The 57,185-nt window shown below is 57.4% G+C and carries 51 protein-coding genes and 6 tRNA genes; 44 read left to right on the forward strand and 13 right to left on the reverse strand.

Annotated elements, in window-relative coordinates; translation table 11 throughout:
* The first annotated feature begins 121 nt into the window (after positions 1-121).
* The 3 genes from HMPREF0183_RS10315 to HMPREF0183_RS10325 all read left to right on the forward strand — a co-directional run bounded on the left by HMPREF0183_RS10315 (position 122) and on the right by HMPREF0183_RS10325 (position 2,842).
* On the forward strand, positions 122-871 hold the full coding sequence (locus HMPREF0183_RS10315; protein ID WP_005885818.1) for an IS3 family transposase: 750 nt from the start codon (positions 122-124) through the stop codon (positions 869-871).
* Positions 872-1,010: 139 nt separating this feature from the next.
* Positions 1,011-2,177 carry an LLM class flavin-dependent oxidoreductase gene (locus HMPREF0183_RS10320; protein ID WP_005885820.1) on the forward strand — a complete coding sequence of 389 codons (1,167 nt, stop codon included), beginning with the start codon at positions 1,011-1,013 and terminating at the stop codon, positions 2,175-2,177.
* A 5-nt stretch (positions 2,178-2,182) separates the two neighbouring features.
* Positions 2,183-2,842, forward strand: coding sequence for an NAD(P)H-dependent oxidoreductase (locus HMPREF0183_RS10325; protein ID WP_005885822.1), 660 nt, complete (start codon positions 2,183-2,185; stop codon positions 2,840-2,842).
* Between the two features lie 77 nt (positions 2,843-2,919).
* Here the strand turns inward: HMPREF0183_RS10325 and HMPREF0183_RS10330 are convergent, their stop codons facing one another.
* Complete coding sequence (locus HMPREF0183_RS10330; protein ID WP_005885824.1) at positions 2,920-3,411, reverse strand: YajQ family cyclic di-GMP-binding protein; 492 nt, start codon at positions 3,409-3,411, stop codon at positions 2,920-2,922.
* Positions 3,412-3,541: 130 nt separating this feature from the next.
* Between HMPREF0183_RS10330 and HMPREF0183_RS10335 the strand changes: the two genes are divergently transcribed.
* The 5 genes from HMPREF0183_RS10335 to HMPREF0183_RS10355 all read left to right on the forward strand — a co-directional run bounded on the left by HMPREF0183_RS10335 (position 3,542) and on the right by HMPREF0183_RS10355 (position 7,910).
* Positions 3,542-4,534, forward strand: coding sequence for a Bug family tripartite tricarboxylate transporter substrate binding protein (locus HMPREF0183_RS10335; protein ID WP_040349007.1), 993 nt, complete (start codon positions 3,542-3,544; stop codon positions 4,532-4,534).
* On the forward strand, positions 4,531-5,121 hold the full coding sequence (locus HMPREF0183_RS10340; protein ID WP_005885827.1) for a tripartite tricarboxylate transporter TctB family protein: 591 nt from the start codon (positions 4,531-4,533) through the stop codon (positions 5,119-5,121). The genes HMPREF0183_RS10335 and HMPREF0183_RS10340 overlap by 4 nt, the downstream gene beginning before the upstream one ends.
* The gene (locus HMPREF0183_RS10345; protein ID WP_005885830.1) at positions 5,121-6,647 is read left to right on the forward strand and encodes a tripartite tricarboxylate transporter permease; all 1,527 of its coding nucleotides are present in this window, start codon (positions 5,121-5,123) and stop codon (positions 6,645-6,647) included. Before HMPREF0183_RS10340 ends, HMPREF0183_RS10345 begins: the two co-directional genes overlap by 1 nt.
* Positions 6,648-6,729: 82 nt before the next feature.
* Positions 6,730-6,811 (forward strand) — tRNA-Tyr (locus HMPREF0183_RS10350).
* 127 nt (positions 6,812-6,938) lie between these two features.
* Positions 6,939-7,910, forward strand: coding sequence for a hypothetical protein (locus HMPREF0183_RS10355; RefSeq protein ID WP_040349008.1), 972 nt, complete (start codon positions 6,939-6,941; stop codon positions 7,908-7,910).
* Here the strand turns inward: HMPREF0183_RS10355 and HMPREF0183_RS10360 are convergent.
* The 4 genes from HMPREF0183_RS10360 to HMPREF0183_RS10375 all read right to left on the reverse strand — a co-directional run bounded on the left by HMPREF0183_RS10360 (position 7,828) and on the right by HMPREF0183_RS10375 (position 10,460).
* Complete coding sequence (locus HMPREF0183_RS10360) at positions 7,828-8,901, reverse strand: IS481 family transposase (protein ID WP_005885832.1); 1,074 nt, start codon at positions 8,899-8,901, stop codon at positions 7,828-7,830. The genes HMPREF0183_RS10355 and HMPREF0183_RS10360 overlap by 83 nt on opposite strands.
* 76 nt (positions 8,902-8,977) lie before the next feature.
* On the reverse strand, positions 8,978-9,535 hold the full coding sequence (locus HMPREF0183_RS10365; protein ID WP_005885834.1) for a DUF4865 family protein: 558 nt from the start codon (positions 9,533-9,535) through the stop codon (positions 8,978-8,980).
* Positions 9,535-9,918, reverse strand: coding sequence for a cupin domain-containing protein (locus tag HMPREF0183_RS10370; RefSeq protein WP_005885836.1), 384 nt, complete (start codon positions 9,916-9,918; stop codon positions 9,535-9,537). Before HMPREF0183_RS10370 ends, HMPREF0183_RS10365 begins: the two co-directional genes overlap by 1 nt.
* Complete coding sequence (locus HMPREF0183_RS10375) at positions 9,915-10,460, reverse strand: TetR/AcrR family transcriptional regulator (protein ID WP_245527158.1); 546 nt, start codon at positions 10,458-10,460, stop codon at positions 9,915-9,917. Before HMPREF0183_RS10375 ends, HMPREF0183_RS10370 begins: the two co-directional genes overlap by 4 nt.
* A 451-nt stretch (positions 10,461-10,911) precedes the next feature.
* Between HMPREF0183_RS10375 and HMPREF0183_RS10380 the strand changes: the two genes are divergently transcribed.
* The 6 genes from HMPREF0183_RS10380 to HMPREF0183_RS10405 all read left to right on the forward strand — a co-directional run bounded on the left by HMPREF0183_RS10380 (position 10,912) and on the right by HMPREF0183_RS10405 (position 16,200).
* A complete protein-coding gene (locus tag HMPREF0183_RS10380) occupies positions 10,912-12,300 on the forward strand; it encodes a nuclease-related domain-containing protein (protein WP_169309675.1) in 1,389 nt (462 codons plus the stop codon).
* Positions 12,301-12,425: 125 nt separating this feature from the next.
* A complete protein-coding gene (gdhA, locus tag HMPREF0183_RS10385) occupies positions 12,426-13,766 on the forward strand; it encodes an NADP-specific glutamate dehydrogenase (RefSeq protein ID WP_005885842.1) in 1,341 nt (446 codons plus the stop codon).
* Positions 13,766-14,566: a glycerophosphodiester phosphodiesterase gene (locus HMPREF0183_RS10390; protein ID WP_005885844.1), complete on the forward strand. Its 801-nt coding sequence runs from the start codon at positions 13,766-13,768 to the stop codon at positions 14,564-14,566. The genes gdhA and HMPREF0183_RS10390 overlap by 1 nt, the downstream gene beginning before the upstream one ends.
* A gap of 126 nt (positions 14,567-14,692) precedes the next feature.
* Positions 14,693-15,919 carry a metal-dependent hydrolase family protein gene (locus tag HMPREF0183_RS10395; protein WP_005885847.1) on the forward strand — a complete coding sequence of 409 codons (1,227 nt, stop codon included), beginning with the start codon at positions 14,693-14,695 and terminating at the stop codon, positions 15,917-15,919.
* A 104-nt stretch (positions 15,920-16,023) separates the two neighbouring features.
* A tRNA-Thr gene (locus HMPREF0183_RS10400) sits at positions 16,024-16,096 on the forward strand.
* Positions 16,097-16,123: 27 nt separating this feature from the next.
* Positions 16,124-16,200 (forward strand) — tRNA-Met (locus tag HMPREF0183_RS10405).
* A gap of 74 nt (positions 16,201-16,274) precedes the next feature.
* On the opposite strand, the gene HMPREF0183_RS10410 is transcribed toward HMPREF0183_RS10405, so the two are convergent.
* Positions 16,275-17,444, reverse strand: a complete 1,170-nt coding sequence (locus HMPREF0183_RS10410) for an FAD-dependent monooxygenase (RefSeq protein ID WP_005885850.1) — start codon at positions 17,442-17,444, stop codon at positions 16,275-16,277.
* Between the two features lie 196 nt (positions 17,445-17,640).
* On the opposite strand from HMPREF0183_RS10410, the gene HMPREF0183_RS10415 reads away from it, so the two are divergent.
* Positions 17,641-17,717, forward strand: a tRNA-Met gene (locus tag HMPREF0183_RS10415).
* Positions 17,718-18,094: 377 nt separating this feature from the next.
* Here HMPREF0183_RS10415 and HMPREF0183_RS10420 read toward each other — a convergent pair.
* Positions 18,095-18,784: a FadR/GntR family transcriptional regulator gene (locus HMPREF0183_RS10420; protein ID WP_005885852.1), complete on the reverse strand. Its 690-nt coding sequence runs from the start codon at positions 18,782-18,784 to the stop codon at positions 18,095-18,097.
* A 152-nt stretch (positions 18,785-18,936) separates the two neighbouring features.
* Between HMPREF0183_RS10420 and eat the strand changes: the two genes are divergently transcribed.
* The 10 genes from eat (at position 18,937) to HMPREF0183_RS10470 (ending at position 29,549) form a co-directional block, all read left to right on the forward strand.
* Positions 18,937-20,373, forward strand: coding sequence for an ethanolamine permease (gene eat, locus HMPREF0183_RS10425; RefSeq protein ID WP_005885854.1), 1,437 nt, complete (start codon positions 18,937-18,939; stop codon positions 20,371-20,373).
* Positions 20,374-20,452: 79 nt separating this feature from the next.
* Positions 20,453-21,862 carry a glutamine synthetase family protein gene (locus HMPREF0183_RS10430; protein ID WP_005885856.1) on the forward strand — a complete coding sequence of 470 codons (1,410 nt, stop codon included), beginning with the start codon at positions 20,453-20,455 and terminating at the stop codon, positions 21,860-21,862.
* Positions 21,843-22,658, forward strand: a complete 816-nt coding sequence (locus tag HMPREF0183_RS10435) for a gamma-glutamyl-gamma-aminobutyrate hydrolase family protein (protein ID WP_245527159.1) — start codon at positions 21,843-21,845, stop codon at positions 22,656-22,658. Before HMPREF0183_RS10430 ends, HMPREF0183_RS10435 begins: the two co-directional genes overlap by 20 nt.
* 21 nt (positions 22,659-22,679) lie before the next feature.
* Positions 22,680-24,044, forward strand: coding sequence for an aldehyde dehydrogenase family protein (locus tag HMPREF0183_RS10440; protein ID WP_005885860.1), 1,365 nt, complete (start codon positions 22,680-22,682; stop codon positions 24,042-24,044).
* A gap of 53 nt (positions 24,045-24,097) precedes the next feature.
* Positions 24,098-24,880: a 3-oxoacyl-ACP reductase gene (locus tag HMPREF0183_RS10445; RefSeq protein WP_005885862.1), complete on the forward strand. Its 783-nt coding sequence runs from the start codon at positions 24,098-24,100 to the stop codon at positions 24,878-24,880.
* Between the two features lie 86 nt (positions 24,881-24,966).
* A complete protein-coding gene (locus HMPREF0183_RS10450; protein WP_005885864.1) occupies positions 24,967-25,689 on the forward strand; it encodes a type 1 glutamine amidotransferase in 723 nt (240 codons plus the stop codon).
* A gap of 31 nt (positions 25,690-25,720) precedes the next feature.
* Positions 25,721-25,784, forward strand: a tRNA-Met gene (locus HMPREF0183_RS10455).
* A 247-nt stretch (positions 25,785-26,031) separates the two neighbouring features.
* Positions 26,032-26,421 carry a hypothetical protein gene (locus HMPREF0183_RS10460; RefSeq protein ID WP_005885866.1) on the forward strand — a complete coding sequence of 130 codons (390 nt, stop codon included), beginning with the start codon at positions 26,032-26,034 and terminating at the stop codon, positions 26,419-26,421.
* A gap of 129 nt (positions 26,422-26,550) precedes the next feature.
* A complete protein-coding gene (locus HMPREF0183_RS10465) occupies positions 26,551-26,757 on the forward strand; it encodes a hypothetical protein (RefSeq protein ID WP_005885868.1) in 207 nt (68 codons plus the stop codon).
* 179 nt (positions 26,758-26,936) lie between these two features.
* The gene (locus tag HMPREF0183_RS10470) at positions 26,937-29,549 is read left to right on the forward strand and encodes a LuxR C-terminal-related transcriptional regulator (protein ID WP_040349013.1); all 2,613 of its coding nucleotides are present in this window, start codon (positions 26,937-26,939) and stop codon (positions 29,547-29,549) included.
* Positions 29,550-29,595: 46 nt separating this feature from the next.
* Here the strand turns inward: HMPREF0183_RS10470 and HMPREF0183_RS10475 are convergent, their stop codons facing one another.
* From HMPREF0183_RS10475 to HMPREF0183_RS10485, 3 genes are all read right to left on the reverse strand, one after another.
* Positions 29,596-30,099: an acetone carboxylase subunit gamma gene (locus tag HMPREF0183_RS10475; protein ID WP_005885872.1), complete on the reverse strand. Its 504-nt coding sequence runs from the start codon at positions 30,097-30,099 to the stop codon at positions 29,596-29,598.
* A gap of 64 nt (positions 30,100-30,163) precedes the next feature.
* Positions 30,164-32,494 (reverse strand): hydantoinase B/oxoprolinase family protein, encoded by a 2,331-nt coding sequence (locus tag HMPREF0183_RS10480; RefSeq protein ID WP_005885874.1) that lies wholly within the window; start codon positions 32,492-32,494, stop codon positions 30,164-30,166.
* Positions 32,495-32,525: 31 nt separating this feature from the next.
* Entirely contained in the window at positions 32,526-34,679 is a 2,154-nt protein-coding gene (locus tag HMPREF0183_RS10485; RefSeq protein WP_005885876.1) for a hydantoinase/oxoprolinase family protein, read from the reverse strand.
* A 195-nt stretch (positions 34,680-34,874) separates the two neighbouring features.
* On the opposite strand from HMPREF0183_RS10485, the gene HMPREF0183_RS10490 reads away from it, so the two are divergent.
* From HMPREF0183_RS10490 to HMPREF0183_RS10500, 3 genes are read left to right on the forward strand one after another with little or no spacing between them, the layout of a single operon-like run.
* Entirely contained in the window at positions 34,875-35,330 is a 456-nt protein-coding gene (locus tag HMPREF0183_RS10490) for an FAS1-like dehydratase domain-containing protein (protein ID WP_005885878.1), read from the forward strand.
* Positions 35,323-35,796, forward strand: a complete 474-nt coding sequence (locus HMPREF0183_RS10495; RefSeq protein ID WP_005885880.1) for a MaoC/PaaZ C-terminal domain-containing protein — start codon at positions 35,323-35,325, stop codon at positions 35,794-35,796. The genes HMPREF0183_RS10490 and HMPREF0183_RS10495 overlap by 8 nt, the downstream gene beginning before the upstream one ends.
* A complete protein-coding gene (locus HMPREF0183_RS10500; RefSeq protein ID WP_005885882.1) occupies positions 35,793-36,869 on the forward strand; it encodes a UDP-N-acetylmuramate dehydrogenase in 1,077 nt (358 codons plus the stop codon). The genes HMPREF0183_RS10495 and HMPREF0183_RS10500 overlap by 4 nt, the downstream gene beginning before the upstream one ends.
* A 9-nt stretch (positions 36,870-36,878) precedes the next feature.
* Here HMPREF0183_RS10500 and HMPREF0183_RS10505 read toward each other — a convergent pair whose 3' ends face one another.
* Complete coding sequence (locus HMPREF0183_RS10505) at positions 36,879-37,934, reverse strand: adenosine deaminase (protein ID WP_005885883.1); 1,056 nt, start codon at positions 37,932-37,934, stop codon at positions 36,879-36,881.
* A gap of 143 nt (positions 37,935-38,077) precedes the next feature.
* Here HMPREF0183_RS10505 and HMPREF0183_RS10510 point away from each other — a divergent pair.
* The 6 genes from HMPREF0183_RS10510 (at position 38,078) to HMPREF0183_RS13410 (ending at position 44,938) form a co-directional block, all read left to right on the forward strand.
* Positions 38,078-38,150: transfer RNA gene (locus HMPREF0183_RS10510), tRNA-Trp, on the forward strand.
* Positions 38,151-38,186: 36 nt separating this feature from the next.
* The gene (gene secE / locus HMPREF0183_RS10515) at positions 38,187-38,447 is read left to right on the forward strand and encodes a preprotein translocase subunit SecE (protein ID WP_005885884.1); all 261 of its coding nucleotides are present in this window, start codon (positions 38,187-38,189) and stop codon (positions 38,445-38,447) included.
* Positions 38,448-38,496: 49 nt separating this feature from the next.
* Positions 38,497-39,309 carry a transcription termination/antitermination protein NusG gene (nusG, locus tag HMPREF0183_RS10520; RefSeq protein ID WP_005885885.1) on the forward strand — a complete coding sequence of 271 codons (813 nt, stop codon included), beginning with the start codon at positions 38,497-38,499 and terminating at the stop codon, positions 39,307-39,309.
* Positions 39,310-39,487: 178 nt separating this feature from the next.
* On the forward strand, positions 39,488-39,925 hold the full coding sequence (gene rplK / locus HMPREF0183_RS10525; protein ID WP_005885886.1) for a 50S ribosomal protein L11: 438 nt from the start codon (positions 39,488-39,490) through the stop codon (positions 39,923-39,925).
* 59 nt (positions 39,926-39,984) lie between these two features.
* Positions 39,985-40,680 (forward strand): 50S ribosomal protein L1, encoded by a 696-nt coding sequence (gene rplA / locus HMPREF0183_RS10530; protein WP_005885887.1) that lies wholly within the window; start codon positions 39,985-39,987, stop codon positions 40,678-40,680.
* A 208-nt stretch (positions 40,681-40,888) separates the two neighbouring features.
* Positions 40,889-44,938 (forward strand): LPXTG cell wall anchor domain-containing protein, encoded by a 4,050-nt coding sequence (locus tag HMPREF0183_RS13410; protein WP_005885888.1) that lies wholly within the window; start codon positions 40,889-40,891, stop codon positions 44,936-44,938.
* Between the two features lie 163 nt (positions 44,939-45,101).
* Here HMPREF0183_RS13410 and HMPREF0183_RS10540 read toward each other — a convergent pair whose 3' ends face one another.
* Positions 45,102-45,893: an MBL fold metallo-hydrolase gene (locus HMPREF0183_RS10540; RefSeq protein ID WP_005885889.1), complete on the reverse strand. Its 792-nt coding sequence runs from the start codon at positions 45,891-45,893 to the stop codon at positions 45,102-45,104.
* Positions 45,894-46,232: 339 nt separating this feature from the next.
* On the opposite strand from HMPREF0183_RS10540, the gene rplJ reads away from it, so the two are divergent.
* From rplJ to HMPREF0183_RS10570, 6 genes are all read left to right on the forward strand, one after another.
* Positions 46,233-46,769, forward strand: a complete 537-nt coding sequence (gene rplJ / locus HMPREF0183_RS10545; RefSeq protein WP_040349017.1) for a 50S ribosomal protein L10 — start codon at positions 46,233-46,235, stop codon at positions 46,767-46,769.
* 57 nt (positions 46,770-46,826) lie between these two features.
* Complete coding sequence (gene rplL / locus HMPREF0183_RS10550; RefSeq protein WP_005885891.1) at positions 46,827-47,216, forward strand: 50S ribosomal protein L7/L12; 390 nt, start codon at positions 46,827-46,829, stop codon at positions 47,214-47,216.
* A 200-nt stretch (positions 47,217-47,416) separates the two neighbouring features.
* Entirely contained in the window at positions 47,417-48,616 is a 1,200-nt protein-coding gene (locus tag HMPREF0183_RS10555) for a cobalamin-independent methionine synthase II family protein (RefSeq protein ID WP_156798256.1), read from the forward strand.
* Between the two features lie 145 nt (positions 48,617-48,761).
* Positions 48,762-49,808 carry an ABC transporter substrate-binding protein gene (locus HMPREF0183_RS10560; protein ID WP_245527160.1) on the forward strand — a complete coding sequence of 349 codons (1,047 nt, stop codon included), beginning with the start codon at positions 48,762-48,764 and terminating at the stop codon, positions 49,806-49,808.
* On the forward strand, positions 49,805-51,487 hold the full coding sequence (locus HMPREF0183_RS10565) for an ABC transporter permease (protein ID WP_211205349.1): 1,683 nt from the start codon (positions 49,805-49,807) through the stop codon (positions 51,485-51,487). The genes HMPREF0183_RS10560 and HMPREF0183_RS10565 overlap by 4 nt, the downstream gene beginning before the upstream one ends.
* Positions 51,484-52,560, forward strand: coding sequence for an ABC transporter ATP-binding protein (locus tag HMPREF0183_RS10570; RefSeq protein ID WP_005885896.1), 1,077 nt, complete (start codon positions 51,484-51,486; stop codon positions 52,558-52,560). The genes HMPREF0183_RS10565 and HMPREF0183_RS10570 overlap by 4 nt, the downstream gene beginning before the upstream one ends.
* A 19-nt stretch (positions 52,561-52,579) precedes the next feature.
* On the opposite strand, the gene HMPREF0183_RS10575 is transcribed toward HMPREF0183_RS10570, so the two are convergent.
* Complete coding sequence (locus HMPREF0183_RS10575) at positions 52,580-53,155, reverse strand: CueP family metal-binding protein (RefSeq protein ID WP_040349020.1); 576 nt, start codon at positions 53,153-53,155, stop codon at positions 52,580-52,582.
* A 403-nt stretch (positions 53,156-53,558) separates the two neighbouring features.
* Between HMPREF0183_RS10575 and HMPREF0183_RS10580 the strand changes: the two genes are divergently transcribed.
* The 4 genes from HMPREF0183_RS10580 to HMPREF0183_RS10595 form a co-directional block, all read left to right on the forward strand.
* Positions 53,559-54,281, forward strand: a complete 723-nt coding sequence (locus HMPREF0183_RS10580) for a response regulator transcription factor (protein WP_005885900.1) — start codon at positions 53,559-53,561, stop codon at positions 54,279-54,281.
* Positions 54,278-55,405 carry a sensor histidine kinase gene (locus HMPREF0183_RS10585; RefSeq protein WP_005885902.1) on the forward strand — a complete coding sequence of 376 codons (1,128 nt, stop codon included), beginning with the start codon at positions 54,278-54,280 and terminating at the stop codon, positions 55,403-55,405. The genes HMPREF0183_RS10580 and HMPREF0183_RS10585 overlap by 4 nt, the downstream gene beginning before the upstream one ends.
* A gap of 109 nt (positions 55,406-55,514) precedes the next feature.
* Positions 55,515-55,841, forward strand: a complete 327-nt coding sequence (locus HMPREF0183_RS10590) for a heavy-metal-associated domain-containing protein (RefSeq protein ID WP_040349022.1) — start codon at positions 55,515-55,517, stop codon at positions 55,839-55,841.
* Between the two features lie 52 nt (positions 55,842-55,893).
* Positions 55,894-57,185: HAD-IC family P-type ATPase (locus HMPREF0183_RS10595; protein ID WP_040349024.1), on the forward strand; the 1,292-nt coding region annotated here is incomplete at its 3' end.

Here is a 57,185-nt window from a genome sequence, read left to right on the forward strand (position 1 = left end):
GCGTGGGATGCCGAACCCCGTCCGAGGTTGAAACCGAATTTTGGAAACAGAACACGCCACAGGAAACAATAGAAATCAAGGCAAACGCCTAGGAACAAAACCCGGGACACTTCAGCACCGTATGCCTGGTAAGCATGCTCATGTTCGTGGGCTGCTCCATCAGATCAGTGACCAGTCACTTAACACTTACGGGTACAGGCGTATCTGGTGGGAGTTGCGTCATCGGGGGATCATCATGAGTGAAAAAGTCGTCAGACGACTCATGCGTGAAGAAGGGATCACCCCACGGTTTCCGAAGCGTAAGTGGAAGTACTCCAGTTACCAAGGAGAAATCTCTGTGGCCCCGCCTAACTTGGTGAACCGTAAGTTTCACGCTGATCGTCCAAACCGGTTGTGGCTTACCGATATCAGTGTGTTTACAGCCAACGAAGGCCGTGTCTACCTATCTGCCATTATCGACTGTTTTGATGGCAAAGTCGTAGCAGCAAAAACAAGCACGCACCCCACCATGGAACTAGCAGAAGAAACACTGCATGCAGCAATCACCGCAGAACGGCCAGTAGCAGATGGGTCTTTAATCATCCACTCAGACCGAGGCGCGCACTACCGCGGAAAAACCTGGCAACAACTGACGTCGAAACACCAGATCGTTCGATCAATGTCAAAGAAAGGTTGTACCCCTGATAACGCCGCATGCGAAGGGTTCTTCGGTCGGATGAAAAACGAGATGTACTACGGCAAAAAATGGCGAACCACACAAGAACTCGAAAACGCTATCGCCGCATACATCGAGTTCTACAACAACCACCGAATCAAAACCAGCCTCAACGGCCTCACCATCGCCAAACACCGAGCACTTAAAGTAGCATGAAAACAAAACTGTCTAACAAAATGTCCGCACCCCCGTTTCGCTCGCTTTGCGCCGTTTCATCTAGCTGAAGCACCCACGGGAATAATTCACGGCAGGTGGTGTTGATTGAAGTATCAACTATGTGTGTGATGGAGGTGCCATGGAGTTCGGGCTGTTTTCGGTCAGTGATGTGACCCGTGACCCCGTTTCGGGAGAAACCCCAAGCGAAGGTGAGCGGATTCGTAGCCTGGTTCAGCAGGCGGTGTTTTCTGAAGAAGCCGGCTTCGACGTCTACGCGATCGGTGAACACCGCAATCCGCCGTTCGTGTCCTCGAGTCCAACCACACTGTTGGCCACGATCGCTGCGCAGACAACGCGCCTGAAAGTCTCTACGTCGACAACCCTCATCACCACGAATGACCCGGTGAAAATCGCTGAAGATTACGCCATGCTCCAGCACTTGAGTGACGGGCGTATGGACCTCATGTTGGGGCGCGGAAACACCGCCCCGGTGTACCCGTGGTTCGGCCAAGACATTCGCAAGGGGTTGCCGCTTGCGCTGGAAAACTACAACCTGCTTCACCGTCTGTGGCGTGAAGACGTGGTCGACTTTGAAGGTTCGTTCCGCACGCCACTGAACGGATTCACCTCAACACCTCGGCCGCTGCACGGCGTGCCACCGTTTGTGTGGCACGGGTCGATTCGCACGCCCGAAATCGCGGAACAAGCCGCCTATTACGGCAACGGGTACTTCGCCAACCACATTTTCTGGCCGTCGGAACACTCGCAACGCCTGGTCAACTTCTACCGGCAACGCTTCGAACACTACGGACACGGCTCGGCAAAACAAGCCATCGTGGGGCTGGGTGGGCAAGCCTTCGTTGCGCGAAAGTCACAGGACGCGTGGGACCGTTTCCGGCCGTACTTCAACGAAGCTCCCGTGTACGGGCACGGCCCATCGCTCGAAGAGTTCGTCAACCAAACGCCCCTGAGTGTGGGAAGCCCGCAGGAAATAATCGAGAAGACTTTGACGTTCCAAGAAACGTTTGGAGACTACCAGCGACAAATGTTCCTCGTGGACCACGCGGGTATGCCCCACAGCATGGTTATGGAACAGATCGAACTATTGGGATCAGAAGTCCTGCCCGTTTTGCGGGCGGAACTCGAGTCTCGTCGCGATCCGGAAGTCCCCGATGCCCCAACCCACGAAAGCCTGGTGCGGGCCCGCTACGGTGACAAACCACCTCGGGAGCCACGACCTCGGGCCAACCGAGGTGACAACGTCACCGGGGGTTCGCCTTATCTCGACACCGATCAGGAAGGATAGCCGCGATGCAGGACGCCACGGTGGTGGTGATCAACGCAGGAACCAGCGAAACATCGTCGACTGCGACGTTGCTTTCACAGATCGCGAAGAGTGTTCACGGCGCGGAAGAAAACGTCACGTGTACGTTCATCAACGTGCGCGACGTGGCCCAGGACGCGATGACCGCGCTGGTGAGCGGGCACAAGTCACCTGCGCTTAAGGAAATCGAGGCCACGTTGCGCGACGCCGACGCGCTCATCGTGGGCACGCCGGTGTTCAAAGCCGGTGCCAGTGCGGTTTTCATGGCGTTCTTCCAAGCGCTGGATAACGACTTGCTCATTGGCACCCCGGTTCTGCTGGCGGGCACGGCGGGAAGCCAACGTCACGCGCTGGTGGTCGACGACCAGATCCGCGGACTGTTCGCCTACTTGCGCACATACACGACACCCACCTCGGTGTTCGCGGCACCAGAAGACTTCAACGACCCCAAACTGCGTACCCGGTGCGCACGGGCGGCAGGCGAGTTGCTGGCGCTCATTCGGGCTGATGTGCGCGGGTCCGCGCGGAACAACACGTGGGACCACTACCAGCACTCGTATGGGTCGGCCGGTGACACGGAACTGTCGATCTACCTGGACAGCGACCTCATGCGACTGGCCACAGGCAACAGGTACAGCGGGCAGTAGCGGGGAGTGCGCTCTTAGTTGACCGAGCTGGTGAACTCGATTTTTGCTGGATTGTCACCGGTCGTGCGCGTCCATGTTTAGCGGTAATTCGTGAACTGCAGGTCCACATCCAAGTCCTGGGACTTGAGCATGGCGATGACGGCCTGCAAGTCGTCGCGCTTCTTAGAGCTCACGCGCAGTTCATCACCCTGAATCTGCGCCTTGACACCCTTGGGTCCTTCTTCGCGAATGAGCTTGGAAATCTTCTTAGCGTTTTCCTGGTCGATGCCTTCTTTGATCGCAGCTTCCAGACGGTACTCCTTACCGGACGCATACGGTTCACCCGCGTCCAGCGACTTCAACGAGATGCCACGTCGCACCAACTTCGACTGGAACACATCCAGAACAGCCTTCACGCGGTCTTCGCTGACTGCCTTCATCATGATCTTTTCGCCTGACCACTCGATCGAGGCGTCAGTGCCTTTGAAGTCGTAGCGCGAATTGATTTCCTTCGCTGCCTGGTTCAGTGCGTTGTCCGCTTCCTGACGGTCAACCTTGCTCACAATGTCAAAACTTGAGTCGCTCGCCATGTTGTCTCCTCTTCAGCGTGATCAACCCACAGTGTAACCTGTCTCACCGTAGCGAACAGGCGTCGCCAATTTTGACGAAATTCTCAGGGTGATCTACGCTACTTTCACTTTTGAACAGAACGGAAACCCTATGAAACAACGCAAACGCCCAGTTGGGCTGCTGGTGTTCGCGGTGATCACCGCGGTTGTGCTGGTCGTTGCCATGACGGTATCGATCCAGCGCGCCAGCGCATCAGACAACGTGCGCGCTAACCTCACCCTCATCGCACCGGCAGGTGCCGGCGGTGGATGGGACGGGTTCGTGCGCGAACAGCAACAGGCCATGCGTCAAGCAGGTCTGGTTGGAAACGTGCAAGTCGTGAACATTCCGGGAGCGGGAGGAACCATCGGCCTGGGACGCTTCTCCACCATGCACGAACGATCCGACACCCTCCTTGCCACTGGCTCGGCCATGACGGGTGGAATCCTCATCAACAATTCGCCGGTTGGATACGACGACGTGGTGCCTCTTGCCAAAATCGCTGAAGACTACGACGTGGTGATCGTGCCCGCGGACTCCCCGCTAGAAACCATTGACGACCTGCTCAACGAATGGAAAGAAGACCCCAAGGGCCACCCGTGGACCGGCGGGTCGGCAGGGTCCATGGACCACCTCGTAGTTGCGAACCTCGCTCAAGAAGCGGGGCTGGACGGTAAAGAAACCACGTTCATCCCTAAGTCCGGTGGTGGTGAAGCAATTGCCGCGCTACTCAACGGCACCGCTGACTACGCGGCAACCGGGTACAACGAAGTAGCTGACCAGGTGGAAGCAGGCCGTGTGAAAGCGCTGGGCGTGACCGGTCCTGAACGGATCGAAGGTGTGGACATTCCCACCATCAAAGAACAGGGTCACGACGTGGTCTTGGCGAACTGGCGTGGCATGTTGGCCGCTCCTGGGGTTAGTGAAGAAGTAGCTCAGCAGCAGTTGGAACTGCTCAAGGAAATGCGTGATACCCCCGAATGGCAGGACGCGCTGAAGCGCAACGCGTGGGCCGATGCGTGGGAAACCGGGGACGATTTAGCGAAGTTCCTCGAAGAAGACCAGAAGAAGACCGCTGAACTACTGAAGGAGCTGGGCCTGTGAGCGGATCACGTGCAGTTGACCCGGTCAAACCGGGTGAGAATGACCAGTTTGAGATCCTGGGGCATGAAAACCTCAAGGACCGAGGTTGGTGGACCGGTCGCGCAGGGCTGGCTATGCCCGCGCTTATGGTAGCGGTTGCCACGTATATGCTGATCGGCCAGTTTGCGATGAAGGTGCCGGAAAGCGTGGACCTTCCTGGGCCACAGTTCTTCCCGTGGATCATCATTGTGGCGCTCTATGTGCTCGCAGCGGTGCTGGCTTTTGAGATCATCCGCAACCCACAACTCCCTGAACTGGCGCCAGCAACCGAACCGGAGGACCTAGAAGAACGCGCCTGGTACACGGACTGGCGTGCCGCGGCGTGGGCCGTGGGCGGGCTGGTGCTGTTCATCGCACTGATCGTGCCGGTTGGCTGGATCATTTCAGCAGCCTTGATGTTCGTCATGGTGGCCCACGCGATCGGTTCACAGCGCTGGGTCATGGACGTGCTGGTTGGGCTGTTCTTGTCGAGTGTTATTTACCTGATTTTCGCAGTGCTCTTAAGCGTTGACCTGCCATCAGGACTGATTTTTGCTGGAGGTCGCTGATGGATGCCCTAAGTTCACTCATTGAAGGATTTGGTTCCGCACTCATCCCGATCAACCTGCTCTGGGTCCTAGTGGGATGTCTGCTGGGTACCGCGGTGGGAGTGCTGCCAGGCCTGGGGTCGTCAATGGCAGTGGCGTTGCTGTTGCCCATGACCTTTGCGCTCGAGCCCACAGGTGCGTTCATCATGTTTGCCGGTGTGTACTTTGGTGGGTTGTTTGGTGATTCGACCATGGCGATTCTCATGAACACGCCAGGGCAGTCCTCCGCGATCGCCTCAACGTTCGAAGGTCACAAGATGGCCACCTCGGGACGGGCGCCGCAGGCGTTGGCGACCGCGGCGATTGGTGCGTTCATTGGTGGAATGATTGCCAGTATCTTGGTGGTGTTCTTGGCACCGACCTTGGCGAACCTGTCCACGCTCTTTGGCCCGGCCGAATACTTCGCGCTCGCCCTGTTTGCGTTTGTCGCAACGTCGTCGGTGGTCTCAGATTCCGTGGTCAAGGGGCTGGGGTCGCTCGTGTTGGGCTTGGCGATCGCGGTTGTGGGTATTGACTCCGTTTCTGGTGTGGAGCGGTTCACCTCTGGGGTGCCGGAGCTGTTCGACGGCATCTCGATTGTGACCGTGACCGTGGCTGTGCTGGCCTTGGGCGAGATCCTGCGGGTTGCGAGCCGTGCTAGCCGTGAGCGGGACCAGTTCAAGGTGCTGGCGGCGGGTAGGCCGTTTTTGTCGCGTGCCGAGGTGCGTCAGGCTCTGCCTGCATGGATGCGTGGTACTGCGATTGGGTTGCCGTTCGGTGTCGTGCCCGTGGGTGGCTCTGAAGTGCCCACGTTTATGGCGTATGGGCTGGAGCGCAGGATTGATAAGAAGTCCGGGCGTAACCAGTTTGGTAAGGGTGCGATCCAAGGTTTGGCTGCCCCCGAGGCGGCAGGTAACGCGACCACGGGTATGGCGATGGCCTCGTTGTTGGCTCTTGGATTGCCGGTGACTGGGACCGCTGCGATTCTGTTGGCTGCGTTTAAGCAGTATGGCCTGCAGCCTGGGCCGCTGTTGTTTGACCGGTCACCTGATCTGGTGTGGGGTCTGTTGGCGAGCTTCTTTATTGCCATGGTGGTGCTGTTGATCCTGAACCTGCCGTTTGCGCCGCTGTGGGCGAAGTTGTTGCTCATCCCAAAGCCGTACTTGTACGCGGGCATCACCATGTTTTGTGTGCTGGGTATTTGGGCGACGTCGAATTCGGTGTTCGACTTGGCCATGCTGTTGGCTATTGGGCTTGTCGGCTGGATGATGCGGCGTTTTGGCATGCCGATTGCGCCGCTGATGATTGGCATGGTGTTGGGGCCGTTGGCGGAAACGAACCTGCGTGACGCCCTGCTGAGTTCGAACGGGGACGTGTCTGTTCTGTTCGGTTCCAGCATTACGATTGTGCTGTACGTAACTTTGGCGCTGGTCGTTGGTGCAGCAATTTACAGTCGGGTTCGCAAGAAGGGGACGTTCGAAGAACACCCGGAAATGACCTCGGCGTAGGTGGGGTAGCGGGGCACCTGGGTGCGGATTTTTAGTTTGGTGAAACTTCCGCTAATATTGCTCAGGTGCTTCACGCACTCCTGGCAGGTTGCCCGAGCGGCCAAAGGGAGCTGACTGTAAATCAGCCGGCATTGCCTTCATAGGTTCGAATCCTATACCTGCCACAGGAAACAAGGGGCCCGATCAGGCTTAAGGCTGGTCGGGCCCCTTCGTTTCGTTCGTGGCTAAAAGCTGACGGACAATCTCAGTAGGGTGCTGGCATTATCATGGAAATGATTGTTGGAGGGAAGTATGACTGGGCGACAAGGAACAGGCCGGGCTCGTAAAGCGGAACTCTTCATCAAGCTCAGCGGATGGTTCGTCATGGGTGGCGCGCTCGCACTCGCCTTCTTCTGGTATTTCAAGCCTTCAGTGATTCGTGTGTCACTGTGGCAAGCGGCTTGCTACGTGGGCGGGGTCATCATCCTGATCTTAATCGCCAAACTGGTGAAGCCTTTCAGGACCACCTTCAACCCAGTCGCACAAGCCGCCTTCTATGTTCCAACTGTTCGAGGGACCTGCGTTAGGTTCACCATCATCACAGCCCTCATTGTTTTTGGCTGGAGTGGCGAAATGGAGTACACCGCACCCATACATCCGAGTGGCACTCTTGTGGTGGGGGTACTGCAGTTCCTGTGGTGGATCATATCCCTCGTCTGCCTGAGTATCCGCGCAGTTGTTGCCAACCGCATTCCAGAATACGTAGCTAGGGATCGAAGCGATGCGTTCTCGTTTGGGGGCCACAGCCCTTCACGTCGGCCAGTTTCTAGCGCAAACAATCAATCATTTGACTTCAGTGACACCTCACCCAGATTGTCACCTGACCCAGAATCTGCTTCTCTGCCACCCACTGGCTCGCACGATGTGGAGCCAGAAGATTTCGACCCATATCTCGACGTGCCCCACCCGTCACCAGTCGAACCACAACAAACTGAGCCTGAAGAACCTGAAACAGAACACCCCGAAAAGCCTCAACCTCAATCACCTACATACTCGCAGGAGCAGTCTGGCGTTCCCACCTTCGGAGCTCAGTTGAATTTCAACCACACCGGCTCTCAGCGCTCAGCAGCCTACGGGTCAGGGCCGGCGGGCGCACACACTGGCAGTGGCCCAACTCGCTCAGGGAACACCTCGGGAACGCTCAACTGCCCCCAGTGCAACGCGCCCAAGCCCGCATACATGCACTTGTGCCCAGCATGCGCTGACGCATCGGGGAGGCACTAGCAGCGCTGATGTACTGACCGGAGACGTTAGTCAATCGTGAGAAGGGTGGCTGGTTCCCGCAGGCCGTGTGGGGTCTGTGGTGGTTGTAGTAGTGCAGCCAGCCGTCGAGCTCACCTCGCCGCTCAGCTTCGGAGGTGTAGCAGCGGGCGTAGGCCCAGCCGTCGGCCAGGGTGCGGTGGAAACGTTCGATCTTCCCGTTGGTCTGCGGCCGATACTGCCTGGTCCGCTTGTGCCGGACGCCCAACTCCGCGCAGGTGTCTCGCCACAGGTGTGAGCGGTAGGCGCCACCGTTGTCGGACAGGACGCGCTCGACGGTGATACCGCGCTGGTTGAACCACTCGACGGCCCGGACGAGGACGGCGGTGGCGGTAAGGGCGGTTTCGTCGTCATGGATCTCGGCATAGGCGACGCGGGAGTGGTCGTCGATGACGGTGTGGACGTAGGCCTTGCCCATGAGCGGATCCCGGTACTTGTTGCGGGGCTTGTCCGGGGTGGCGGCGCGGTTGCGGTCGCCTTGTTGCCGGCCGACGTAGCGCCAGCCTCCGCCGTCGGGGATGTTGCCGAGCTTCTTCACATCGACGTGCAGCATCGCCCCGGGATGGTCGTGCTCGTAACGGCGCACTGGCTCCCCGATGGCGCGGTCAACGTGGGTGAGCCGGTTCAGGTGCGCGTCGACCAGGATCCGGTGGACCGTCGACGGCGCGATCCCCAGCCGGCACGCGAGCTGGACCGGGCCCTCGCTCAATCGGAGGCGGAGCTGGATGCAGCGCTTCGTCGTCTTCGGGTTGGTCCTGTTTGGCGAGTGGTGAGGCCGCGAGGAGCGGTCCTGCATGGGCTGGCCGGCCCGGTAGCGGTCGGCCCAGCGCTTCACGGTCGGCCAGGAGACTTGGAACCGGGCGGCGACCTCGCTTATCGGCCAGCCCTGGTCGACGACGAGCTGGGCAACCTTGAGCCGGTGGCGCGGTGTGAGAGCGGCGTTGGGATGAGACATGAAGAAGCCTCCCTGAGTGGCAGACGCCGCCCAAGAAGGCCAAGTGCCCCCGCGGGGCGGCTCGAAGGTGTGTGAGTCAGGCAGCAGCGGAAACGTGCAGCACCTCGTAGGCGGCGACATCGGTGGAGCTCTCGTCGGCTTCACGGGTGCAGAGTTCGACGAGGATGACGGCCCAGGTGGTGACGTCGACGGCGGCGACGCGGGCCACGGTGGAGTCAGTGGTCGTGGCGAGGAAGTCCGCGGTGATGTCCTCGATGCAGTGGGACGGCGCGGCGCCAACCGGGAGGGGCACGGTCTTGACGGTCAGGCTGCGGGCTGCGGAGTAATCGGCCGGGCCGGCAACAAACTGGTGGACAGTCCAGTCGTGGATCGGGTAGCGGCCGAAGTCGCGCACGATGGCCGAGTATCCGGGTTCGCCCCAGCAAAACTGACGCATTCCGTCGATGTCGCGCCAGACGTAGAAGGGTGCGTAGGCGTTCCGGGGTGCACCCTTGGCCTTCTCCTGGATGAGGTAGGCCTTGAACTCCAGCCCGTGGTACCCGTCCATGAGATGTCCCGTGCGAGTGACGCGATCGCGGATAATCTGCATGTCGTAGTCGGTGGGCAACGTGATCTGGTACTGCATGGCGTACATCAGTGGTTCTCCTTGGTGGCGTGCGAGTAAGTCGTGGGAGTGACGGCCTCCTGCCAGCAGATGGTCGACAGGTCATCGGCAGCTTGCTGGTAGGCGACATGGGTCATGGCCCGTTCAGGTGTAGCGCCATGCCAGTGCCACTGCCCGGCGTCGATCCAGATGGACTCACCCTCGGCCAGGTGCTGGGGCGCTTGCCCTTCAATGTGGACTAGGGCAACGCCGTCGGTGACATACAACCCCTGCCCTTTGGGATGGGTGTGCCAGTGAGTGCGCGCTCCAGCTGCGAACGTGACGGCGTAAACGGTCAGAGTCGACTCACGCGTGGGTGCTGCCAAGGTCTTGGCTTCGACAGCGCCCGTGAAGTGCCCCGGAGTGAAGCTCATCGTTGACTCCAAGTGCGCAGGAGTGTGGTTGCACCGTGGACGGCGGCGTCGAACTCTGCAGGATCTTGTTGGGCGCGAGCCAGGACATAGCCGCCCTGCACTGTGGCCACGACCATCGAGGCCAACTGGTGGGCGTCAGTCTCGGACGAGAACTCGCCCGCGTCGATCCCCTCACTGACGACTGCCCCGATCGTCTCGACTAGCCAGGCCAAGGTCGCAGAGACCGGCTGAAGCAACTCAGGTGTAGAGAGCACGTCGGCGTCATACGTCATGCGACCCATTCGGCAGCCCCGGAGGGAGTCGCGCTGACGCTCGAGATAGGCGACGAGGCGCTCCGTTGCCGTTCCCTCGCCACGGAGCAAGGCATCCACATCATCCCGCATGGCCGTCGCGCTGGCCTCCAGAGCGGCTACCGCGAGGTCCTGCTTGCCGGAGAAGTGGTGGTACATGCTGCCTTGACCCGCGGCGGCTCGGCTCAATATGTCTTTCGGGCTGGTTGCTGCGTAACCCCGCTCCCACAGCAAATCCTGCGTGGCATCCAAGAGACGTCTCCTTGTGTCCATACCACCAGTGTACATACGGGTAGTTACAGATTTGCTGTGATCGCTTTCGATGCCCAGCTCGATCAATGTCTCCGGTCAGTACAGCTACACAGCACCCCGCTCACCGTCCCGCGGGTTTGAAAAGCCTGGTGAGCGATGTATAAGTAGTAGGCAATGTGCAGTGTTGGGCATTGCTCCGCACTCACACTTTTATCTTGAAAACGGTAGCTGACTGCGCGAATGAGGATCGGGGATGGCATTGGCTGAAGAGCTCAGGACAGATAGGGCACGGCGTCCCCGCCGTGTAGTCATCATCACCGGGTGGATATACACGACTTGGTTTCTATCCATCACGATCTTCTGGTACTGCAACCCCTTTGTGGGGCGTTCAATTTTTGGGCAAATCGTCGCGTGTATTTGTGCGCTCGTTTTGCTTAAATTCGGGCTTCACATGGTGATTGGTTCTTTCCGTACCTTGAAAGCAACTTCGATCCGTGAGTACCAAGAGATCGGCAATGTCACCGAGACCGTTATCGCCATGGGAATTCTGACTGTGGTGACAGGGATCGGCTTTGTTCTCGACGGCTCGCTCATTGCCGAAAGACTGTACGAACTAGACATCCCAGACAAAGACGTCAACCGACGCTTTTGGATCGCAGGTACCGCTCAATTCTTATGGTGGATTACCTCTTGGGTTCTCCTCATTGTCCGCGCGATAGCGGCAAAACGCGTGATTACTGGTACAGAGCAGGACGAACGCGATTCGCTCGCCATTCAGCGACGCGAAGCCGAAGTCGCATTGGAGTGGGAGCTCAACGCTCAGCGCAATCGCTTAACCTCTCCCACCCAGGCCGGGACACGGTCGCAGTATGACGCCGACCAGGTGAAAGATTGGCCCGTTCCGACAGGGTATGACTTGATGTTCGGTAGCCCAGGCGCCGGCTTGGAATCCTCAGGTTTCAACGAATCTAAGGTCGCTAAAGGCCAACTGGGTGAGCTGAATTTCGCGAAAACGCTGGCCGCAGAAGGTATGCTCGACCGTTTTGCGACATTCTGGTCAATCCACATTCCCGACGAAGAGGTGGGGTGGAGCACAAAGTACACATCCGACATCGACTGTGTCGTGGTCACGGGACGCACCATCATGGTGATCGACCTCAAGTACTACATGCAGGGAGACATCACGTGGAAAGTCGATGAGGATAACAAGCTCGTTGCAGTCGACAATCACAAAGACGTTTATGTTGGGCAGCCACGTTCCATGTCACGCAACATGGAAATGGCGGACTCAATTGTGAAACGACGTTCGTCCGATGCCCGTTTGCCCCACAACGTCACCTCGCGTGTCGTGTTCATGCCCACAAATAGTGGGAGCGGGTCCATTTATCCAGGAACTACATGGACGGGAAACATTCCTGTTTGCAACTTAAGTGACGTCTTGGAACTTTTACGCGAAGAACCGCCTATCAACATGAACGATACGAATGATCAGGCGGCGGTTCGAATGTTTAAGAACCTCCTGAAAGAAGAGTCGTACTGGGCAAGCGTCCAAAAGCCAGCACCGGCGCAACAGAGCCCGGCTCCCCGCAACAACAGGCCAGTGCGCATCGCACCAACCGGCAACGCGCCAGCCAGCTTTTCCACACCGCGCAACTCCGCAACGCCCAGTTCGCACAGCTCCGCAACGTACGGCTCGGGGCCCGCTTTCACACCAACTGGTAGTGGTCCAGTCCACCCAGGGAACACCTCGGGAACGTCCACCTGCCCACAGTGCCACGCACCTAAACCCGCATACATGCACGCATGCCCGGCATGCGGTCACGCACCCAGCAGGCACTAATAGCGCAGTAAAACGCGCCGTCATTCTCGCCTTACATACGTGACCCGATGCACAAAATTTGAGACTGAAAAGTGAGGCGACCCGGTTTTCTCATAAATTGAGAGGGCAGGTCATAGGAGGTAGCTGTGTTAGACGAAGCAATCGACAAACTGTATAGCAAAGTTCTCAAGCGCAATCCGGCTGAGCCGGAGTTCCACCAGGCGGTAAAGGAAGTTCTCGCCAGCCTTCGTGCGATGGGCGACCGTCACCCCGAATACGCAGACGCTCGCATCGTCAGTCAAATGTGCGAACCGGAACGCCAAATCATCTTCCGCGTCCCCTGGATCGACGACAACGGCGTCATCCAGATCAACCGCGGATTCCGTGTCGAATTCAACTCAGCCTTAGGGCCATACAAGGGCGGTTTGCGTTTCCACCCGTCGGTCAACTTGGGAATCATCAAGTTCTTGGGCTTCGAGCAGATCTTCAAGAACTCCCTCACCGGCCTGCCCATTGGTGGCGGTAAGGGTGGATCGGACTTCGACCCCCGAGGCAAATCCGATGACGAAGTTATGCGTTTCTGCCAGTCGTTCATGATTGAGCTTTACCGCTACATCGGCGAATACTCCGACGTCCCTGCAGGTGACATCGGTGTGGGGTCTCGCGAAATCGGATACCTTTTTGGCCAGTTCAAGCGCATCACCAACCGGTACGAATCAGGCGCGCTCACCGGTAAGGGTCTCACCTGGGGCGGTTCGCTGGTACGCACCGAAGCCACCGGATACGGTGCCGCGATCTTCGCTAACGAAATGCTCAAGTCCAAAAACACCAGCCTGGATGGCACCACCGTGTCTGTTTCAGGTTCCGGAAACGTTGCCATCTACGCGATCGAAAAAGTACACCAGCTGGGTGGAAAGGCCGTCACTGCGTCAGACTCCTCCGGGTACGTGTACGACAAGCAGGGCATCGACCTAGAACTACTCAAAGACATCAAACTCAACCGCCGCGGACGCATCGGCGAGTATGTGGAGACCCGCACCTCAGCCCGATTTGTCCCCAACAACTGCCCATGGGATGTGCCAGTGGATGTGGCCCTGCCGTGCGCAACCCAAAACGAACTCCTGGGCTCTGACGCTAAGAAACTCATCAAGAACGGCGTCCAAGCAGTCGCAGAAGGCGCGAACATGCCCTGCAACGAAGAGGCCGTCGAAGCGTTCCAGAACTCGGAAGTCCTCTACGGGCCAGGTAAGGCTGCGAACGCAGGCGGGGTTGCCACCTCGGCGTTGGAAATGCAACAGAACGCGCAACGTGACTCCTGGTCCTTCGACTACACCGAAGAGCGCCTCACTCAGATCATGCAGAACATTCACCGCCGCTGTCTTGAGACCGCTGAAGAATATGGACACCCCGGCGACTACGTCATGGGTGCAAACATTGCAGGATTCCGTAAAGTAGCAGATGCCATGCTTGCTTTCGGAGTTGTGTGATGTTTTCTGACTATCTGCGTGAACGTGAAATCGACGAAGTTCCTGGCCGAGGTGTCAAACCCTGGGTGATCGCCCACCGTGGGTATTCGGGGGCTGTACCTGAGAACACGATGGCGGCCGTAGATGCGGCCCGGCTGATCGGGTGTGACTTCATTGAGGTCGATCTTCACGTCACCGCAGATGGTGTGCCCGTTGTGGTGCACGACCCCACGTTGCAGCGCACCACTGACATCCAGGGCACGATCGCGCACATGAGCTACGACCGTATTTCGCTGGCAGACGCCGGTTATGGTCACGGTCTGGGTTTCGCCGGCCAGCGCATTCCTCGTTTGGACGCCATGCTGAAGAACGTTGCGGAAATGGGCGGTCGGATGCTGTTGGAGCTCAAGGGTGAATGGAGCCCGGGTGCGGTGGCCCGGGTGGGGCAAGAAATCGCCGAGGTGGGAATGGCCGACCGTGTCATCCTCCAAAGTTTCAACGTGCGTTCAGTTGAAGTGTGCCGGGATATTGCCCCGCACGTTCCACGCGGGTTGTTGCGTTTGGTACCGCGTGAAGAGGACATGGGGCTTGCCCAGCGACTTGAGGTTGTTGCTGTGAACCCGTCGATTCGGGGATTCCACGCGCGTAGGGACTTTGTTGAAGAAGTGCTGGGTCGTGACCTCGCCGTTTTTGTCTACACCACGGACTCTCCGCGTGACTGGGAAAAACTCGTAGGGGCAGGGGTCACGGGCATCATCACGAACCAGCCTGGGCGACTCCAAGGGTTCTTGGCTGCGAAGTACGACATCGCGCATTCGTAAAAGGTGCGCCCTCGCACGTCATAAGGGGACGCGCCCTCCCATTTCACATGGGGATACCCCACCGCAGGTACTTTCACGCCTGTCTAATATGAGTGCCAACGCATAAGTTGTTTCGAAGGAGAAAACGTGGCACAAAAAGCAGACGTGTTGGTGACAAACGTTGCACTGTTCGACGGGGAAGCGTTTAAAGACGAAACCTACGACGTGCGTGTCGAGGACGGGCGCTTCAGCGCTGTCGAACCTGCAGGAACACTTGAGAAGCAGGATTCTGAAACCGTTGTGGATGGTACGGGGCACACCCTGACCCCAGGAATCATCGACTGCCACATCCACGCGCTGGTCAACAACGCGGGTTCGCTCGAAGGGTTCACCGAACCGTTCTCCCTCCAGTTCTACCGAGGCGTCGAAAACCTTCGCTTGACGCTGGAAGCTGGGGTCACCTCGGCGAGGGACGCCGGCGGAGCCGACGCTGGTGTGCGCGAAGCTCTGGAACGCGGGCTGGTGCGCGGGCCGAGACTCAAAGTGGCCGTCACCATCATGAGCCAGACCGCTGGACACGGCGACGGGATGTTGCCCTCAGGTGCATGTTCGCCCATGCTGATGCCCCACCCTGGGCGCCCATCTGGAGTGGCCGACGGCGCCCAGGGTGTGCAGGTGAAAACGCGTGAGCTGATCCGCGCTGGTGCCGACCACATCAAGATTTGTTCAACCGGGGGAGTGCTGTCCGCAGCCGACGACCCGCGCCACTCACAGTTCACGGTGGACGAAATTTCCACGATTGTTGCAGAAGCCACCGCACAGGGACGCCGGGTCATGTCGCACGCACAGGGAACCGCGGGCATCAAGAATGCGGTGCTGGCCGGAGTTGCCTCGATCGAACACGGCATCTACTTGGACGACGAAACTGTTGACCTGATGCTTGAGCGTGACTGTGTCTTGGTGCCCACGTTGCAGGCCCCGCTGGCAGTGATTCGCGCTGCTGAGGCTGGTGTGCCGATTCCTGAAGCCATGGTAGAAAAGGCGCGCCGAGTGGCCGAGCGTCACCGCGAGTCCGTTGCCATGGCTCACCAGGCAGGTGTGCGGATCGCCATGGGAACCGACGCCGGGGTAGGCGTTCACGGGCAGAATTTGGAGGAGCTGGAACTCATGGCTGGTGTGGGGATGAGCACCGCCGAGGTGTTGCGCGCCTCCACCGCAAACGCTGCGGACTTGATGGGTGATGACTCAGTGGGCAGGGTGCGCGTGGGTAACCACGGTGACTTTGTGCTGTTTGAGGGAAGTGTGGAAGAGCACGGTGTTGGACAGTTGCGCAGCGTTGAGAAGCGTGTCTTCCAAGGTGGCGTGGCTGTTTAGCGCCTGACGGTTGTTCCGTGCGTGGTGATGTAGATGCAGGGCTGAGAGAAGACATGCCCGGATTTTGCATCACCCCGCGCGGGTGTGTATAGTTTTCTTTCGTTGCCCCAATAGCTCAGTCGGCAGAGCGTTTCCATGGTAAGGAAAAGGTCAAGGGTTCGATTCCCTTTTGGGGCTCTCGTACGAATTACGGTTCGTGCCTATGGCGGGGTAGCTCAGCTGGTTAGAGCGCACGACTCATAATCGTGAGGTCGCGGGATCGAGTCCCGCCTCCGCTACCACAATAAAAACCCCCGGTCAGACAGTTATCACAGTGTCTAACCGGGGGTTTCGTTCGTTGTGGCCGGAGATGAGTTCAGATGGAGGTTAATTCCCAACGCTGGACAGACTCGACTTGGTTGCGGAACACGCGCGAGGGTACGGCTCGCAGCGCGGCGTTTCGCCCGGTTACAAGGAGCGGGCTGCTTGCCTGGGCAAGGCGCCCCACTCTTCTAGACGCGAGGGCAATTCTATTAGCCCGCGGTCGGCGCAACAGATCATATGAATTCAAACGCTTGAATAGATCTGTGGATTCTACGTGTGGTGCGTCAGCAATATCGGCAAGGCAGTGGACAAGCTGGGCGGCATCTTCAATTCCGATGTTTCCGCCTTGGCCTAGATTGGGCGTCATTGCATGGGCAGCGTCGCCGATCAACACCGTTCGCCCGTGAATAAAGCTCTTTGGGGCGTTAGCTAATTCAAAGATAGGAAGGTACTGGATGTTTTCAGTCTGTGTGATTAGCTCGGCGACCGGAGCATGCCAGTCGCTGAATTCATCGAGAAGAGCGCCTCGTATGTCTGCGGGTCCCGTTGTGAGTTTCCCGCTTCGAGTAGCAAACCAGTACACCCTTCCGTCGGATAGGGGAGCGATGCCGAAACGCGCGCCATTGCCCCAGGTCTCGCCCGCCTCCCAATTGAGGGTCACAGGTTGATCTGTAATTCCTCGCCAGGCGCTGTAGCCTGCATATTTAACACCAGTGTCGAATGGCATGCATGAGCGAACGACGCTACGCAAGCCGTCGGCCCCTATCACCAAATCAAAGCTGTCGAAATGCCCATTAGCAGTGGTGATTTTCCCTGTTTCGGTAACTTTGATGACTGGGGCATTTGTACGCACGGAATCCATAATGACGGCTGAACTCAGGATAGCGTGAAGGTCGCTACGTTCAACGACTCTCAGACCTTCAATTTGGCCGGCTGGGACTCTTGTGAACCAGCTGCCGTTGGGAGAACGAAGGCCGCCCACGAACCGTGACGCGTACGGCACGTACTTTCCTTGATATGAAATGTCGGTCAGAGTTCGAACCCGAGCGCCGAGTCCTAAGTAATCGAGTGCTTTCATTCCGTTGCCAAAAATAGAGAGCCCAGAACCTCCGGGACGCATGTCATCTGACCGTTCGAAAATGGTGACATCGGCGCCGCTTGATTGTAGGCCCGCGCTCACGCATAGTCCTGTAATTCCAGCGCCTACGACCGCTATGCGCATTTGTTGTGCCTCTCTGTCACGCTTAACCAATCGGGTTTCTAGCTAGTGTACAAAGCAAGAATCACTCAAAGGCTAAGTTGGTGAGGGAGTACGTAGCTGACTACACAGATTTTGTCCGGTGGCTATCTTTGGTGTCTCCCCAAGGATTTCGGCCTCGCACGGATGTTTGTAAGCAACTAAGCAGATTCGTGCCTATGGCGGGGTAGCTCAGCTGGTTAGAGCGCACGACTCATAATCGTGAGGTCGCGGGATCGAGTCCCGCCTCCGCTACCACAATAAAACCCCCGGTCAGACAGTTATCACAGTGTCTGATCGGGGGTTTTGTCGTTCACGGGTGGCCCAAAACCTTTTAAAGCCAGTGTCGAGTGGCATGCACGAGCGAACGACGCTTCACAAGCCTTCGGCTCCTACCGCTAAGTGAAAGTTGTCAAGAGATCCGTCGGCAGAGGCGATGTTTCCATTTTCGGTTTGTTTTGTCGACTGGGCATTAGGGCGCACAGAATCCACTGTGATAGTTGGACTGAAAACATCGTGGGAGCTGCACGCTCAACGTTGCTCAGGCCGTCCTTGAGGGGGAAGCTGACTGCGCAGAGTTTATCTGGTGGCACCCAATGCAAAGCCACTCAAATGCTGACCTACTTCTTTGGCGTTCATGAATGCAGGAGGTACCCGCGAAGAAGGGTGGCCGTGCCAGACGTGTGCTCGATTGTGAGCCTTTCAGCGGCGCCTGTGTCGCCACTCAGTATGGCTGACAGAATAGCCTGGTGCTGTTCGTTTGCATGCGTGAGGTTTACAGAAATCATTGGGATGCTGTCGAGCAATGAATTGATGCGTTCACGTACGTCACTTACGGCAGAGATGAGAGACGGGATGCCTGAGACTTCTGCGATTGCAATGTGAAAGCGTGAGTCGAATTGTCGGTAGGCGTCTTCTTCGGCGCTCGTGCACGCGTTGCACGCTTCATGTAGGTGTCTTCGCTGGCCAGCTGAAAGAGTCGCCTCTGTTGCGAGACGAACTGCAGCCACTTCGATAACTTCGCGGAAACGAAGTGCATCGTCCAAATCTTCGGGTTTGACGCTCTTATGGCGCTCGTAGTCTGACGGTAGGCCCACGACTCGTGCGCCACCGTATCGGCCACGTGAAATCTCCAAAATACCAGTTGTTTGGAGCTCACCAAGAACATCGCGGAGTGTCGACCTTGAGACTCCCAGTTCAATAGCGAGGTCGCGTTCCGCTGGCAGTTTTTCTCCACGGATGTACTGTCCCAAGCTGATGCGGCGGAGCACTGTTGAGAGAGTTTCTTCAAAGATGTTGCGCCGAGAACTCTGGTGTGATTGCATACCTTTATTTTATGTTGTGTCGTTGGTTGCCGTCAGATTAAACCTGCAGGTGAAATCAGTATTCACTTGCAGGCCTATTGACATCGTATTGTGATGTATCTTACATTCATTGTCATTCAATGGATTGAAAATAAACCAATGCGGAGGTTTGAATGTCAAAGAAGATAGGCACCTCAACGGTTGAATCCGATTACCTCGCTAAACGACAGTTGCGAAAAGGCGCAGCGGGCTGGGTTCTTTTAGCAGGTTTGGGCGTCGCATATGTGATTTCGGGTGACTTCTCTGGGTGGAACCTGGGCCTGGCTCAAGGCGGTTGGGGAGGACTTGCAGTTGCTTTTGTCCTAATGGGCATCATGTATGTCTGCATGACACTCGGTTTAGCTGAACTGTCGTCGACTTTGCCGACCGCAGGTGCAGGTTACGGTTTCGCCAGACGTGCGCTCGGTCCGCTCGGCGGGTTCGTTACGGGAGCCGCAATTCTCATCGAATACACCATGGCGCCAGCAGCTATCTCGACGTTTATTGCGGGCTATGTTCGTGCCCTCGGCATACTTCCCGAGGCAGTACCGGCATGGTCGATCTACCTCGTTGCCTACATCATTTTTGTGGGTATTCACGTCTGGGGCGTGGGAGAAGCGCTCCGACTGATGTTCGTTATCACTGCGATTGCAGTCGTCGCACTGTTAGCTTTTGTACTAGGGATGGTATGGCACGTAGATGCCTCAAACATGTTCGACATTACTCCCGATGGTTCATTGGGATCAAGCGTCTACTTCCCCTACGGCGTATCTGGAATCCTTGCTTCGTTAGTGTTCGGAATCTGGTTCTTTCTCGCAATTGAAGGGGTTCCTCTTGCTGCTGAGGAATCAGCAAACCCTAAGAAGGATATGCCCCGCGGAATCATGGTTGCCATGGGCACGTTAGTCCTATCCGGTGCGCTGATGCTTATCATCGTCCCAGGTACGCTTGGAGCCAGCTCTGCCGGGGTTTCAGACAACCCGTTACCAGAAGCAGTGCGCTCAATTTACGGTAACAATTCGGTGCTCGCTACCTTTGTAAACTGGGCTGGCCTAGCTGGATTGGTAGCAAGCTTCTTCTCTATCATCTTCGCGTACTCGCGACAGCTTTTTGCCCTGTCTCGCGCCGGTTACTTGCCACGTTTTCTTTCGCTGACTGGTTCGAAGAAAACACCTTACTTAGCTTTGATCGTACCCGGCACGATAGGTTTCTCTCTCGCTGTTGTCACGGGAGGGACCGGAGGAATCCTCCTCAACGTGGCGGTGTTCGGTGCAACAGTCTCATATGTCTTGCTAAACCTGTCTCACATCGTTCTGAGATTCAAAGAGCCTCAACTGAAACGCGGATACCGAACTCCCGGAGGAGCTGTAACGACTTCGGTCGCTTTGGTGCTCGCCCTCATCGCAGTCGTCGCGACGTTCTTTGTGGATATCAAAGCCGCTGGTATTGCGGCTGGGGTGCTCATGCTCTTCATCGCATACTTCTGGTTTTACTCACGGCGCCACCTCGTTGCCAAAGCCCCGGAAGAGGAATTCTCGAGTATTTCTGAGGCTGAATCCAAATTGAACTGACGCAACCAATGAAACGTCATAACCCCGCAACATCGTGCACCACGTGTAGAGAAAACATGTACGGAAAGGAAACTTGAAAATGCAGATACCTACAAGCATCGGCGATTCGCAGCGTGTGTCAACAGGGTCAAATCCCGCTTCGTTTATTACAGAAGACGAGCTTCGTGTCCTCGTTGACGAGGGGGAAGTCGATACTGTCGTCATGGCTTTTACAGATGCCCAGGGGCGTCTTCAGGGAAAGAGATTAAGCGGACGTTTTTTCGTTGATGAAGCCATGCATCATGGATCTGAAGGTTGCAACTACTTGCTCGCTGTCGACGTCGACATGAACACCGTCGACGGTTACGAGATTTCCTCGTGGGCCAAAGGCTATGGCGACCTTGTTATGCGGCCCGACCTATCGACTATCCGTCGTATTCCGTGGCAACCGGGAACTGTTTTGGTTACGTGCGACATAGAATTGACCGATGGCAGTGTAGCGGAAGTGTCGCCACGACAAGTCCTTGCTCGTCAGGTGCGCCGACTGGAAGAACGCGGGATAAGAGCTTTCGCCGGAACTGAGCTCGAATTCATTAGTTTTGATACAAACTACGAAGATGCGTGGGCGCGTGGTTACCGAAACTTAACCCCTTCGAACCAGTACAACGTTGACTATTCACTTCTGGGAACCGCGCGTGTTGAGCCACTGTTGCGCGATATTCGCAACTCGATGGCAGGAGCCGGTATGTACGTGGAATGTGCAAAAGGTGAGTGCAATCTCGGGCAACACGAAATCACGTTTAAGTATGACGACGTCATACGAACGTGTGACAATCACGCTGTCTATAAGAACGGTGCAAAAGAAATTGCGGCTCAGCATGGTAAGGCCATTACTTTCATGGCGAAATACAACGAAGCTGAGGGATCAAGCTGTCATATCCATTTGAGCTTTCGTGACCTCGATGGTTCCCCGATCATGGCTGGAGACCGGGAGCACGGTTTTTCTAAGCTCATGGAGCATTTTATTGCGGGTCAAGTAGCTTGTATTGAGGAATTCACATATTTCTTTGCGCCGAACATCAACTCATATAAGCGTTATGTGGAAGGCTCGTTCGCACCAACAGCAATTGCTTGGGGGCTGGATAATCGCTCATGTGCGTTTAGGGTCGTCGGTTCTGGTGAGTCGCTCAGGGTCGAGGGGCGTGTTGGCGGAGCTGACCTCAACCCGTACCTTGCCGTTGCGGCAATGATCGCAGCGGGGCTTTACGGAATCGAAAACGAGCTCGAGATGCCAGCAGTTACAGATGGCAACGCGTATGTTCAAGGGTTGCGTCATCTGCCCACCTCCCTAAGAGATGCACGCGATTTGCTGGCGAACTCGGACAAGGCGCGTGAAGCATTTGGAAATGAAGTAGTAGAGCATTATGCGCATGCTGCGTCAGTTGAAGTGGAGCAATTTAGTGCGGCAGTGACTGACTGGGAAAGGGTGCGTGGATTTGAGCGCCTCTAGCAATTCTGCCGAAACATTACATGGCTCTGTGATGGGCGGCACGCGGCCGATTATCGGTATTACGACTTACCGTCAACCTGCTAGTTGGGGCGCCTGGAATGATGTTGAAGCGGCTTTGGTGCCAAGCGATTACGTTGGCATGGTCGCGGACGCCGGAGGGACTCCGATTCTTTTGCCTCCTGTAGGTAATGACGTGACGGTCCTCGATCGTGTTGACGGTCTGATTTTTTCAGGCGGTGCCGACATCGATCCACATAGATATGGTGCCGATCCGCACCCGTTGACGCGGCCACAACCTCACCGTGACGCGTGGGAGTTTCCTTTGTTGCAACAGGCGCTGACATTGCAACTTCCGGTCTTAGGAATATGTAGAGGAATGCAGCTCATTAATGTTGCGTTGGGAGGAACCCTTCACCAGCATCTTCCCGAGGTTGTTGGCCACACGAACTATCAGCCAGCTCCCGGAGAGTATGGAACGGCCGATGTCGTAACCAGAGAATCGACACTTGCACGTCAGATTCTTGGAAAGAGCGCCAGTGTCGCTTGTTACCACCACCAAAGTGTTGACAAGGTTGCGCCTTGTCTGCAGGTGACTGCCCAAGCTTCAGACGGAACAATCGAGGTTTTAGAGCCAGGCGAGAGCTTCCAGGGTGGTTGGTTGCTTGCTGTGCAATGGCACCCCGAACACACGCGCAAAGATATGCGAATTGTCTCTGGACTTGTGTCTGCGGCATCAAGAAGTGGGCGACGTGCGCACGCGCTTTCGGCCGCTGGCAACGAACGTGTGGTCAGCTGATTTGAAAATGAACGGAGTCCAATGAACACGTACACAGTCATTAACCCAGCAACCGAAGAAGCCATTCGTGAGGTCGAACTTGCGGATGAGCCCACAACAGATAGGGCTATTGTGGCCGCCCACGAGGCCTTTCAACGCTGGCGTCACACAGCGCCGGGGGAACGTGCGCGGTTGCTTCGGGCGTTCGCAGACAGTGTAGAAAATCATATCGATGAACTTGCAGACCTAGAGGTGGCAAATGCTGGTCACACAATTTCAAATGCTAGATGGGAAGCGGGGAACGTCCGTGATGTGCTGGAGTACTTCGCTGGCATGCCAGAGAGGCTATGTGGAAAGCAAATACCGGTAGAAGGCGGAATTGACATCACATTTCACGAGCCGCTTGGAGTTGTCGGTGTCATTGTTCCGTGGAATTTCCCTATGCCCATCGCAGCATGGGGGTTTGCGCCGGCCCTCGCTGCTGGTAATACCGTTGTGCTCAAGCCGGCTGAAGTGACTCCACTTACTGCGATGAGGTTAGGTGAGTTGGCGCTAGAGGCTGGTATTCCTGAAGGTGTGCTCACGATTGTGCCAGGTAAGGGGTCGGTCGTGGGAGGACGATTCGTGACTCATCCACTTGTGCGGAAAGTTGTTTTTACGGGATCGACAGAAGTGGGTAAACGCATCATGGCCGGGTGTGCCAGCCAGGTGAAGAACGTCACACTTGAACTCGGCGGGAAGAATGCGAATATTGTTTTTTCGGACGCGGACGTTGTGGCTGCCGCCAAGGCTGCACCTGGCGGAGTCTTTGATAACGCAGGACAGGATTGCTGTTCGCGGTCACGCCTTTTGGTGCACTCGGACATCTATGACGATTTCATGGCAGCGCTACAAGAGTCAGTTTCTGCTTTCACTTGTATGAACCCGCTGGACGAAGCTGCCGATATGGGTCCGTTGGTAACCGCAGCGCACAGGGACTCTGTAGCACAGTATGTGAACGAATCCGATGTCGCGTTTTCTGGGTCGTGTCCCTCGGGACCGGGTTTCTGGTTTCCTCCCACTGTTATTGAGGTGAATGACCTAAAAGCGCGACACTTTAACGAGGAAATATTTGGCCCGGTCCTTTCAGTGACACGTTTCACAGAAGAGCGGGAAGCCATAGAAATCGTGAACAATACAGACTATGGCCTTTCTGGATCGATCTGGACTTCAAACCTCGATCGGGCACTTCGCGTCTCGCGTGCAGTAGACGCGGGAAATCTCTCTGTTAATTCGCACTCGTCTGTGCGTTATTGGACGCCGTTCGGTGGTTTCAAACAGTCGGGACTGGGTCGCGAACTCGGACCCGATGCCGTCCAGGCTTTCACAGAAGAGAAAAACGTCTTTATCGCGTTCGAAGACAACTAATACATGGTTGACAACCATTAATCGTCAAATCATAGAAATTAGAAAGGTGAAAAATGAACAGTAGCATCGTCTCAAATCGGATGAAAGATAAAGTATGCGTCATTACCGGGGGCGCTTCTGGGATCGGCTTAGCAAGCGCAAAGCGCCTAGTTGCAGAGGGTGGCGTGGTTGTCATTGCGGACCTGGATGAGACTAAGGGGTCAGAGGTAGCAAACGAGCTGGGCGGCATGTTCGTAAAGACTAATGTCGCTGACGAAGACAGTGTGCGAAATCTCTTTAGCCAGGTTATCGAGCATTACGAACGCGTTGACGTTGCCTTTAACAATGCGGGCATTAATCCTAATGAAGATAACTCGGTTTTGACGACAGATCTTTCGGTGTGGGCGAAAGTTCAGACTGTGAATCTGACATCGGTGTACTTATGTTGCAAATACGCGCTTGAGCAAATGGTGAAGCAGAAGTCTGGGTCAATCATCAACACCGCATCTTTTGTTGCCCTTATGGGGGCAGCTACATCGCAGATTTCGTATTCAGCGTCGAAAGGTGGGGTACTGTCCATGAGTCGTGAATTGGGTGTGCAATTTGCGAAAAAGGGGATTCGTGTCAATGCTCTGTGCCCCGGACCAGTAAATACGCCGTTGCTCCGTGAACTGTTTGCGAAAGATCCTGTGCAAGCACAACGCCGTCTTGTCCACGTGCCTCGTGGCCGTTTTGGTGAACCAGAAGAAATTGCCGCCGCTGTCGCATTTTTGGCGAGTGACGATGCAAGTTTTGTGAATGCCGCGACGTTTACAGTGGACGGTGGTATTTCCGCCGCGTACGTTACGGCCGAATAGAAACGTGCGGTGCCGACCTTTACGGCTCGGCACCTCACAGTCGTCTGCTCTAGCGGCTAAAACAGTTCTGGCAGTTAGTGAGAAAAATGCACACGCGGATTGTGCTCATTGAGCACGAAAATGGGACCGGTCCACAGCGTTTTGGGCGTTGGCTCCAAGATGCAGGGGCTCAAACGGAGGTCATACGCCCGTACAAAGGGGAAAAGGTTCCTGAGCCGGAAACATTTCTGAAAGGAGGAGACGGGCTCATTGTTCTTGGAGGTGCGGCGAGTGCCTGCGAGGATGCCCAAAACCCGTGGTTTCGAGCTACAAAAAAACTACTTGTCGCTTCAGCGGAAGGTTACTTTCCGAGCCTTAATATCTGTTTGGGCGGGCAAATGCTTGCTGTTGCAACCGGTGGAGGCATACGAAAACGTCCGCACCCGCAGTATGGCGTATACACGATCACGCCACTTGCTCCATGCGAAGATGATCCCGTTTGGTCATGTCTCGCTCCATCGACGCCGGTAATCCTGTACCACGGCGACGAAATAATCTTGCCACAAGGTGCCACTCATCTGGCATCTGGATCAGACTCTCCCAATCAGTTGTTTCGAATCGGTAGGTGTGCCTGGGGAACTCAGTTTCACCCTGAATCTACCGGTAACCAGTTAGCCACCTGGTTCGCAAGCAACCAAGACGCTTCTGTGGGTTCCGCCGAAATTGTTCGTGCTGTTAAGGCGCATGAAAATGAAATCGAAACAGCAATGCGGCCAGTTGCAGAAGCATTCGTCAGATACTGTCGCGAGTTTCGCGAAGCACTGGTATAGCCGCATGCGCTCTGCAATGAGGCCGACCGTTGCGGAAGCTGTTGTGGCGAACGACTCATATTCGTGAGGTCGCGGGATCGAGTCCCGCCTCCGCTACCACACAAACAAGGTCAGCTCTAAAGTGAGCTGGCCTTGTGTGGTTTCTGGCCGAGGTGTGGAACAGAGAGTCTCGGCAGTCGAAGGGTCGCGCGTGCGGGTGTTCTGCGTTGGTAGACTCTGGATGCTCGGTTTCTCGAAATGTTTTTAGTCTTTGAGTGAATCAGCCGGTTGTAACTTTTGTGTCGTAACGCCGAGCAAAGCTGTTGATCTATCTTCTTGAGTTTCGTTTTGAGGAGCCCTCGCATGTCGTTCGCCCCTGTTCGTTTTGTGTCTGCCGCGACTCTTGCTGTCGCCCTGCTGGTCACCGGGTCGGTGGCCACATCTGCTCCAGCAGAAGCTGCTCCCCGCGCCAAAAAGTGCGCGGTCTCGGTGTCAAAAAAGAACCCCAAGCAATTCTCGACCACATCGGTGAACGTGTCGAAGGTTGGTAAGGAGGCTAAGGTTTCAGTCTCAGCCAAGTACAAGACCACCACTAACACCAAACGCACCGCTGCAAATTCCCGTGGAAAGGCAACGGTGAAGTACAACGTGTATGGTGCGACCCCTAATCGCAAGGTTAACGTGACAGTTGTGGCCACGAAAGGTAAGAGCCGTTGGGTATGCTCGACTTCGTTCACTCCGCGGAGGCGGTAAGAATCCCTTCTTGCTTTGAAAGCTGCCACGTTCGGATCCTCTCCGGATGTGGCAGCTTTGTTTTCGTCCAAACGCGTCGAATTCCCGCATGCGCTAGTGTTGGATCATCCCCAACTCAAAGGACAGAACATGGTAGCCACACTGTTCGTCGTAGATTACTTCCTCATCGGATTCATTGCGTTCGCAGTCCTTTTGGCGCTCGTGTTTATTGTGGGCGTGCTGCTCATCATTTTTGTTCTCCCCGGCAGATCCGCGGCTCGGCGTCGACGCGATCGCCGTAATTACCGTCGCCGCAAGCTCACTGAATTCGTGTTTGACGTCCTCGACCGCGGGTAGTCAAACGCCTCGTCTACGTCGTGTCGCTTTACTGTCTCACTCTGCGCAATAAAGGGGTGTGCATTCGCGCAATTCCGGCTTATACTAACCGAAACCTCGATTGCGTGACGTAGATCACTTAATGCCTGAAGGTTGCGCAACAGTCCAGCATTCATGGATTGCCTCACAGGGAGGACACGGTGACACCTGATGCAAAGCCGCCCACTGTCACAACACGATTTCGCCCGCCCACTCCCGTGCGAAATGAAGTTATTCGTGCCTCCCTGGTCGACCGCATCGACGCTATTGACCCTCGCTTCGTAGTCATCCACGCCCCAGCCGGATACGGGAAATCAACGCTTGCTTCTCAATGGCTTCGTATTCTCAACTCTCGCAAAAGGTGCACTGTCTGGCTGGGACTCGATGCAGACGACAACAACCCAGCATGGTTCCTGGCGCACTTAGGTGAGGCCCTAGCGCAAGTCATTAACACATCGGGCGTGGACATCCGCTCTGTCTACGAAGAGCACCCTGACGACGTCGAAAGGTGGGTCTTGCCCATCTTTATCAACCTCATCGAACAACAGCCACGCAAAGTAACCGTGGTTTTGGATGACTGGCACCTGGTAGACAATCCGCGCTGCCACGGCATTGTGGAATGGCTGTGCGAACATGCGGGGGAGCGCCTGCAACTGGTAATCACCACACGAGCACTCGCAGGACTGCCACTTGCACGTTTGCGCCTCACCGGACAGCTCTGTGAAGTGAGCGCCGACGAGCTTCGCTTTGACAGTTCAGAACTTGAAGCTTTCTTAGCCGACCAAAACACGCTTACCTTGGGCGGAAAAGAACGGAACCAACTCCTCACCGCCACGGACGGATGGGCGGCCGGCCTGCAGCTCGCAGTCCTCGGAATGCAACGCAACACAGACGTCGAAAGCTTTCTAGGAAACCTATCCAACCCGCACAGCGATATCACCAGCTACCTCACCAATTCGGTGTTTGATGAGCTGTCGAGTGAACGGTTGAACACACTGCTGATCCTCAGTGTTCCAGACAAAATAACAACTGAACTCGCTCACGTGTTACTTGACTCAGTTGACCTTCCTACCTGCGGAAATCTCGATGACATTCTGTACCGCATCGCCCAAGACAACCTTTTCCTGCAAGCCTTGGACACTGAAGCTGACTGGTATCGATTCCACCACATGTTCCTTGATCAACTGCGTCGCCGGTTTGCCCGCATCGACAATGAGCTTCTACAAGAGTTGCGGTTAACCGCCGCTCAATGGTTGAGCGACAACGGGCACCCGTCTGACGCTGTCAGCATGTGTTTAGCTGCAAACAACACTGAAGCAGCAGTCGCAAAAGTGCGCGAACATGCCATGACCCTGGTCGAACACTCCAGAATGTCCACACTTCTGGCTTTGTGCGCCAAACTCCCACCGTCCACTTACCAAACGGACCCAACAATCCAGTTCTCTTTAGCGTGGGCCAACTGTCTGCTCCACCGCGCTCGCGACGCCCAAACCAGTTTGGACCGGCTCGCGAACCAAGAGCTCGATCGGCCAGCCCGTATTGAATGGCGAGTTATTCAAGCGTGCATCGACATGTATGCGGACCATCCACGAGCCGGCCGTGACATCGAAGAAGAGTGTTTCGCACAAGCAGCAGAATTAAGGCCGTGGGTTGTTTCAGTGCTTGCCAATATCGTGGCTTTCAGACATTTACGCGCCCAACAGCCGAGCCTTGCCTTGAAAGTTCAGCAGTGGGCACGTCGCTTCCACGACGAAACTGTTGGCCCGTTCTCTGTGGTTTACGGCTACCTGTTTGAATCACTTGCGCTGAACGCTCAGGGTCATTCACATGACGCAGTTGAAACTGCTCGTTTAGCACTGCAGGTTGCAAAAGATCGAGCCGGAGATCTGTCACATGCGGCCAGACTCGCTGGCGCTGTCACGTCCTTTTTAAGCTGGCCACATGGATCCACAGAGCAAGCCGAGTCTTTAGCCCACGCATGTTGTGAGCTGGGAACCGAAGGGGGAGTAGTCGACTTCATGGCAGCCGGCTATTCGACACTAGCGAGGTTGCAATATGCAGACTCCAGGATCGAAGAAGCCAAAGCTACTTTAGACAACAGCATCGATGTGGCTCGCAAGCTTGAGCTGGTACGACTTGAAGCGCTCATGCACGCTGAACGTGCCTATTTGCGACTTCCTCAAGAGAAATCGGCCAGCTTATATACGGCATCTGAAACATGTTTACCGGTCCGCTTTGATGTAGCAGTACCGGCTGTGCTTGCGCAGGCGGTAAATGCCTTCAATGCGCGGCCGGATCACAAAGAAAACAGCACTTCAAGCGCGCAAGGCCATGAAAAACTCAACGCACAACTACAGCTTATGGCTGAGCACGCTCAGCGGTGTGGCAACGTGGCAGAAACGTCACTCATTCAAGCCATTGCGGGTCTGCTTGCAGAAAACTCAGACACACACGATCATCGACCAGAGCCACATGTGCCAGTCAACCTCCGCGGAATAGACCACCTGCTTCCACCGATCGCTGGCACACATATCGACGTCATTGAAACCACAGACGAAGCTGAATCACACACCCAGTCCTTACAGATGAGCGAACGTGAAACCCAGATCCTGCAACTCCTTGCCAGCGGAAAATCCAACCGGCAGATCGCAGACAGCGTTTTCTTAGGCGTCAACACAGTCAAGTGGCACCTCAAAAACCTGTATCGCAGGTTGGGAGTGTCCAACCGTGACGACTGCGTCAAAGTGGCACGACAACGGGGAATGGTCGCCTGAACCATTCCCCGTTGCACGCCTTTCCTACCCTTCGTTAACTGGATCCTTAGTTAGAGCGTTCTGGAACGTCGACGCCCAGCCACTCCGTGTAGAACGTGTCAATGTCCGGTTCGAAATCGTGGATCACCGGGTACCACGGAACCGGTGCTTCAACATCGAGCAGATCGCCTGAAGTCGGGTCGATGTACTCGCGGATGACCTGCCACTCTACTGATGGGGCCATGAGCTTTGGATAAAGCTCCTCCATCTTTTCTTGAGTGTCACGCACACGAATGAGAGCGTGCATCTTCCAGTTTTCGTTCCAGTTACAGAACACGTGCCCTGACCAGGACTTGATAACCCACCGCTTGTCATCGGGCTGCTGCACAATGAACAGTTTGGGACCTAAAGGCAGAATGATCTTGTCATCCCACGGAACCTGCTCCTGCAGAATCTCCACGTAGGTGAAAAACCGCTCATTGTCTTTAGGACGGGTGAGCATCTGCTGGTAGGTGTCATCGTCAATAGTGCCATTGATAAGGTCGCGAACCTTCTCCTTTGTAAAAGCCACGGCGTACTCCTTTGTCTAATTGGCTTCAGCTGAACTACTAGGACTGAACTACTTGCACGTCGGCTTATTCGTCGACGTACTTCGGCATCTTGACGTCGGGCAGCTCGGTGATGTCCATAGCCATTTCCCGGCCGAAGCTCGGTACTGGCAGGTCCTCTTCGAGCATTTCCCAGTCGTCGGGCAGCGACCAGAAGTCACGGAAGTGCGCGTGGAAGCGCTCACCCAGTTTGAACGACTGGGCGTACATGAGCTGAACAGCGATAGCGGCATCCTTGTTGACGATGCGTTCACGCTCTTCTTTCATCCACTCGCTCACTGGCTTAGCCTCTGCGAGGCGGTCCTTGTACATTTGGGCGCGCAGTTCTTTGGTGCCTTCCTCATCGAGAGTCCACACACCGTCTTCTTCTGTAGCAACCACACCGTAGACGTTCTTCATCAGTCGAGGAATAACGTATCCGCCGTTCATGTCGTCAACGACAGCTTGTGGGCTACGTTCAAGCGGGTCACCAAAGCCGGGCCCGCCACGCATGGTGTTGAGGTACAGATCGTAGTTCTCGAATGTTTCCTCAGTGGTCACAGCTTGCTTGTCACGCTTGATCTGAGCATCTGGAATGAGGCTGTCGTAGGTGGGGAACTCGGGGTCAAAGTCTCCACCAATGGGGAACTCTGCACCTGACTCGATCAGTTCCTTGATCCCAGTCTTGTGAGCCGCGAACCTGTACCCGGATGCGGCTGGGTATCCGCCCATGAGTCCCCAGTCCGAGGTGATGTGCGAGTTGCCCATGAAGAACATCGTCCAGTCGGTCGCATTGTGCACCAGACGCAAAGACTCGTGCCCACAACCACCTCGGTACTTACCAGCCCCACCGGAGCCCGCCTTGATCTGACGCCCCAGGTAAATCAGGGGTTCTGCCAGCTCCCAGATCTCCATGTCACCCATGTCGCCTTCAGGGTTCCACATAGCCGCGGCGTGCGAGATGCCGTCACGTGAAGCAGTAGCCCCAACACCGTTTGCAGCACATTCAAACGAGTTAACTGCGTGGATCTCGTTGTACTGGTTGAACCCTCCACCTTGGAGCCAGTTAGAGGTGTTGGCGTTACCAGCATTGACTTCTTCCAGCAGGCCTCGGCCCAGGTAACCGCGTGACAGTCCGCGCCACAATGACGACCAGGCCGAAACCATGAAGTGCCAGGAGTAGGCGAACGCCACACGTCTGTCGTTGGGGTTCGTCCACGTGCCTTTAGGCAGTCGGAATTCCGTACCATAGGCGGCACCGTCATTGACCATTTCAGATGGAATCAAGGTCTGTGTCATCATGACCCAAATTCCAGACGTAAACGACACGGGGTTTGCATTGAACGTGTGCCAACCCCAACGAGATGCACCTTCAAAGTCGATCCGCCACGTGGCATCTGGGCGGATCGTGATTTCTGACGGCGCGTGCATGATCGTGTTGACCTTGGCGAAGTCAGAAGGCAAACGCACATCTTCGTGCTCGAATGGCACGTCGACGAAAGCGGTCTGACGGTACGTTCCTGGAACCGTCATGGCCTTGATGCGGTTCTGGAGACCCTCACGTCCGTGCTCGATGGATTCGTAGGAGAACTTCCAGTACGCATCCAGACCTTCGGACCGGATCACTTCGTGAACCAGGTCGCGAATCATGTGGCACCCGGCTACACGGGTACGTTCGTCCAGCATCCAATAGCGAGTGGTACGCACCATGCGCTGAGATTCGTGCAACCAGTCCCTAAATAGGGTGTCATTAGCACCGATCTTGCGACATGTGATTGAGTAACCGTCACCAAAGCGCTGAACCTGCCCGGTGGACATCGAGCCCGGACCAACTGACCCGGTGTCGATAACGTGGTTAACACCACCGACCCATCCGACGAGTTTTTCTTCCCAGAAAATCGGAACCAGGGTGTGGATGTCACACGGGTGCACGTTTCCTGTCATGCAGTCGTTGTTGCAGAAAATGTCACCGTCTTGGATACCGGGGTTGCCTTCCCAGTTGTTTTCGATCATGTACTTGATCGCAGCACCCATGGTTCCCACGTGGATGATGATCCCGGTGGAGGTCAAGATGGAGTCACCGGCCGCGTTGTATAGCGTAAAGCACAGCTCACCTTCTTGCTCAACGATGGGGGAGGCAGCGATTTTCTTGGCCGTCTCGCGTGCATCGACGACACCGGCGCGCAGTCGCGAGAAGATCTTGTTGTACAAGATTGGATCCGAGGAGCGAAGCTCGCTGTGCTCCAACCCTGCGTAGTGGCCGGTCGACCGGGTGGCGTCCATAACGCGGTCCCGGTGTGCCTTCAAGGTTTCGCCACCGTAGACGATTCCTTCGGCCGAGGTGGATGAATCTGTGTGTGAGTTCAAAGTTGCAGTCATGACGTGTCCTTCCTTGGTCTACGCCTGTCGATCAGACTTCTTTGAGGTGGAAGATGCGGTGTTTGTCCAGATAGGTTGAAAAGCCGTCTGGAACCACGAAGGTAGTCGCATCGGATTCGATGATGGCCGGGCCAGTGATTTCGTTTCCTGGCCGGAGCTTTTCCATCTCGTAGAGCTGGGCGTCTACCCAGCGCTTCTTGCGGTAGAACTGGCGGGTGCCCAACTTGGCGTCTTCGTCTGGCTCTGGGCCTGCGAGCTCTTCGGACGGGATCTTTGGCTTGGGGATGTCCACTTTCCCCCGCATGATGGCACCGGTAACCGAATAACCAAGCTCTGGGGACCTCGCCGCCTGTGCGTAAACGTGGCCGTAGGTGTCGTTAAACGCTTCGACCAAGCTGTCCCAGTCTTCAGCACTGCTAGCGCTCTTGATGGGTGAGTCAATCTCAAGGTCGTTGAGCTGACCGCGGTACTGCATACGGTAGCCAGGCGTCAGCTCGACCTGATCGGGCGTGTAGCCGTTGAGCTTGAACTCCTCGAGCACGTTCTGGGTCAGTTCAGCCCACGCTTCCTGAAGCGTCTGAGCGTTCTTTACCTTCTCTTCGTCGGGAGCATCTTCATCGATGTTGAGGTCCAGGGACTTGTCGTAACGGTAGGCGAAGTCAGCAGACGCACAACCGAATGCCGAGAAACCAGCTGCCCAGGCGGGAACAAGCGTGTCCTCGAAGCCCAGCCCTTCCGTGTAGCCGTAGGTGTGTACCGGTCCGGCGCCACCGTAGGAGAAGCACACGAAGCTTTCTGGGTTGTATCCCTTTCCGGAAACCAGCGACTTCACGTAGTCACGCAGTTCGGTGTCGAGGATCTCGATAACCCCAGCTGCCGCGTCTTCAACTGACAGACCAAGCGGGTCAGCGATTTGTTCCTTAACAGCCTGCCGTGCACGTTCAACATCGAGTGTGATGAGACCGCCCAAGAAGTTGTCAGGGTTGAGGTATCCCAAGACAAGGTGGCAGTCAGAAACGGTGACGGTGTCGATTCCCGAATCTGCCCAGCACACGCCCACACGGTAACCGGCTGAGTCTGGTCCCAGCTTGATTGCCTTGGTGTATGGGTCCAAGCGGACCATGGAACCTGCGCCAGCACCCACCGAGTCCATTCCCACAAGCGGAAGCGACAAGACCAGACGTGCCATGTCGGGGTCGTTCTTGATGGTGAGCTCACCGCGCGTAATAAGTGCGACGTCGAAGCTGGTGCCTCCGATGTCCGAACACACGATGTTGTCATAGCCAAGTACTTCACCCAGGTACTTCGCACCAATCACGCCACCAATGGGACCAGAAACGATTGTGCGGGCAAGCTCTTTAGCCTTCCACGAAATCGTTCCACCGTGCGTTGCCATGACACGCGTGTCGAACTTAGCGCCGTGGTTCTTAAACGCATCCGAAATTTTCTGCAGCGTTTTACGCGAAGGCTCGGCCGCATACGCCTCAAGCAAAGTGGTGTTCGTCCTGTGGGACTCTTTGCGCAGAGGATAGTAGTCGGCTGACGCAAAAACAGGAATAGACTTCCCAGCCTTTTCGAGCTCTTCAAGAACAATGTCGCGTACACGTCGTTCGTGGTCGGGGTTCTTGTACGAGTGCAACAGCGAAATCGCAATACTTTCGACATCGTCGGCGATGAGCGCACGAGCTGCTTCGCGTGCACTTTCTTCGCGCAACGGAATCACCACGTCACCAAACATGTCGACACGCTCAACCACGCCGTAGGTGTGTTCACGTTTGGCAAGTGGCGGGTCGTACCAGTGGGTGTTGATGTGGATGCGGTCAGGGTAGGCAAGACCGAGGTGTGACTGAATTGCGCGCCCCATCCGGTGATGGTCTTCCGTACCTTTGTTAACAATCAGTCCACAGCGCAAACCTTTGCGTTGCACAACACGGTTAAGCATTGCGGTACCCGAATACACACCGGTGACCAGGTTGCCGATCGCATCGTTGAGATCGGTAATGCCCCAGGGCGCCAAGGCGTCTGCGGACGAATTGAGAATTGCAACAGACTCGTCATCAGGGTTTGACTGTGCTTTCCCTACGACGAAATCTCCATCGGAATCGACATAGAAGGTGTCGGTCATCGTACCGCCGGCGTCAATGCCGAGTACTTCTACATCGTGAGTTGTAGATTCAGGAGCCATGCCCTCCTCCTTAAGGGTCGATCACTGTTGGATCCCTTCACGCCCAACATGTGATGTGAGTCATAGTATTTTTGGCTCCGGAGCTCCGACTAGGGAGGGGAGCGGGTGGCTTTTATTCCCACCCGGGTGGTTAACGCCACCCTTCCTTGGTTGTATTGAGCTGACCCGGTGGAAGTGAAACGATAGGCTTAAGTTATGTCAGTGAATACAGACCTCCAAGGGTCCAGCTACCGGTTGGAAAACCCGGTTGAAGTGGGCCAAGAAAAGATCGCAGAATTCGCGCGCGCAGTCGGCGCCACCCACCCCTCACACTTTGACGCGCAAGTCGCGAAAGACCTTGGCTACGGTGCGCAAGTAGCACCACCCACCTTCCCCGTGATGATCGCGCAGCGTGCGGAAGCCCTGTACATCGCTTCGGAAGAAGCAGGCATTGACTTTTCGCGTGTTGTTCACGGTCAAGAACAGTTCACATACACCCGCCCCGTTGTTGCAGGTGACCTGCTGAACGCGGAGTGCTTTGTCGACGGAATTCGTGAAGCCGGTGGCCACGCAATGATCACCACCCGCACTGAACTCACCGACGCACGCACGGACGAACCCGTTGTAACCGTGACGTCCACGATCGTTGTACGAGGAGGTGAAGATGCCTAACATCACCCCAAACGTCCAGGTTGAGGCAGGTTTGGCAAGCACGCTGGAAGTGGGCCAGGAAGTGCTCACTGCGACCGTTGAACTTTCCCGCGCTGACCTGGTGAAATACGCTAGCGCGTCCGGAGACTTCAACACGATCCACTGGAACGAACGCTTCGCAAAAGAAGTGGGCCTGGACAACGTGATCGCCCACGGCATGCTCACCATGGCCACCGCCATCACGCCGCTGACAGATTGGCTGGGCGACCCGGGAGCCATCCTGAACTACCGCACCCGCTTCACCAACCCAGTGGTGGTTCCCGACGCAGAATCCGGCAGCCCCGAACAGCCAACGGTGACTCTCACCTCGGCCATTCGCGTGGGCGCAATCGACGCCGAAGCCGGCACAGCGCGCTTCGACATTGACGTCAAAGTGGATGACACCGCTGTTCTGGGTCGCACGCAGGTAAAGGCTTGCATCAAGTGAACCTGTCTGAACTAACCACGTTGCGGGTGGGCGGTCCGGCGCCACAACTGACAACGGTCACCACCCGCGACCAGCTCATTCAGTTCTGTTCTGAGCACCCCTTGTCGCCTGGCTACGATCCCGTTTTGTTCATCGCCGGCGGGTCAAACCTACTGATTAGCGACGACGGATTCGCCGGTCCCGTGTGCCTGATTCGCACTCAGGGCATCACTGAAACCCCTGGTGAGAACGAGCATGCCCGCGTGCGTGCACAGGCGGGTGTCACATGGGACGAATTCGTGAAGCACACGGTTGATTCTGGGCTCAGCGGGCTAGAGGCCCTGTCTGGGATTCCCGGGTCTGTGGGTGCCACGCCCGTGCAGAATGTGGGGGCTTACGGCGCCGAGGTCGCAGAGCTGATCTGTTCCGTCACCCTTTTCGACAGGGTCGAAGGCGAAGTGCGAGAGTGCGCGCCCGACGAACTGGAGTTCGGGTACCGCACCAGTTTGTTAAAAACCTCGGCGGCCCAGCTGGGGCAGCCACGGTACATCGTTTTGGATGTGGAGTTTGAGCTTGAGCGGGCCGGGGAGTCGGCTCCTGTTCGATATGGGCAGTTGGCGGCGGCTTTGGGAGTGGAGATCGGTGAGAGTGCCCCTCTCGCTGAGGTGCGTGAAGCTGTTGTGCGGCTCCGGGCTTCAAAGGGAATGGTGCTCAACCCTGAGGATCACGACACGTGGTCGGCCGGTTCCTTCTTCACCAACCCCATCCTGCCGGCCAACCCTGGGCCTGGCGACCCGCGCGTGCCTGAAGGTGCGCCCACCTATCCCGTCCGTAACCCCACCACAGGTGAGGTGGACGAAACAGTGGTGAAGACCTCGGCGGCGTGGCTCATTGACCACGCGGGATTCGATAAAGGATTCGCGCTCAACGACCGCGCTTCCCTGTCCACAAAGCACACGCTTGCGCTCACTAACCGCGGTCAGGCGCGGGCGCAGGACATTGTGGAGCTCGCGCGACACATCCGTGACGGAGTGGCCCGGACCTACGGCATCACGATGCACCCGGAACCGAACTTCGTGGGGTGCCAGATTTAGGGGGCTCGGCTAGTGGGAGTGGCCGATCACGCGGGCTTCCCATGCGTCGATATCGGCGTGTGCGCGGGTAACAATGTGGCGGGGTGCCGTGGAAATGGTGAAGGAGTCGCGGGCAAGTTGCGCCAACTCCGAGGTGGTAAACCCCATCCGCTGAGCAATCGCGTACTGTTCGGTGATGCGCGGGCCAAAGATCAGTGGGTCGTCCGCGCCTAGTGCCACCTTGGCACCCGCACGCACCAACGTGCGAAGGGGGACGTCTTCGGCGGTGGGGTACACCCCCAACGACGCATTCGAGGACGGGCAGACTTCCAAGCCCACACCTCGGGAAACAAGGGCCCCTAACAACTGCGGGTCTTCTGCCGCGCGCACCCCGTGCCCCAAACGGGTGGGGTTCAAAGCGTCAAGAGTGGTGCGAATGTGGTCCGGGCCTAAGAGTTCACCGCCGTGCGGAAACGAGGCGAGCCCAGCGTTGCTGGCGATGCGAAAGGCGGGTGCGAAAGTGGCTGTGTCGCCCGAGCGTTCGTCATTGGACAGCCCAAAACCAACCACAGTGCCCGGGCCATTTCCGGCATGTTGAGCAGCCAGCCTGGCCAGTGTGCGGGCATCCAGCGGGTGTTTCATGCGTGAAGCCGCAACGATGATCGCAACCCCAAAGGTTTCGTCAGACTGGTTGCGGGCCTCGTCTAGGACCACCTCGAGGGCGGGTGTGATGCCACCCATTTTGCCTGCGTAGCCCGTGGGATCCACCTGGAGCTCAAGCCAACGCACACCTTCGGCCTTGTCCAGTTTGGCTGCATTAGCGACGACCGCACGCAAAGCATCTTCGCCTTGCACAACCGTACGAGCCGAATCGTAAAGGCGCTGGAAACGAAACCACCCGCGCCGGTCAGGTGAAAGCCTCATGGGGTCGTGGCGCATAAGCACCCGGGGGAGTCGCACATTACGCGCCTGGGCCAGTTCCTGGAGTTTGTCAACCGTGAGTGAACCTGTGAAGTGCAAATGCAGATGCGCTTTGGGCAGCAGGTTCAGCTGTTCGGTAGTTACGGGTGCCAGATCATTCACCATGGCCTTAGTGTAGGCGGTTGAGTGTGGCGTGAACCGTGATTCGAATGGGTCGGTTCGACGAAACGGCGGTGAACCATGTAAGCTTTCAGTTCGGTAGATTCACTCGGTGCGCATCGGGTGAGCTTCTGGCCCAAAAAAGGCTTAGGGGTGTGGCGCAATTGGTAGCGCAACGGTCTCCAAAACCGTAGGTTGCAGGTTCGAGTCCTGTCACCCCTGCTCAGGAAAGTAAAACGACTACCTCAGTGAGGACGCGTGGCAGAATCAGGCAAAGGCACCGAAGCTGTAGACCACAAGCGTCGTGGTTTCTTCGGTACGATCGCTCGCTTTTTTGCGGAAGTCATGTCGGAGCTGAAGAAGGTTGTCACTCCAACCCGTAAAGAACTGATCAACATGTTTGGTGTAGTTCTGGGCTTTGTCGTCGTGATGATCGTGATCGTCTTGACAGTTGACTTCGTCTTCGGCAAGCTCGTGGGCTTCGCGTTCGCACGTACGCCTATCTGGCCACTGTGGTAAGCGGCCACGACTGCTACATCACCCTAAGTAACTCATAAAAGGAGAAACGTTGTCGGAGAACATCTCGGAAGCTGACGAGACCGCACAGTCCGCGGAAGCGACGGAAGTTGCCGAGACTGCACAGGCGGAAGAAGTTAACGCGCCTGCGGACAGCGCCACGGAAACCAGCGCTGACGAAACCAACGTTGAAAACACCTCGGGTGCGGAAAGCGCTGACGACAGCAACGCTGAGGGCGCCTCGGACGCCCGCGAAGAATTCCTGCGCGAACTTCGCATGAAAGAAGGCGACTGGTACGTCATCCACTCGTACGCGGGCTATGAAAACCGCGTGAAGGCAAACCTGGAAAACCGTACTGTCAGCTTGGACATGGAAGACTACATCTTCGAAGTCCAGGTTCCTATGGAAGACGTCGTTGAGGTCAAGAACGCTCAGCGCAAGACCGTGCGCCGCGTGCGCATCCCAGGCTACGTGCTAGTGCGCATGGAACTGACGGATGAATCGTGGGGTGTCGTTCGCCACACGCCAGGTGTGACCGGGTTCGTGGGCAACGCGTATGACCCGATCCCGCTGACCATGGATGAAGTTGTCTCCATGCTGGCGCCTGTTATCGAAGAACACGAAGCTGCGCGGGCAGCTGAAGAGGGCGAAGCTCGCAAGGCTGCTGAAGCTGCCAGTGGTTCGGAGATCGTTGTCGAATTTGAGGTCGGCGAAACGGTCATGGTTAAGGAAGGGTCCTTCGAGGGACACCCAGCTACCATCCAGGAAATTCGCCCCGAACAGCAGAAGCTCACTGTTTTGCTTTCGATTTTCGAGCGCGATGTCCCAGTTGAGTTGGGCTTCGGGCAGGTTTCGAAGATCTAACCAGAGTTTGCGCTGTTTTTAAGCGCCGAGGTCGTGCAACTGTGAGTTGCGCGACTTCAGTTTCCATTCCCACGAGATACGTGGAATAATGTTGGAGTTTGATTGTGAGGACTATCGGATTCTCGCAATCTCACCTTCACGGCACAAGCCGTGAAGACAGTCAAGATTAAGGACCACTATGCCTCCCAAGAAGAAGGTAACCGGTCTGATCAAGCTACAGATCCAGGCAGGTGCTGCTAACCCAGCTCCTCCAGTTGGTCCAGCTTTGGGTCAGCACGGTGTCAACATCATGGAGTTCTGCAAGGCGTACAACGCTGCGACAGAAAACATGCGTGGAAACATCGTTCCGGTTGAAATTACTGTTTACGAAGACCGTTCGTTCACGTTCATCACCAAGACTCCTCCTGCAGCTCAGCTCATTAAGAAGGCTGCTGGTCTGAAGTCCGGTTCGGCAACTCCTCACACGGTTAAGGTGGGTCACCTCACTAAGGACCAGGTGCGTGAAATCGCTGAAACCAAGATGCCTGACCTCAACGCGAACGACATTGAAGCAGCGTCGAAGATCGTTGCTGGTACTGCACGTTCCATGGGTATCACCACGGACGTAGAAGTCTAAGAAGTTTATTTGGTGGTAGGGCCAGCGCGGCCCAGACCACAACTGCAAGGAGATAGCAGATGGCAAAGCGCTCAAAGGCCTACTTGGCCGCAGCCGAAAAGATTCAGGCTGAAACATACTATGAGCCAACGCAGGCAGTTGCGTTGGCAAAGGAAACTTCGGTTGCAAAGTTCGACGCAACCGTCGAAGTTGCCCTGCGCCTGGGTGTTGACCCACGTAAGGCCGACCAGATGGTGCGAGGCACCGTCAACCTCCCGAACGGAACTGGTAAGACTGCTAAGGTCCTGGTATTCGCTGCTGGTGACCGTGCGGAAGCTGCCCGTGAAGCAGGTGCTGACTACGTTGGCTCCGATGACCTGCTTGAAAAGGTAGCCGGTGGTTGGACTGACTTCGACGCTGCTGTTGCAACCCCCGACATGATGGGTAAGGTCGGTCGTCTGGGTAAGGTGCTGGGTCCACGTGGCCTCATGCCTAACCCTAAGACCGGTACCGTGACCATGGACGTTGCTAAGGCAGTGTCCGACATTAAGGGCGGTAAGATTGAGTTCCGCGTGGACAAGCACTCGAACTTGCACTTCATCATTGGAAAGGTGTCCTTCACCGAAGAGCAGTTGCAGCAGAACTTCAAGGCTGCAATGGATGAAGTTCTTCGTCTGAAGCCTTCGTCTTCGAAGGGTCGCTACATCACCAAGGCCACCGTGACCACCACGAACGGTCCTGGTGTTCCGATCGACACTTCCGACCTGCGCGCATAAGACGCTTCTTTAAGAGTGCCCCGAACCGGTTTCTGGTTCGGGGCACTTTTGTGTTTTGGGTAGCTGTTTCCGTTCGCCCGGTCTCGCTCCCGTGCCAACAACTCACGTTCACTCAACGTTAAGGTGTGCAACGAATTGGGTTCACGGTGCGCTGAAAGACTAGGGGTGATTCCCTTATTCTCATCTTCTTGACACTGGAGATCCCACCATGCACCGCTCTTCACGTCTCAGCGCGGCAGTTCTAGCTACCGCACTCGTCGGAACGCTCACCCCTGCCGTGACAGCGTTCGGAACGCCCGCCTCGGCCCACGCTACGGTCGCCGCAGACCGCGGAACTGCCGACGTGCGCGTCTTCCAAGACCGTGACCACGACAAACAGTATGACGACGGCGAACCACCACTTCAGCCCACGTACCTCAACAAAACTCTGACCTTGAAAAACAAGGCCACCGGTAAGTGGTATGTAATCAGCCCGGACAACTTGAAGAAGTTCGGGCTGCCTGCAGGCGACTACACGCTCTACGTGGAAATGAACAGCACGTTCGGTCACTACGCGATCGTTGACACTGCCACCGGCAAGCGTCTGCCAGACACCATGCTGAAGATGAACGTTCCAGCGACCCGAATCGGAGACAAAGGCCAGGAAATCACGAACGGCGTGACCGCTGGTTATGGCCGCCACAGCTACACGGACATCACCTTGGAGGCAGGCAAGCCTCTGGACCTGTCGTATGCAGCGTCCTCGATTGGTGCGAACGTTTCGGCCGTTGAAACGAAAGACGGTGCCGAGGTCGCAGCACCCGACGCTGTCAGCGTTGCCTTCAAAGACGGAAGCGCATCCGTGAAGTCGTCCAATGTGGACGGTGTTTACTGGGCTGGTAAGGGCGACGCGGCGTGGGACAAACACCTCTTCGCCAGCGGCAAAGTAACGGCGCGCATTTCGCCAAAGATTAACTACGCGGTCGACAAAGTGGAGGCGCGATTCCACCAGCAAGAAGACGGGGCTTACAACATCGACAAGCTCAGCGACCCGTTGAAAGTCACAGCCGACCCAGCTAACCACACGTACACCGTTGATTCGTCTGACTCTGGGGAAGCGTGGGGGGACTTCGAATACAAGGCGTTCCTCAAGCCGGTTGAGATTGGAAAGGCCACAGTTCGTCTGTTCGGTGACGAAAACGTAGACAACAAATATTCAGGGCCTGAAGAAAAGGTCAGCGAGAGCTATATCAATCTGGTTGATGAAAACGGTCGCTGGTTCAAAGTGGAACCGGAGTCCCTGGAGAAGCAAGGCTTGCCGGCTGGTGAGTACACCGCCTACGTTCGCAACGCGAGTGTGGCCGATGGCTTTGGTGTGGTCGTCGACAGTGCGACCGGAAAGCGTATGGAGACCGTCAGCTTGGACGAGTCACACGACGCGACATACGTTGACGCTGACACCGGCGAAACGCTTCCAACGGTCACCGACAAGGGCCGGTTCGTGAAGACCACCTTCACTGTGGCACCGGACAAAGAAACTGTTGTTGACATGGCATCGACCCGCATCGACGCCAGCGCCAAGGTCACTGTTGACGGTGAAGCTGCTGACTCCAAGGTGTACTTCAAAGACGGCGAGACCCGCCTTGAGAGCTTCGTTTCGAAGACGTCCACCACAACAGAACACCTCGCATCTGATGACGCGGACAAGAAGACTCGTCACTTCTTCTCTGAAGAATGGGTGACAGTTGGTGTTGAAGGCATTGACGGACACAAAGTGAAAGGTGTGACCGTTGGTGGTCTTGCCGGGGGCAAGACGGTTGACGCGGAGAAGGTTTCTGACACCGAGTACCGTGTCAAGCGTTCCGTACTTGGCGACGACTTTGGTCGCCTGAAGTTCGACGTGCAGCTTGAAAAGGTTGCCCCCACGGGTAAGGTGAACTTCCGTCTGTTTGGTGACGAGAACCTCAACAACTCTTTCGACGAAGGCACTGACGAGGTCGTTGATCGCTACGTCAACCTGGTTGATGAAGAAGGCAACTGGTACAAGGTGATGCCGGAAGCCTTGGCGCAGCAGGGCTTGCCTGCTGGTAAGTACACCGTGTACATGCGTGATGCATCCGTTGCTGACGGCTTTGGTGTGGTTGTTGATTCGGGCGGTAAACGTTTGCCGTTCGCCAAGCTGGAAGGTAAGAAAGACGCCACTTACATCGATGCGAAGACCGGTGAAAAGGCTGAGACAGTCACCGACGAAGGAACATTCGTAACGACCGAAATTGAGGTCAAAGAAAACGAGACCGTTGAGGCTAACTTCGCCTCAACTCGCATTGACGCGACAGCAAAGGTGACTGCTGACGGCGAAGCAGTTGATTCGAAGGTGTACTTCAAGGACGGCGACCAACGCCTGGAGACCTACAAGTCTGACTCAGTGGGTTATGTTGCCTCCGATGACGCTGGTGCGAAGACACGTCACTTCTTCTCTGAAGAATGGGTCACTGTTGGGGTGGAAGAGATTGACGGTTACACAGTCAAGGGTGTGACTGTACGCGGCTTTGGTGGCGGTAAGACTGTGGAAGCAGAAAAGGTTTCCGACACCGAATACCGGATCAAGCGTTCCGAAATGGGCGATGACTTCGGGCGCTTTGAGTTCGACGTGCAGCTTGAAAAGGTTGCCCCTACGGGCAAGGTTGACTTCCGCCTGTTCCGTGATGAGAACTTGGACAACAAGTACTCGGGTGACGCGGAAGAGGTTCACGGCGGCTACGTCAACATGGTTGATGAAGACGGCAACTGGTACAAGGTGAAGCCGGACTCCTTGGCGAGGCAGGGTTTGCCTGCGGGTAAGTACACCGTGTACATGCGGAACAACTCCGTAGCGGACGGCTTCGGCGTGGTTGTTGACTCCGAAGGTAAGCGTCTACCCTTCGCTGAATTGGAAGGTGGCGAGAAGGCTACTTACATCGATCCTGACACCGGTAAAAAGGTTGAGACGACCACCGACAGAGGACGGTTCGTAACGACCGAAATTGAGGTCACAGAAAACGAGACCGTTGAAGCTAACTTCGCGTTCACTCGTATTGATGCCTCGGCTAAGGTGAACAAGGACGAGGTAGAGAGCGTGTACTTCAAGGACGGTGACCAGCGACTCGACGCCTTCGAAACTGAATCTGTAGGTTTCATGGCCTCCGACGATGCGAAAGCTAAGAAGCGTCACTTCTTCTCCGGTGACAAGGTCACACTTGGCGTCAACGTGAAAGAAGGTCGCAAGGTCACGAAGGTCGAAGTCAAACCTTCTGCAACCCGTGGCGGTGAGACCATCGTGCTCTTCGATGAGACATCCGGCGGAGCGAATGCTGGCGTGGAAGCGGTCGCGCCTGGTGCAGCACTGAGCATGGGTGTGACCACTCAGGTGCGGGTGGCTGCTGTAAACGCAGGCACCGTGCCAGTATTGAATGCGGCAGTGGCAAACGCCGGGGCTCAGGAGTTCAGCGTTGACCGTTCAAAGATGGGCGACGACTTTGGTCGATTCGAGTTTGTGGTGACTACGGCGCCGGTAGAGGAGCCAACTCCGGAGCCGACCGAGGAGCCAACTCCGGAGCCGACCGAACAGCCAACGGACGAGCCTTCGGAAAACCCAACCGAAGCTCCCTCGGAACAGCCAACGGAAGAACCGACTGAGGAACCGACCGAAAACCCAACCGATGCTCCTTCAGAAGAGCCAACGGAAGAACCGACTGAGGAACCGACCGAAAACCCAACCGATGCTCCTTCAGAAGAGCCAACGGAAGCTCCGTCGGAGCAACCGACCGATGAGCCTTCGGAGGAACCTTCGGAGCAGCCAACTGACGCTCCTTCGGAACAGCCTTCGGACGAACCTAGTGAACAGCCGACCGACTCTCCGTCTGAAGCTCCTTCAGAAGAGCCCGGTGAGGAGCCTTCGGAAGAGCCTGGTGAGGACCCAACTGACGCTCCTTCAGAAGATGGAGACGACGAAACACCCGGCGAAGACGGTGAATCCGGTGACGGTGACAACGGTGAAAGCGACGGTGGCGACACTGACGCTGGAGACGAGGAAGCCGAAAACGAAGGCGACGCCTCCGACAACAACACCGACAACGGTGGCAGCGACAACAACACCGACTCCGGCAACAAGGGCAACGACAGCTCCAAGGACAATGGTGCTCTGCCTCGCACGGGTGTCAACGTGGGAGTGAGCCTCGCAGTTGGTGTCGCGCTGGTGGCTCTGGGTGCGGGACTGGTGTTCCGTCGCCGCAAAAACTAGCAGCAATGCTCACCGTCACTTGACGGGGAAGCACGCACACCAACACCTCTAGAAACACAGTGCGGGCGGGAACCATCCCGTCCGCACTGCGTTTTCCCCGCGCACCCGCCCCACACCAAAACCCCACGCCCACGTCAAAACCCCAAAGAGCCAAAACCCAGCCTCACAGAATCCTGGCTACCCCCTCGGGCAATCCAGGCGTAGCCAGAGTGAGGTCACGTGAAAACGGGAGCGCTGCCACCTCGGCGTCTTCCAATCCAGCCTGCGCAATCACCCCAGCCTGCCGCGTCACATACTCCCGATCCACCGGCCGCCCATGCCCCGGCGCAAACACGGTCAGCTGCGGATCCTCTAAGAGCCGCTCCAGGTTCTGCGCCCACCTTGACGGGGTCGCATCATCACCCAGTGCCGGGGGAGCGCCCTCCTCGACAAGGTCACCCACCAGCGCCACGTGCCCGGCGATCAGCACAAGGTCCCCCTCCGTGTGGCCCGGAAGAACCCGGGCCGTCACGTCCAGGTCTTCAAAACCAACGCCGAGGTCGTTCAAAGTGACGCCGTCAGTCACCTCGGCCATGGGGACGAGAAGCTCAGAAGGGTCCGCGGGCAGATCAGGTTCGAAGTCGCTGGGCACTTCGTGAAACTGCACCCACGCGCTGGCCTGCATGTCCCGGATGCACTGCGGTGAGGCGAAAAACTCGGTGACGCCCGCGCGGGCGAAGGTTGCGTTGCCAAAGAAATGATCCCAGTGGTCGTGCGTGTTCACCACACTGACGGGCAGGTCCACGAAAAGGGCGCGACCAGACTGGGTGAGGGACACCTCGGCGAAGGTGGTCAGAATCCTCGACGCCTGCCGCGGACCGGAACCCGTATCAACAATCACAGCCCGCTCATCGCCCAGAATTAGGTACGAATTGAGCGCCACAGGGTCCGATGTGAAACTGAAAATACGCGTCATAACGGCAAAAACACCACCCGAACCCCTACTAGAATCACCATTCGAAAACATAGCAACGCGCACTCGCGCGAGCACGCACCGGCCAAACAATGCGCCACCAGATTTGGACTTACCCGGAACTCTACGTTAGACTGATCTGGTGCCCAAGACCGTTGGTCTCAGCGCGCGCCTCTAACACCTGTTAGAAGCAAACGCTGACGAAGACTCGGAATGAGTGACCCGCGCAGGTGATACTGAACTTCATGAACCCCCGTTAGGGATGCATTTGTGAGCGTTCCGTGCCTGCTGCGCGGAACGCTTTTTTCGTGTTCGCACACCAACATGTACGAAAGGAATACCATGGCGAGGCCAGACAAGGCAGCTGCGGTACAGGAGATCAAACAGCTGTTTGAGAACTCCTCGGCCGCTGTGCTGACTGAGTACCGCGGTCTCACCGTTGCGCAGATGAAAGAACTGCGCGTTGCACTCGGTGGGAACGCCTCCTACGCCGTGGTAAAGAATACGCTGACCGCCATTGCAGCTAAAGAGGCTGGACTGGAAGCGTTCAACGCAGACAACCTCAAGGGTCCAACTGCTATCGCTTTCATCTCCGGTGATGTCGCTGACGCTGCGAAGGCTCTGCGTGACTTTGCCAAGGCGAATCCTCAGCTGGTCATCAAGGGTGGACACCTCGAAGGTGCCGCACTTTCAGCTGAAGAAGTTACGAAGCTGGCTGACCTCGAATCCCGCGAAGTTCTGCTTGCCAAGGCTGCTGGAGCGCTCAAGGGAAGCCTGTACAAGGCTGCCTACGCGTTCACCGCACCTCTGGTCAAGACGGTACGTACCGTCGATGCACTGCGTGCAAAGCAGGAAGAATCCGGATCCGAAGCAGCTTAAGTTTCACCCCCATAAACCACGGTTGAACCCAACCACTCACGGAAGGACGTAGCCACCATGGCTAAGCTCACCCCTGAAGAGCTCATTGAAGCGTTCAAAGAGCTCACCCTGATTGAACTGAACGACTTCGTTAAGAAGTTTGAAGAAGAATTCGAAGTTGAAGCTGCTGCTCCAGTTGCTGCTGTTGCTGCTGCTCCTGGTGCTGGCGGCGGAGACGCTGGCGCAGCTGAAGAGAAGGACGAATTCGACGTCATCCTCGAATCCGGTGGAGACAAGAAGGTTCCTGTTATTAAGGAAGTTCGTGGACTCACCAGCCTTGGTCTGAAGGAAGCTAAGGAGCTCGTTGACGGTGCTCCTAAGCCTGTTCTGGAAGGCGTTAACAAGGAAACCGCTGAAGCTGCTAAGGAAAAGCTCGAAGCAGCTGGCGCTACCGTATCGCTTAAGTAATTTGGTGGCCCGGGTGCGGGGTCCTGTGACTCCGCGCCCGAGGTCGTTCCAAGCTACTGACTGGCCGTCACCCTGTGTGGGTGGCGGCCAGTTTTGTGTGCGCCGTTAGAAGTTCCTGCATTGCGAATCATGACGAACTGCAGACATGCGCATACGCATATGTGATGTGGTGGACTCACTGTCTTATGAAAGGATTCACTATGTCATCAATCCGCGTGTCCCACGCCGGTTCTTTACCCCGTACCGAACAGCTCATTGCGGCCAACGCTGCTCGTTTCGATGAAAACTTCAACAATGACGAGTTCCAGCGTCTCCTTCAGGAATCCGTTGTGGACCTGGTCGCTAAGCAAAAAGAACTGGGAATCACCGATGTCAACGATGGCGAATACGGTCACGCGATGGCGGCAGCCAAGGACTATGGTGCATGGTGGCACTACTCCTTTGAACGTACAGGCGGACTGGAGTTGCGCGAGCAGACCTTGTTTGAAGGGCCAGCCGTACGTTCAGAACCCGGAAATTTGCAGCTGACAAGCTTTGGTGATCGCCGCGACCGCCACATTTTCCCTGGTGTCTACAGTGACCAGGAATCAGGTGCCGACACCGGGAAGCAACCAAAATTCCCGGCCGCGAATGGGCCTGTGACCTACATCGGTCAAGACAAGGTGCAGCGTGACATTGAGAACCTGCGCGTGGCCTGTGGGAAGGCAGGCGTTGACCCGTCGACTGCATACATCAACTCCTTGGGGCCAAGCTCGGCTGCACGCATCACCAACGAGTACTACGACACCGACGAAGAGTTCATTTGGGCCATGGCCGATGTCTTCCGCGAAGAATACCTCGCAATCACGGAAGCTGGGTTCATCGTTCAGATTGACGACCCGTCAATCGCCGAAAACTTTGACCAGATCAACCCGGAACCGTCATACGAGGACTACCGGGCCTTCACGCGCCCACGTATCGAAGCGCTCAACCACGCCCTGCGCGGAATTGATCCGCAGCGTGTTCGCTTCCACACGTGTTGGGGATCCTGGCACGGCCCCCACGTCACCGACCTGCCTTTCGCAGAAATCGTCAACGACGTGCTTGGCATCAACGCAGCTGGAATCACCTTCGAAGCTGCGAACGTGCGCCACGAACACGAATGGCGTATCTGGGAAGACACCAAACTTCCGGAAGGCAAATACCTGATCCCTGGAATCGTGTCCCACTCGACCAACGTAGTCGAACACCCGGAGCTAGTAGCAGACCGCATCGAGCGCTTCGCCCGTCTTGTTGGCCCAGAAAACGTTGTCGCTTCCACCGACTGCGGACTGGGTGGCCGTATCCACCCGGAAATCGCGTGGGCAAAGCTCGAAACCCTGGCACAGGGAGCAGAAATCGCGTCTAAGCGACTGAGCTAAGGCGAAGGGACGCGGGGTTCACCGAGGTGCAACCTTGGTGATACCCCGCGTTTGGATTCGTGGGGGACGATATGGCAGTTGCCTTGCGCGAAAGTTTCAAATAATCGCCCGCGCACACAGTACGCCTCGTCTGAACTGGAGAAATATGAAGCCCCTTTTCCGTAATGCACGTTCTGCTACACGTGGTACCGCCCTTGTATCAGCCCTAGTGGTATCCACACTCATGTTCACCGCGTGCGATGTCTCCAACGCTGGTAACGGTGGCGACAAAGCTGAGGGGAGCGGTGAAATCAACCTCTACACCTCGGAACCGGAAGCAAAGATCAACGAAGTCATTGAAGCGTTTAACGAAGAGAACCCTGACATCCAGGTCAAGGTCTTCCGTGCTGGAACCGGCGAACTGAAAACACGTATCGCCTCTGAGAAGAAGTCGGGAAAGATCGGTGCTGACGTGCTCTTAGCCGCAGACGTTCCCACTTTTGAAGGGTTCAAGAGTGAAGACGAATTGGTCAAGCTCGACAAGGTTGAAACCGACGGCATCGAAAAAGAGCAGGTCGACGCGGACGGGTACTACGTGGGCACCCGCATCATCCCGACCGTGATTGCATACAACACGGACAAGGTAAAGGAAGCTCCGAAGTCGTGGGCCGAACTCACTGACTCCAAGTTCAAAGACCAGATCGCAATGCCTAACCCTGAGGTTTCCGGGGCGGCAGCGTTTAACACCGCGCTGTGGCTTGACCAGCCAGAACTAGGTGAAGACTGGCTCAAGAAGCTTGGCGAAAACAAGCCCAAAGTTCTGGAGTCCAACGGCCCAGTCGCACAGGCAGTAGCTGACGGATCATCGCCGGTCGGCATCGTCGTGGACTACCCAGTGCGCGACCTAGCAGACAAGGGTTCCCCCGTTGCAGTGAGCTACCCCTCGGACGGCGTGCCGTATGTGAACCAGCCTGCAGGCGTGTTCAAAGACTCAAAGAACCCGGAAGCAGCCCAAGCATTCGTGAGCTTCCTGGTGTCCAAAGAAGGCCAGGAGCTAGCAGTCAAGCAGAACTACGTGCCGGTGCGCTCTGACGCCGGTGCCCCTGAAGGTGCACCCGCTCTCACCGACATCAACCTGATCCAGCCTGACTACGCCAAGGTGAAGGAACAGCAGGACGGTGCAGTAGAGAAGTTCAAGGAGATCATGGGGTGAGTTTGACTCACCACAGTCCCGACTCCCGTACCACTACCTCCGCGCACAACTCATCGCGCGCTAAGGTCTGGCGGGAGTCGGGACTCCGAGTCCCAGGGCTACGGCTCGCAGTGTGGGCTGCAGTCCTGGTGACGATTGCTTTACCACTCACGGCGGTAGTTTCAACAGGCTTGAGCTCCGCTGGGCTCCAAACGTTGCGCAACCCTGACCTGTTGACAGCCGTACTCAACTCGCTGGTGAGTTCCGTGTGCGCGGCACTCGGGGCGACCGCGGTGGCGCTCGTGCTCACAATTGCACTGGACAGGTTCAAAGTGCCGGGGGCCACCGCCTTGCGATGGCTGTTCCTGTTGCCGTTCCTGATCCCGCCGTTCATCAGTGCGATGTCGTGGATCGCTTTGTTCTCACCTTCGGGACCGCTCCGCTCGCTCTTAGGGACAGTTCTCCCGAGCAACATTTACGGTGCCGGCGGCGTGATCCTGCTTCTCACTATCACATCCTGGCCCATGGCGTACTTACTCATCAGCTCTGCCATGGCACGCATTCCCAGCCAGCTCGAAGAGGCCGCGCGTGTGTCCGGCGCATCAACCGCCCGCATATACGCCACCATCACGCTCCCGCTGCTACGGCCCGCGCTCATGGCGTCGCTGGTACTGACATTCGCCAGTAATCTGTCGGACTTCGGAATCCCCGCACTCCTAGGGCTTCCCGCCAACTACACCACCCTCACCACCCTGGTGTACCGGTTCATCGCGTCCCACTCAGTGCTTAACCCACTCCCGGCGGCCTCGGCGGTCGGAACCCTCCTCTTGACCCTGGCATGCCTCGCCGTCTTCGTTCAGCGCTCCGTGGGAACGACCTCGGCGGCGGCATCCACCCGCCCCACCCAACCGGCCGCGCGCACCCCACTCATGTGGGCACTCACCGTGATCCTCTGGGTGGGAGCTCTCATTACGACCGTGCTGCCCCTGCTTGCGCTCATCCGCCAAGCGATCCTGCCAGCCCCAGGCGTACCACTGCGAGCAGACACCGTCACGTTCGCGAACTTCACACACGCACTTTCCAACCCATCCGTGCTGTCAGGCGTGGGTAACTCAGTGCTCCTGGCCTTAGGCGCTGGTGTCGTATGCACTGTTCTGGGGTGGGCGGTCGCCCTGCTCCTCACTCGCACCCGCAGCTTCGACAATGTGGGACTCGACATTTTCGCGCTCCTCCCACAGGCGCTCCCTGGGTTGGTCGTAGCGGTGGCGTGGCTCTTGGTTTCACCGCTACTTGGAATCTTCAACACGCTGTGGGCAATACTCGCCGCATACGTCATGGCGTTCAGCGCGATCGTCGTCCAAATGGTTCGACCCACCTCCGCGGCTTTGAGCCGCTCTTTTGAAGAAGCCGCCCAAACCGCAGGTGCTAGCCCCACACGGGCGCTGTTAACCACCTCGGGCCGATTCACCTTCCCCATTGCCATCACAGGGGGAGTGGTGGTCGCCCTCACCGCGGTTCGCGAACTCACCATCTCGATCCTGCTCGTGGCCCCCGGCACCCGCACCTTGGGTGTGGTCATCTTCAACTTGCAACAGGCGGGCGACTACTCAGCGGCCAGTGCGCTCGCAGTCCTGGTGTGTCTGGTGGGCATACTGGGGCTTGGCCTCGTCACCGCCTCCAACCGAAAGGCCAAAGCATGACCGCTCTTGAACTCAACGACATCAACGTGCGCTACCCCGGAGGTGGCGGCCTGTTCGACATCTCTCTTGCCGCGGACACCGGCGAGTTCATCTGCCTTGTGGGACCGTCGGGGTCGGGTAAGACGACGTTGTTGCGCACGGTTGCGGGATTTTTGCGTCCCGTGTCTGGTGGTATGCGGATCAACGGCGCCGAGGTCGTTTCTGACTCTGCGTTCGTGGGCCCTGACAAGCGAGGGCTGGGTATGGTGTTTCAGGATCACGCGGTGTGGCCGCACATGTCGGTGGGGGAGAATGTCGCCTACCCGTTGAAGGTGAGCGGGCTGAAGGGCGCCGAGGTGCGCGACCGTGTCGCTCAGACTCTCACCCAGGTGGGGCTGACTGGGATGGCGGACAGGAAACCAGACTCTCTGTCTGGTGGGCAACGGCAGCGTGTGGCAATTGCGCGGGCGATCATTGCGAAACCGAACGTGGTGCTGTTCGACGAGGCGCTGTCTTCCCTGGATGAACCCCTGCGTGCAGATCTGCGTGGCCAGCTCAAAGCGCTCACAGAAGAGCTTTCGCTGACGGCGGTGTATGTGACGCACGACCGCTCCGAAGCCCTTGCACTGGCCGACAGGATTGCCGTTCTCAACGCCGGTCGAATCATTCAGTACAGCGACCCGCAACAGGTGCTGAACGCTCCGCAAGATCCGTTCGTTGCACAGTTCATGTCCGATGCTGGCCTGTTCCCCGTCACGGTTGCAGGTGGTGACAGCGGGGGCGGACGTGGTGATGATGGGGTCGTTGTTCTTGAAAACGGGTCGCGGGTCACTGGTTTTACTCGCATGCACGCCGAGGTGGACCCGGTCCTCGCTGTTGGCGACGGCGATGCGCGTGTGTGTCCCGCTGGGGAGGGCCACGTGGACGGGACAGTCGAGTCTGTCCTGTTCGACCGGGCAGGTTGGTGTATGCAGGTGCGAGTGTGGGATCAGGCGCTGACCGTTTTGAGCGCGGGCGATCGTCCGCGCGTGGGCGACACCGTTGGCGTTATGTTCACGAGCGGAACGCTGTTTACGCGTGAAAGCTCGCGCTGACTTCGCGTCTACTGAACCATCACGTCAGGCGCAGGTCTGTGACACAGGTGGCACCGTCGTCGGTGGTGGAAAACTCCGTGGTGCCGGTACGCCCCTGGTAGCTGACCTCAATCAGGCCGGTGGCATCATTGGGAAGCCAGAAGCCAATAAACCCGTTGTCGAAGGTGGTTGTCGCCTCGTCCACCAGCACCTCACCGGTCGCCTCATCGGTGATCGTGACCTGGATATCCTCATTGTCGAGTTCCCCCAGGCAGGTCGTGAGGCTGTGGTAGAAGCAGTCGTGAGTGGAGGTGAGATAGGGTGCGATCGAGACATACGTCTGATTGTCGGGAAGATCGACCACGACTTCCTGGTCATCGCTCGAGAGCAGCAGTTCATCGGCACGCACTGAGGCGATCAGATCCGTGGGACGCTCAGTGACCTTCTGCCGGTCGAGGTGATCAATGATCTCCACCGCGTCCATGTCGGCCAGGCCATGGGAAGTCAGGAATGTATCCTGGGACACCGTCCCGTCGGCGGTGGGTTCCGGTTCGGCGGCCGAACACCCCGTGAGGGCGAGGGCAAGGGCGGCGACTGCGATCGCTGCTCGTTTCACGTCAATCTCCTTGGATCGTGGTAAGACTGTGAGAAGACACCGCCTCAAGGTCGATGCCATACCTTTATCTAGCACGGGTGCCGGACGGACTAGAAATCAAAAACCCTGCTCACGGCCTTTTAACAGGGCGAAAAGGGGGTGAATTCGGTGGGCTGGGTCACCACCGGGACACCACCCCGCAGCCGTGGGCGATGTCCTTCCACCCGCCCCGGGTATGCGGTGTAGGCAGTGAAATCCCTGGTGGCGCCTGCTGAACCGACCAGGGGAGGCGATGCCGCCGGCCCGGGGTGGGGCACAGGGGTGACGGCGGTCGAAGGGTGATATTTGAAGATTTGATGAAGATCTCCCCGCCGGGCACTGAGCGAGGGTGGTATTCCCCCTGCCCGGAGCGATACTGGGGTCTATGGCTGACCACACACCGACCACCGCCACGCCCCCGGGGCGGGTGCTGGTCGTCGATGATGAACAACCCCTGGCTCAGATGGTGGCCTCCTACCTCATCCGGGCAGGCTTCGATACCCGCCAGGCGCACACCGGCACCCAGGCCGTGGACGAGGCCCGTCGCTTTTCCCCCGATGTTGTGGTGCTGGATCTGGGGCTACCCGAACTCGACGGTTTGGAGGTGTGCCGACGGATCCGCACCTTCTCGGACTGCTACATTCTCATGCTCACCGCGCGTGGCAGCGAGGACGACAAGATCAGCGGTTTGACCCTGGGGGCGGATGACTACATCACCAAACCTTTTAGCATCCGGGAACTGGTGACCCGGGTGCATACGGTGCTGCGCCGCCCGCGCACCAGCACCACCCCAGCGCAGGTGACCACCCCCTTGATCGTTGGCGACCTCATCCTTGACCCCGTCGCCCATCAGGTGCGGGTGGGGGAGACGACCGTGGAGCTCACCCGTACGGAGTTCGAGCTGCTGGTTGCCCTGGCCCTGCGCCCCGGCCAGGTGCTGACCCGCCACGACCTGGTCACCGAGGTCTGGGACACCACCTGGGTCGGTGATGAACGCATCGTCGATGTCCACATCGGCAACTTGCGTCGCAAGCTCGGCACCGACACCCGGGGCCGGGGGTTTATCGACACCGTGCGTGGCGTGGGCTACCGGGTGGGGCAGTCATGAATCACGGACCCGGCCTGACCTTCCGCTTCCTGACCGCCCAGGTGTTGGTCGTGGTGATTAGCCTGCTGGTGGCCGCGGCCGTGGCCACGATGGTGGGCCCGACCCTGTTCCATGATCATATGTTGATGGCCGGCCGGAAGGACCCCTCGCTGGAGCTGTTCCATGCCGAGCAGGCCTACCGGGACGCCAACCTGATCACCTTGGCCTTCGCCCTGCCCACTGCCTTGATCAGCGCCCTGCTGGCCAGCCTGTGGTTATCGCGTCGTCTGCGCACCCCCCTGCAGGATCTCACCCGCGCCGCTACCAGCCTGGCGGCCGGTAACTCCCGTATCCGCGTGCCCGCCGGAGAAGCAGGCCCCGAGGTCGCCACCCTGGCGCATGCCTTCAACACCATGGCCGACCGGCTGGAACACACCGAACAGGTCCGCCGCCAGATGCTCTCTGATCTGGCCCACGAAATGGGCACCCCCTTATCGGTGCTCACGGTCTACCTCGATGGTCTCCAGGACGGGGTCGTGGACTGGAATAATGCCACCCACACGATCATGGCTGACCAACTCACCCGCCTGACCCGGTTGATGGGAGACATTGACGATGTCTCCCGGGCCCAGGAACACCGGATCGATTTGGACCTGGCGGAGGAAGGGCTCGGGGATCTGCTTCATACCGCCGCTGCTGCCGCGGGGGAAGCTTATGCTGACAAAGGCGTCGATTTACAGGTCGAGACCATTACGGACACCGCCCGGGTGGTCGTGGACCGGCAACGCTTCGGCCAGGTGATGAGCAATCTCCTGTCGAACGCGTTACGGCACACCCCGGCCGGCGGGCAGGTCCGGATCAGCGTCCACCGACAGGGGGCGTCCACCGCGCTCATCCACGTCGCCGATGACGGCGAGGGCATCCCACCTGGCCAGCTTGGACACATCTTCGAACGCTTCTACCGGGGGGATGCCGCCCGCAGCCGGGACAACGGCGGGGCCGGTATCGGTCTGACCATCTCCAAGGCATTGATCGAGGCCCACGGCGGCACTCTCACCGCCACCTCCCCCGGACCCGGTCGCGGAGCGGTGTTTGTCCTCCGCCTCCCGCTGTCCCCTCCCGACAGTGAGGAGGCTGCTCGGTGACCACACCCTGCCCGCGTGAGGGCCGTGCCCTCCACCCCTTGACAATGTACCCCGGGGGGTACATGTTAGCGAGCGTTACCGCATCCCACCGACCCGTAGGAGCTTTCCCATGATCACCTCCCCGCCCCGCCTCTTGCCGACGGCCTCCCACGGCTGCAGCTGTTGCGGACCTGCCTCACGTGCCGACACCGCCTCCATCCCTGCCACCAGCGACTCGTCAGCACGAGGGTCTACCCCTAGCTACCAGGTCACCGGCCTGACCTGCGGGTACTGCGTGAAAAGCGTGACCCAGGCCCTTCAGGCCCTCCCCCAGGTCGACGACGTCCAGATTGATCTCGTTGCTAGTGGTGTTTCCACCGTCACGGTCACCGGTGTCGTACCTCCGGAGATGGTTCGCCGAGCCATCGAAGAGGCCGGCTACACCGTCTTATCCTGATCAGTTTTACCCATCATCTCGACCCCGACCGGGTTGAGTGGAAAGGAACGTTATGAGCACTCCACACCATTCCGGTGATCACCATGGTGATCACCCCGCTCCGGAAACAGACCACACCTATCACCCGGATCATGCCAGCCACGAACACCACGCATATGCCGACACCCATGGCCAGGCGATGCCCCACGATCACCCGCATTCCGCCCTGGACGAAGACCACCACGTTCATGGTCACGGCGAACACGCCGGACACAGCACCGCAATGTTTCGGGAACGCTTCTGGTGGTCGCTGATTCTGTCCATTCCTGTCGTTATTTTCAGCCCCATGGTCGCCCAACTGCTCGGCTACCGCCTCCCGGCATTCCCCGGATCCACCTGGATCCCCCCGGTGCTGGGCACGATCATCTTCGTCTACGGCGGGACGCCTTTCCTCAAGGGCGGATGGAAAGAACTGAAATCCCGCCAACCCGGGATGATGCTCCTGATCGCCATGGCCATTACCGTGGCGTTTGTCGCCTCCTGGGTCACTACTCTGGGGCTGGGCGGTTTTGACCTGGACTTCTGGTGGGAGCTGGCCCTGCTGGTGACCATCATGCTGCTGGGCCACTGGCTGGAGATGCGCGCTCTCGGGGCCGCGTCCTCCGCGCTTGACGCGCTGGCTGCCCTGCTGCCGGATGAGGCCGAGAAAGTCATCGACGGGACCACCCGCACCGTGCCCATCTCCGAGCTGGTCGTCGACGACGTCGTGCTGGTGAGAGCCGGTGCCCGGGTGCCGGCCGACGGAACCATCCTCGACGGAGCCGCCGAATTCGATGAGTCGATGATAACCGGCGAATCCCGTCCCGTCTTCCGCGACACTGGTGACAAGGTGGTCGCCGGTACCGTGGCCACCGACAACACCGTCCGCATCCGGGTGGAGGCTACCGGCGGGGACACCGCCCTGGCCGGGATCCAACGCATGGTTGCCGACGCCCAGGAGTCCTCCTCCCGGGCCCAGGCCCTGGCGGATCGGGCGGCGGCGTTGTTGTTCTGGTTCGCGCTGATTTCCGCTCTGATCACCGCGGTGGTGTGGGCCATCATCGGTAGCCCGGACGATGCCGTGGTGCGCACGGTCACGGTGCTGGTCATCGCCTGTCCGCACGCTCTGGGCCTGGCGATTCCGCTGGTCATTGCGATCTCCACCGAGCGGGCCGCGAAATCCGGGGTGCTTATCAAGGACCGGATGGCGCTCGAGCGGATGCGCACCATCGACGTGGTGCTCTTCGACAAAACCGGCACCCTGACCGAGGGGGCGCACGCGGTCACCGGTGTCGCGGCAACTGTCGGCGTCACCGAGGGCGAGCT

It is taken from the genome of Brevibacterium mcbrellneri ATCC 49030 (assembly GCF_000178455.1).
GTDB lineage: Bacteria > Actinomycetota > Actinomycetes > Actinomycetales > Brevibacteriaceae > Brevibacterium > Brevibacterium mcbrellneri.

What these genes read in the sequence shown, in the direction of transcription:
- rplA (WP_005885887.1), top strand. Translation starts at nt 39,985, where the DNA reads ATGGCAAAGCGCTCAAAGGCCTACTTGGCCGCAGCCGAAAAGATTCAG.
- HMPREF0183_RS10440 (WP_005885860.1), top strand. Translation starts at nt 22,680, where the DNA reads ATGAACACGTACACAGTCATTAACCCAGCAACCGAAGAAGCCATTCGT.
- rplK (WP_005885886.1), top strand. Translation starts at nt 39,488, where the DNA reads ATGCCTCCCAAGAAGAAGGTAACCGGTCTGATCAAGCTACAGATCCAG.
- HMPREF0183_RS10360 (WP_005885832.1), bottom strand. Translation starts at nt 8,901, where the DNA reads ATGTCTCATCCCAACGCCGCTCTCACACCGCGCCACCGGCTCAAGGTT.
- HMPREF0183_RS10410 (WP_005885850.1), bottom strand. Translation starts at nt 17,444, where the DNA reads ATGCGCATAGCGGTCGTAGGCGCTGGAATTACAGGACTATGCGTGAGC.
- HMPREF0183_RS10335 (WP_040349007.1), top strand. Translation starts at nt 3,542, where the DNA reads ATGAAACAACGCAAACGCCCAGTTGGGCTGCTGGTGTTCGCGGTGATC.
- HMPREF0183_RS10485 (WP_005885876.1), bottom strand. Translation starts at nt 34,679, where the DNA reads ATGGCTCCTGAATCTACAACTCACGATGTAGAAGTACTCGGCATTGAC.
- HMPREF0183_RS10430 (WP_005885856.1), top strand. Translation starts at nt 20,453, where the DNA reads ATGCAGATACCTACAAGCATCGGCGATTCGCAGCGTGTGTCAACAGGG.
- HMPREF0183_RS10445 (WP_005885862.1), top strand. Translation starts at nt 24,098, where the DNA reads ATGAACAGTAGCATCGTCTCAAATCGGATGAAAGATAAAGTATGCGTC.
- HMPREF0183_RS10495 (WP_005885880.1), top strand. Translation starts at nt 35,323, where the DNA reads ATGCCTAACATCACCCCAAACGTCCAGGTTGAGGCAGGTTTGGCAAGC.
- HMPREF0183_RS10570 (WP_005885896.1), top strand. Translation starts at nt 51,484, where the DNA reads ATGACCGCTCTTGAACTCAACGACATCAACGTGCGCTACCCCGGAGGT.
- HMPREF0183_RS10480 (WP_005885874.1), bottom strand. Translation starts at nt 32,494, where the DNA reads ATGACTGCAACTTTGAACTCACACACAGATTCATCCACCTCGGCCGAA.
- HMPREF0183_RS10450 (WP_005885864.1), top strand. Translation starts at nt 24,967, where the DNA reads ATGCACACGCGGATTGTGCTCATTGAGCACGAAAATGGGACCGGTCCA.
- HMPREF0183_RS10345 (WP_005885830.1), top strand. Translation starts at nt 5,121, where the DNA reads ATGGATGCCCTAAGTTCACTCATTGAAGGATTTGGTTCCGCACTCATC.
- HMPREF0183_RS10420 (WP_005885852.1), bottom strand. Translation starts at nt 18,784, where the DNA reads ATGCAATCACACCAGAGTTCTCGGCGCAACATCTTTGAAGAAACTCTC.
- HMPREF0183_RS10460 (WP_005885866.1), top strand. Translation starts at nt 26,032, where the DNA reads ATGTCGTTCGCCCCTGTTCGTTTTGTGTCTGCCGCGACTCTTGCTGTC.
- HMPREF0183_RS10390 (WP_005885844.1), top strand. Translation starts at nt 13,766, where the DNA reads ATGTTTTCTGACTATCTGCGTGAACGTGAAATCGACGAAGTTCCTGGC.
- HMPREF0183_RS10370 (WP_005885836.1), bottom strand. Translation starts at nt 9,918, where the DNA reads ATGAGCTTCACTCCGGGGCACTTCACGGGCGCTGTCGAAGCCAAGACC.
- HMPREF0183_RS10585 (WP_005885902.1), top strand. Translation starts at nt 54,278, where the DNA reads ATGAATCACGGACCCGGCCTGACCTTCCGCTTCCTGACCGCCCAGGTG.
- HMPREF0183_RS10580 (WP_005885900.1), top strand. Translation starts at nt 53,559, where the DNA reads ATGGCTGACCACACACCGACCACCGCCACGCCCCCGGGGCGGGTGCTG.
- HMPREF0183_RS10320 (WP_005885820.1), top strand. Translation starts at nt 1,011, where the DNA reads ATGGAGTTCGGGCTGTTTTCGGTCAGTGATGTGACCCGTGACCCCGTT.
- HMPREF0183_RS10490 (WP_005885878.1), top strand. Translation starts at nt 34,875, where the DNA reads ATGTCAGTGAATACAGACCTCCAAGGGTCCAGCTACCGGTTGGAAAAC.
- HMPREF0183_RS10330 (WP_005885824.1), bottom strand. Translation starts at nt 3,411, where the DNA reads ATGGCGAGCGACTCAAGTTTTGACATTGTGAGCAAGGTTGACCGTCAG.
- HMPREF0183_RS10365 (WP_005885834.1), bottom strand. Translation starts at nt 9,535, where the DNA reads ATGTACGCCATGCAGTACCAGATCACGTTGCCCACCGACTACGACATG.
- HMPREF0183_RS10325 (WP_005885822.1), top strand. Translation starts at nt 2,183, where the DNA reads ATGCAGGACGCCACGGTGGTGGTGATCAACGCAGGAACCAGCGAAACA.
- HMPREF0183_RS10465 (WP_005885868.1), top strand. Translation starts at nt 26,551, where the DNA reads ATGGTAGCCACACTGTTCGTCGTAGATTACTTCCTCATCGGATTCATT.
- rplL (WP_005885891.1), top strand. Translation starts at nt 46,827, where the DNA reads ATGGCTAAGCTCACCCCTGAAGAGCTCATTGAAGCGTTCAAAGAGCTC.
- HMPREF0183_RS10540 (WP_005885889.1), bottom strand. Translation starts at nt 45,893, where the DNA reads ATGACGCGTATTTTCAGTTTCACATCGGACCCTGTGGCGCTCAATTCG.
- HMPREF0183_RS10505 (WP_005885883.1), bottom strand. Translation starts at nt 37,934, where the DNA reads ATGGTGAATGATCTGGCACCCGTAACTACCGAACAGCTGAACCTGCTG.
- HMPREF0183_RS10555 (WP_156798256.1), top strand. Translation starts at nt 47,417, where the DNA reads ATGTCATCAATCCGCGTGTCCCACGCCGGTTCTTTACCCCGTACCGAA.
- HMPREF0183_RS10560 (WP_245527160.1), top strand. Translation starts at nt 48,762, where the DNA reads ATGAAGCCCCTTTTCCGTAATGCACGTTCTGCTACACGTGGTACCGCC.
- HMPREF0183_RS10590 (WP_040349022.1), top strand. Translation starts at nt 55,515, where the DNA reads ATGATCACCTCCCCGCCCCGCCTCTTGCCGACGGCCTCCCACGGCTGC.
- rplJ (WP_040349017.1), top strand. Translation starts at nt 46,233, where the DNA reads ATGGCGAGGCCAGACAAGGCAGCTGCGGTACAGGAGATCAAACAGCTG.
- HMPREF0183_RS10380 (WP_169309675.1), top strand. Translation starts at nt 10,912, where the DNA reads ATGGTGATTGGTTCTTTCCGTACCTTGAAAGCAACTTCGATCCGTGAG.
- HMPREF0183_RS10355 (WP_040349008.1), top strand. Translation starts at nt 6,939, where the DNA reads ATGACTGGGCGACAAGGAACAGGCCGGGCTCGTAAAGCGGAACTCTTC.
- eat (WP_005885854.1), top strand. Translation starts at nt 18,937, where the DNA reads ATGTCAAAGAAGATAGGCACCTCAACGGTTGAATCCGATTACCTCGCT.
- HMPREF0183_RS13410 (WP_005885888.1), top strand. Translation starts at nt 40,889, where the DNA reads ATGCACCGCTCTTCACGTCTCAGCGCGGCAGTTCTAGCTACCGCACTC.
- HMPREF0183_RS10315 (WP_005885818.1), top strand. Translation starts at nt 122, where the DNA reads ATGCCTGGTAAGCATGCTCATGTTCGTGGGCTGCTCCATCAGATCAGT.